The sequence below is a fragment of the Fimbriimonadaceae bacterium genome, from assembly GCA_019638775.1.
Taxonomy (GTDB): domain Bacteria; phylum Armatimonadota; class Fimbriimonadia; order Fimbriimonadales; family Fimbriimonadaceae; genus JAHBTD01.
This window is the reverse complement of the sequence record JAHBTD010000002.1, coordinates 634,387-690,763: the sequence shown is the minus strand read 5'-3', so window position 1 is coordinate 690,763 and position 56,377 is coordinate 634,387. Positions and strand designations below refer to the sequence as shown.

Annotated in this window: 60 protein-coding genes (1 of these 60 cut by a window edge); 33 read left to right on the top strand and 27 right to left on the bottom strand. The window is 52.5% G+C overall.

Features of this window, described 5'->3' with window-relative positions:
• Together msrB and KF784_09430 are read left to right on the top strand one after the other, a co-directional pair.
• Positions 1–114, top strand: the 3' end of a protein-coding gene (gene msrB / locus KF784_09435) for a peptide-methionine (R)-S-oxide reductase MsrB (GenBank protein ID MBX3119276.1). 309 nt of this gene lie to the left of the window's left edge; 114 of the gene's 423 nt are visible here — the last part of the coding sequence; the start codon falls outside the window, past its left edge; its stop codon occupies positions 112–114.
• 85 nt (positions 115–199) lie between these two features.
• Positions 200–661: a hypothetical protein gene (locus tag KF784_09430; protein MBX3119275.1), complete on the top strand. Its 462-nt coding sequence runs from the start codon at positions 200–202 to the stop codon at positions 659–661.
• A 90-nt stretch (positions 662–751) separates the two neighbouring features.
• Here the strand turns inward: KF784_09430 and KF784_09425 are convergent, their stop codons facing one another.
• A complete protein-coding gene (locus KF784_09425) occupies positions 752–1,384 on the bottom strand; it encodes a uracil-DNA glycosylase (GenBank protein ID MBX3119274.1) in 633 nt (210 codons plus the stop codon).
• A gap of 114 nt (positions 1,385–1,498) precedes the next feature.
• On the opposite strand from KF784_09425, the gene KF784_09420 reads away from it, so the two are divergent.
• Positions 1,499–1,816, top strand: a complete 318-nt coding sequence (locus KF784_09420; protein ID MBX3119273.1) for a zinc ribbon domain-containing protein — start codon at positions 1,499–1,501, stop codon at positions 1,814–1,816.
• Between the two features lie 16 nt (positions 1,817–1,832).
• Here KF784_09420 and KF784_09415 read toward each other — a convergent pair whose 3' ends face one another.
• The 3 genes from KF784_09415 to KF784_09405 are packed head-to-tail and all read right to left on the bottom strand — an operon-like array spanning position 1,833 to position 4,094.
• Positions 1,833–2,549 (bottom strand): hypothetical protein, encoded by a 717-nt coding sequence (locus KF784_09415; protein MBX3119272.1) that lies wholly within the window; start codon positions 2,547–2,549, stop codon positions 1,833–1,835.
• 3 nt (positions 2,550–2,552) lie between these two features.
• Complete coding sequence (locus tag KF784_09410; GenBank protein MBX3119271.1) at positions 2,553–3,281, bottom strand: hypothetical protein; 729 nt, start codon at positions 3,279–3,281, stop codon at positions 2,553–2,555.
• Positions 3,282–3,317: 36 nt separating this feature from the next.
• A complete protein-coding gene (locus tag KF784_09405) occupies positions 3,318–4,094 on the bottom strand; it encodes an FKBP-type peptidyl-prolyl cis-trans isomerase (protein ID MBX3119270.1) in 777 nt (258 codons plus the stop codon).
• A gap of 67 nt (positions 4,095–4,161) precedes the next feature.
• Between KF784_09405 and smpB the strand changes: the two genes are divergently transcribed.
• Complete coding sequence (gene smpB / locus KF784_09400; GenBank protein MBX3119269.1) at positions 4,162–4,647, top strand: SsrA-binding protein SmpB; 486 nt, start codon at positions 4,162–4,164, stop codon at positions 4,645–4,647.
• Positions 4,648–4,713: 66 nt separating this feature from the next.
• Positions 4,714–5,307, top strand: coding sequence for a PilZ domain-containing protein (locus KF784_09395; GenBank protein MBX3119268.1), 594 nt, complete (start codon positions 4,714–4,716; stop codon positions 5,305–5,307).
• Here KF784_09395 and KF784_09390 read toward each other — a convergent pair whose 3' ends face one another.
• From KF784_09390 to KF784_09380, 3 genes are all read right to left on the bottom strand, one after another.
• Positions 5,308–6,927, bottom strand: coding sequence for a GAF domain-containing protein (locus KF784_09390; GenBank protein MBX3119267.1), 1,620 nt, complete (start codon positions 6,925–6,927; stop codon positions 5,308–5,310).
• Between the two features lies 1 nt (position 6,928).
• On the bottom strand, positions 6,929–8,155 hold the full coding sequence (locus KF784_09385; protein MBX3119266.1) for an insulinase family protein: 1,227 nt from the start codon (positions 8,153–8,155) through the stop codon (positions 6,929–6,931).
• A gap of 167 nt (positions 8,156–8,322) precedes the next feature.
• Positions 8,323–9,126, bottom strand: coding sequence for a fumarylacetoacetate hydrolase family protein (locus KF784_09380; GenBank protein ID MBX3119265.1), 804 nt, complete (start codon positions 9,124–9,126; stop codon positions 8,323–8,325).
• Between the two features lie 117 nt (positions 9,127–9,243).
• Here KF784_09380 and KF784_09375 point away from each other — a divergent pair, with 117 nt between their 5' ends.
• The 5 genes from KF784_09375 to KF784_09355 all read left to right on the top strand — a co-directional run bounded on the left by KF784_09375 (position 9,244) and on the right by KF784_09355 (position 15,799).
• On the top strand, positions 9,244–9,648 hold the full coding sequence (locus tag KF784_09375; protein ID MBX3119264.1) for a response regulator: 405 nt from the start codon (positions 9,244–9,246) through the stop codon (positions 9,646–9,648).
• A gap of 191 nt (positions 9,649–9,839) precedes the next feature.
• Positions 9,840–10,205, top strand: coding sequence for a hypothetical protein (locus KF784_09370; protein MBX3119263.1), 366 nt, complete (start codon positions 9,840–9,842; stop codon positions 10,203–10,205).
• 68 nt (positions 10,206–10,273) lie between these two features.
• Positions 10,274–11,212 carry a phenylalanine 4-monooxygenase gene (locus tag KF784_09365; protein ID MBX3119262.1) on the top strand — a complete coding sequence of 313 codons (939 nt, stop codon included), beginning with the start codon at positions 10,274–10,276 and terminating at the stop codon, positions 11,210–11,212.
• A gap of 167 nt (positions 11,213–11,379) precedes the next feature.
• Positions 11,380–12,648 carry a 2-oxo acid dehydrogenase subunit E2 gene (locus tag KF784_09360; protein MBX3119261.1) on the top strand — a complete coding sequence of 423 codons (1,269 nt, stop codon included), beginning with the start codon at positions 11,380–11,382 and terminating at the stop codon, positions 12,646–12,648.
• 196 nt (positions 12,649–12,844) lie between these two features.
• Positions 12,845–15,799 carry a hypothetical protein gene (locus tag KF784_09355; protein MBX3119260.1) on the top strand — a complete coding sequence of 985 codons (2,955 nt, stop codon included), beginning with the start codon at positions 12,845–12,847 and terminating at the stop codon, positions 15,797–15,799.
• A gap of 29 nt (positions 15,800–15,828) precedes the next feature.
• Here KF784_09355 and KF784_09350 read toward each other — a convergent pair whose 3' ends face one another.
• Positions 15,829–16,314, bottom strand: a complete 486-nt coding sequence (locus KF784_09350; GenBank protein MBX3119259.1) for a GNAT family N-acetyltransferase — start codon at positions 16,312–16,314, stop codon at positions 15,829–15,831.
• Positions 16,301–17,110 (bottom strand): PhzF family phenazine biosynthesis protein, encoded by an 810-nt coding sequence (locus KF784_09345; GenBank protein MBX3119258.1) that lies wholly within the window; start codon positions 17,108–17,110, stop codon positions 16,301–16,303. Before KF784_09345 ends, KF784_09350 begins: the two co-directional genes overlap by 14 nt.
• A 41-nt stretch (positions 17,111–17,151) precedes the next feature.
• On the opposite strand from KF784_09345, the gene KF784_09340 reads away from it, so the two are divergent.
• A complete protein-coding gene (locus tag KF784_09340) occupies positions 17,152–18,159 on the top strand; it encodes a hypothetical protein (GenBank protein ID MBX3119257.1) in 1,008 nt (335 codons plus the stop codon).
• 12 nt (positions 18,160–18,171) lie between these two features.
• Here KF784_09340 and KF784_09335 read toward each other — a convergent pair whose 3' ends face one another.
• Together KF784_09335 and KF784_09330 are read right to left on the bottom strand one after the other, a co-directional pair.
• On the bottom strand, positions 18,172–19,476 hold the full coding sequence (locus KF784_09335) for a carbon-nitrogen hydrolase family protein (protein MBX3119256.1): 1,305 nt from the start codon (positions 19,474–19,476) through the stop codon (positions 18,172–18,174).
• Positions 19,477–19,766: 290 nt separating this feature from the next.
• The gene (locus tag KF784_09330; GenBank protein MBX3119255.1) at positions 19,767–20,261 is read right to left on the bottom strand and encodes a hypothetical protein; all 495 of its coding nucleotides are present in this window, start codon (positions 20,259–20,261) and stop codon (positions 19,767–19,769) included.
• A gap of 366 nt (positions 20,262–20,627) precedes the next feature.
• Between KF784_09330 and KF784_09325 the strand changes: the two genes are divergently transcribed.
• From KF784_09325 to KF784_09310, 4 genes are all read left to right on the top strand, one after another.
• Positions 20,628–21,158 carry a hypothetical protein gene (locus tag KF784_09325; protein ID MBX3119254.1) on the top strand — a complete coding sequence of 177 codons (531 nt, stop codon included), beginning with the start codon at positions 20,628–20,630 and terminating at the stop codon, positions 21,156–21,158.
• 144 nt (positions 21,159–21,302) lie between these two features.
• The gene (locus KF784_09320) at positions 21,303–22,184 is read left to right on the top strand and encodes a PD40 domain-containing protein (GenBank protein MBX3119253.1); all 882 of its coding nucleotides are present in this window, start codon (positions 21,303–21,305) and stop codon (positions 22,182–22,184) included.
• 27 nt (positions 22,185–22,211) lie between these two features.
• The gene (locus tag KF784_09315; protein MBX3119252.1) at positions 22,212–23,543 is read left to right on the top strand and encodes a hypothetical protein; all 1,332 of its coding nucleotides are present in this window, start codon (positions 22,212–22,214) and stop codon (positions 23,541–23,543) included.
• A 172-nt stretch (positions 23,544–23,715) separates the two neighbouring features.
• Positions 23,716–24,456 carry a hypothetical protein gene (locus tag KF784_09310; protein ID MBX3119251.1) on the top strand — a complete coding sequence of 247 codons (741 nt, stop codon included), beginning with the start codon at positions 23,716–23,718 and terminating at the stop codon, positions 24,454–24,456.
• 11 nt (positions 24,457–24,467) lie between these two features.
• Here the strand turns inward: KF784_09310 and KF784_09305 are convergent, their stop codons facing one another.
• The 3 genes from KF784_09305 to KF784_09295 form a co-directional block, all read right to left on the bottom strand.
• The gene (locus tag KF784_09305; GenBank protein ID MBX3119250.1) at positions 24,468–25,025 is read right to left on the bottom strand and encodes an SOS response-associated peptidase family protein; all 558 of its coding nucleotides are present in this window, start codon (positions 25,023–25,025) and stop codon (positions 24,468–24,470) included.
• Between the two features lie 708 nt (positions 25,026–25,733).
• Positions 25,734–26,876, bottom strand: coding sequence for a 2-isopropylmalate synthase (locus KF784_09300; GenBank protein ID MBX3119249.1), 1,143 nt, complete (start codon positions 26,874–26,876; stop codon positions 25,734–25,736).
• A 200-nt stretch (positions 26,877–27,076) separates the two neighbouring features.
• Positions 27,077–27,934: a PD40 domain-containing protein gene (locus tag KF784_09295; GenBank protein ID MBX3119248.1), complete on the bottom strand. Its 858-nt coding sequence runs from the start codon at positions 27,932–27,934 to the stop codon at positions 27,077–27,079.
• Positions 27,935–28,070: 136 nt separating this feature from the next.
• On the opposite strand from KF784_09295, the gene KF784_09290 reads away from it, so the two are divergent.
• The 4 genes from KF784_09290 to KF784_09275 are packed head-to-tail and all read left to right on the top strand — an operon-like array spanning position 28,071 to position 32,295.
• Complete coding sequence (locus KF784_09290) at positions 28,071–28,313, top strand: NIL domain-containing protein (protein ID MBX3119247.1); 243 nt, start codon at positions 28,071–28,073, stop codon at positions 28,311–28,313.
• Positions 28,310–29,212 (top strand): acetylxylan esterase, encoded by a 903-nt coding sequence (locus KF784_09285; GenBank protein ID MBX3119246.1) that lies wholly within the window; start codon positions 28,310–28,312, stop codon positions 29,210–29,212. The genes KF784_09290 and KF784_09285 overlap by 4 nt, the downstream gene beginning before the upstream one ends.
• 7 nt (positions 29,213–29,219) lie before the next feature.
• Positions 29,220–30,272, top strand: coding sequence for a glycosyltransferase family 4 protein (locus KF784_09280; protein ID MBX3119245.1), 1,053 nt, complete (start codon positions 29,220–29,222; stop codon positions 30,270–30,272).
• A gap of 43 nt (positions 30,273–30,315) precedes the next feature.
• Positions 30,316–32,295, top strand: coding sequence for a thioredoxin family protein (locus KF784_09275; GenBank protein ID MBX3119244.1), 1,980 nt, complete (start codon positions 30,316–30,318; stop codon positions 32,293–32,295).
• 13 nt (positions 32,296–32,308) lie between these two features.
• Here the strand turns inward: KF784_09275 and KF784_09270 are convergent, their stop codons facing one another.
• The 7 genes from KF784_09270 to KF784_09240 form a co-directional block, all read right to left on the bottom strand.
• Complete coding sequence (locus KF784_09270; protein ID MBX3119243.1) at positions 32,309–33,145, bottom strand: hypothetical protein; 837 nt, start codon at positions 33,143–33,145, stop codon at positions 32,309–32,311.
• On the bottom strand, positions 33,142–34,134 hold the full coding sequence (locus KF784_09265) for an LCP family protein (GenBank protein MBX3119242.1): 993 nt from the start codon (positions 34,132–34,134) through the stop codon (positions 33,142–33,144). Before KF784_09265 ends, KF784_09270 begins: the two co-directional genes overlap by 4 nt.
• A 128-nt stretch (positions 34,135–34,262) precedes the next feature.
• Positions 34,263–35,558: a GAF domain-containing protein gene (locus KF784_09260; protein MBX3119241.1), complete on the bottom strand. Its 1,296-nt coding sequence runs from the start codon at positions 35,556–35,558 to the stop codon at positions 34,263–34,265.
• A 41-nt stretch (positions 35,559–35,599) separates the two neighbouring features.
• On the bottom strand, positions 35,600–36,022 hold the full coding sequence (locus KF784_09255) for a hypothetical protein (protein MBX3119240.1): 423 nt from the start codon (positions 36,020–36,022) through the stop codon (positions 35,600–35,602).
• A 2-nt stretch (positions 36,023–36,024) separates the two neighbouring features.
• Positions 36,025–36,630: a 2,3-diphosphoglycerate-dependent phosphoglycerate mutase gene (locus KF784_09250; GenBank protein MBX3119239.1), complete on the bottom strand. Its 606-nt coding sequence runs from the start codon at positions 36,628–36,630 to the stop codon at positions 36,025–36,027.
• Between the two features lie 116 nt (positions 36,631–36,746).
• Positions 36,747–37,217: a hypothetical protein gene (locus tag KF784_09245; GenBank protein ID MBX3119238.1), complete on the bottom strand. Its 471-nt coding sequence runs from the start codon at positions 37,215–37,217 to the stop codon at positions 36,747–36,749.
• Between the two features lie 94 nt (positions 37,218–37,311).
• Positions 37,312–38,646 carry a dihydroorotase gene (locus KF784_09240; protein ID MBX3119237.1) on the bottom strand — a complete coding sequence of 445 codons (1,335 nt, stop codon included), beginning with the start codon at positions 38,644–38,646 and terminating at the stop codon, positions 37,312–37,314.
• A gap of 43 nt (positions 38,647–38,689) precedes the next feature.
• Here KF784_09240 and KF784_09235 point away from each other — a divergent pair, with 43 nt between their 5' ends.
• From KF784_09235 to KF784_09215, 5 genes are all read left to right on the top strand, one after another.
• Complete coding sequence (locus KF784_09235; protein MBX3119236.1) at positions 38,690–39,493, top strand: hypothetical protein; 804 nt, start codon at positions 38,690–38,692, stop codon at positions 39,491–39,493.
• A 401-nt stretch (positions 39,494–39,894) separates the two neighbouring features.
• A complete protein-coding gene (locus tag KF784_09230) occupies positions 39,895–41,481 on the top strand; it encodes a PAS domain-containing protein (GenBank protein MBX3119235.1) in 1,587 nt (528 codons plus the stop codon).
• Positions 41,482–41,539: 58 nt separating this feature from the next.
• A complete protein-coding gene (locus tag KF784_09225) occupies positions 41,540–41,956 on the top strand; it encodes a VOC family protein (protein MBX3119234.1) in 417 nt (138 codons plus the stop codon).
• Between the two features lie 154 nt (positions 41,957–42,110).
• Entirely contained in the window at positions 42,111–42,689 is a 579-nt protein-coding gene (locus tag KF784_09220) for a hypothetical protein (protein MBX3119233.1), read from the top strand.
• A gap of 2 nt (positions 42,690–42,691) precedes the next feature.
• Entirely contained in the window at positions 42,692–43,720 is a 1,029-nt protein-coding gene (locus KF784_09215; GenBank protein MBX3119232.1) for an aminoglycoside phosphotransferase family protein, read from the top strand.
• Between the two features lie 78 nt (positions 43,721–43,798).
• On the opposite strand, the gene KF784_09210 is transcribed toward KF784_09215, so the two are convergent.
• Both KF784_09210 and KF784_09205 read right to left on the bottom strand, forming a co-directional pair.
• Positions 43,799–44,431 (bottom strand): PEP-CTERM sorting domain-containing protein, encoded by a 633-nt coding sequence (locus tag KF784_09210; GenBank protein ID MBX3119231.1) that lies wholly within the window; start codon positions 44,429–44,431, stop codon positions 43,799–43,801.
• 51 nt (positions 44,432–44,482) lie between these two features.
• Entirely contained in the window at positions 44,483–45,511 is a 1,029-nt protein-coding gene (locus KF784_09205; GenBank protein ID MBX3119230.1) for a hypothetical protein, read from the bottom strand.
• Between the two features lie 327 nt (positions 45,512–45,838).
• Here KF784_09205 and KF784_09200 point away from each other — a divergent pair, with 327 nt between their 5' ends.
• The 4 genes from KF784_09200 (at position 45,839) to KF784_09185 (ending at position 49,064) form a co-directional block, all read left to right on the top strand.
• Positions 45,839–46,294: a DUF1801 domain-containing protein gene (locus KF784_09200; protein MBX3119229.1), complete on the top strand. Its 456-nt coding sequence runs from the start codon at positions 45,839–45,841 to the stop codon at positions 46,292–46,294.
• A 106-nt stretch (positions 46,295–46,400) separates the two neighbouring features.
• Positions 46,401–46,760, top strand: coding sequence for a cupin domain-containing protein (locus KF784_09195; protein MBX3119228.1), 360 nt, complete (start codon positions 46,401–46,403; stop codon positions 46,758–46,760).
• A 123-nt stretch (positions 46,761–46,883) separates the two neighbouring features.
• A complete protein-coding gene (locus KF784_09190; protein ID MBX3119227.1) occupies positions 46,884–47,720 on the top strand; it encodes a hypothetical protein in 837 nt (278 codons plus the stop codon).
• A gap of 153 nt (positions 47,721–47,873) precedes the next feature.
• Entirely contained in the window at positions 47,874–49,064 is a 1,191-nt protein-coding gene (locus tag KF784_09185; protein ID MBX3119226.1) for a PEP-CTERM sorting domain-containing protein, read from the top strand.
• 139 nt (positions 49,065–49,203) lie between these two features.
• On the opposite strand, the gene KF784_09180 is transcribed toward KF784_09185, so the two are convergent.
• Positions 49,204–50,283, bottom strand: a complete 1,080-nt coding sequence (locus KF784_09180) for a hypothetical protein (GenBank protein ID MBX3119225.1) — start codon at positions 50,281–50,283, stop codon at positions 49,204–49,206.
• Positions 50,284–50,437: 154 nt separating this feature from the next.
• Between KF784_09180 and KF784_09175 the strand changes: the two genes are divergently transcribed.
• Complete coding sequence (locus KF784_09175; GenBank protein MBX3119224.1) at positions 50,438–51,184, top strand: hypothetical protein; 747 nt, start codon at positions 50,438–50,440, stop codon at positions 51,182–51,184.
• 54 nt (positions 51,185–51,238) lie between these two features.
• Here the strand turns inward: KF784_09175 and KF784_09170 are convergent, their stop codons facing one another.
• A complete protein-coding gene (locus tag KF784_09170) occupies positions 51,239–51,730 on the bottom strand; it encodes a hypothetical protein (GenBank protein ID MBX3119223.1) in 492 nt (163 codons plus the stop codon).
• A 54-nt stretch (positions 51,731–51,784) separates the two neighbouring features.
• Positions 51,785–52,501, bottom strand: a complete 717-nt coding sequence (locus KF784_09165; protein ID MBX3119222.1) for a hypothetical protein — start codon at positions 52,499–52,501, stop codon at positions 51,785–51,787.
• A gap of 147 nt (positions 52,502–52,648) precedes the next feature.
• Between KF784_09165 and KF784_09160 the strand changes: the two genes are divergently transcribed.
• The 3 genes from KF784_09160 (at position 52,649) to KF784_09150 (ending at position 54,581) form a co-directional block, all read left to right on the top strand.
• Positions 52,649–53,008 (top strand): hypothetical protein, encoded by a 360-nt coding sequence (locus tag KF784_09160; protein MBX3119221.1) that lies wholly within the window; start codon positions 52,649–52,651, stop codon positions 53,006–53,008.
• 119 nt (positions 53,009–53,127) lie between these two features.
• Positions 53,128–54,009, top strand: a complete 882-nt coding sequence (locus KF784_09155; GenBank protein ID MBX3119220.1) for an arylamine N-acetyltransferase — start codon at positions 53,128–53,130, stop codon at positions 54,007–54,009.
• A gap of 89 nt (positions 54,010–54,098) precedes the next feature.
• Positions 54,099–54,581: a nuclear transport factor 2 family protein gene (locus KF784_09150; GenBank protein ID MBX3119219.1), complete on the top strand. Its 483-nt coding sequence runs from the start codon at positions 54,099–54,101 to the stop codon at positions 54,579–54,581.
• Between the two features lie 85 nt (positions 54,582–54,666).
• Here the strand turns inward: KF784_09150 and KF784_09145 are convergent, their stop codons facing one another.
• Entirely contained in the window at positions 54,667–55,458 is a 792-nt protein-coding gene (locus KF784_09145) for a dienelactone hydrolase family protein (GenBank protein ID MBX3119218.1), read from the bottom strand.
• A gap of 315 nt (positions 55,459–55,773) precedes the next feature.
• Between KF784_09145 and KF784_09140 the strand changes: the two genes are divergently transcribed.
• Positions 55,774–56,256: a DinB family protein gene (locus KF784_09140; GenBank protein MBX3119217.1), complete on the top strand. Its 483-nt coding sequence runs from the start codon at positions 55,774–55,776 to the stop codon at positions 56,254–56,256.
• Positions 56,257–56,377 lie beyond the last annotated feature (121 nt).

The window sequence follows — 56,377 nt, the reverse complement described above, 5'->3', positions numbered from 1 at the left end:
AAGTGCGGCGGTCATCTTGGACATCTGTTTGAAGACGGACCCAAGCCAACAGGGCAGCGCTACTGCATCAACTCCGTGAGCCTGAAGTTCAAGAAGCCGGACCCGAATCCATGATCGATTCTCGGCAATAGGTTCGTCCAAAGGACTGCCTAGGTATTTGGCGGCGACCTCATAAATCCCTTTTCGTCACAATCGCGGGATGGTTAGGAATTTTGCAATCTTGGTTGCCCTCATTGCGGCGATCATTAGCGTCGGTTGTGCAACTAAGGGCAGTGAAGGTACCACGACGGAGTCGAAGGATTCTGGAAAAGCTGGCGAGCAAGCGAAGGTTGAAGAACCGAAGGGAGTCGTCGGAAAGTGGATCCTGAAGATGGATACCTCCGCAGTTACCGATGCAAAGGTCAAGAAGCAGATGGACGCCAATATGCCTCCTTCGACACCGGCGCTGGAGTTCCAAGAAGGCGGCAAGGCCATCTCCTTCATGAACACGGCCGAGACAGGTACCTGGACACTTGAAGGCAACAAACTGACCGTCAAGGGTTCTTCCGGCCCGGACATGGTCGGCACCTTAAGCGCCGATGGCAAGAGGATTGATTTAATCTTGCCGCCAGAGGGTGAGGCTCAGCTTATGGGCGCAAAGCCGTATCTGGAAAGAGTCTGAGACTTCTCGACTGGAATCGAATTAGAGCTTGGCTTGATGCCAAGCTTTATCTGTTTGTGGACTTTGATTTTGCGGACGGGAAGCCAAGCGTCAACTCTTGCACGATGCCTTCCAAGCTGCAATTGCTGCATCCAGCATCTCTTCCGTTAGCCTTCCGGTGAACGTATTCTGCTGGCTTGGGTGGTAGCTTCCAACGATCTTTGGCCCACCATCAGCCTGAAAAACTGCTCCATGCGAGAATCGGGGAAGTGGCTTGGTTTCAAAGTGCTTATGCACTGCCTGCCAAGCGATCGAGCCCAAGCAGAGAATCCCCCGCCACTGTTTCATATCCAGCGATTCACGCAGGAAGGGTGCGCAAGCCTGGAATTCATCGGGCGTCGGTTTGTTGTCCGGTGGGGCGCAGTGAACGGCCGCAGTTATTAGGACTCCCTTAAGTTCGAGCCCATCGTTAATGCTGTCGGCTTCGGCCTGACTTGCCAGCCCGGCCTTGTGCAAAGCACGGTAGAGCCAATCTCCACTGCGGTCTCCAGTAAACATGCGTCCAGTCCGGTTTGCGCCGTGGGCAGCTGGAGCAAGGCCGACGATAAGGAGGTCGGCTGCTGGGTCGCCAAAGTTCGGTACTGGCTTGCCCCAATATTTCCAGTTTTGAAACGATGCCCGTTTCTCGCGGGCGACTTTCTCACGCCAGTCCACAAGCCTCGGGCAAGCTCTACAGGCGGTAATCCTTGCATCAAGTGTGACAAGGTCAGAGGTTTTGGACACATCTGATTATGGCGGGACGTCCTTGTTAGTGATAGTGCTATCCGAGATTGGAAATCGGATCTATCAAGAAATGCGATGCCCATCTACGAGTACGAACCCGTTGACCGAGAATGCCTGATGTGCGATGGGCGGATTGAGGTCATCCAAGCGATAGACGAGGAACCCATCGAGTACTGTCCGTTTTGCGGACTAGACGTTCGTAAGGTGATCAGCAAGGCCTCTATCGTAACCGCATCCAAGACCGACCCGGACAAGGCGGCAAAGAAGGGATTTAGCACGTTCAGAAAGCTGGAGAAAGGGAAGTGGGAGAAGATTGCTGGGCCGGAGGGTGAGGCCACTCCCGATGCGCCAAAGGATGGGATTCTGCGATCGGAAGACATTGAAGACGTTTGACAGTGCAGATGATGTGTTAGGAGATACCCAGTGTCTCTTCAAAGCCTGCCATCACGTTCATCGCATGCACAATCTGTGCAGCGCCGCATTTTCCGTTTCGGTCAGCCATGACTTGAATCGTCAGTAAGCTTGTCGGCTCTCCAGGAGTGATTCGAAGGCGATAGAGTGCGTTTGGCGTTCCTTCGACGAGCTTTGCGTCCCAGTCCTCATCTTCGGACCGACTGATATAGAAGCTTCGCCCGTACGCCTCTTCGTACAAGTCGTCGATGAGTTGCCAGTTCTCGACGTTTTGGATGTTGGCGATAGCATTGAGCGCACACACGTTACCAAGCTCGATGGCCTCGAACTGAATCGTCGACTCCTCTGTCCAGCCAAAGTTAGATAGAAAAGCATTGACTTCAGATTCATCACCCGTTTCAGAGAATTGCAATGCCGGGGGCTCAACCAGAATCCCAGCACGGATAAGAGGGCCGAGCGCGATGAGCGCTAGCGTTGCGCACGACGACGGCACCGAGGCTTCATCAGCACAAACCAGAGGGTTATTATCAATCAACTCGACGAGGCCATTCAAATCGACGCTTGGCTTTCCACTCCATACTCTCCGATGCCATCCATCCTTTGAGAATTCGAGAAGAGCTTCACGAGCGAGTTCGATATTGCCGACTCCGGGGTGATTCTTGAGAATCTCGCCGATAGGTGAATCTGCATTGCAATAGACCGTCAGCTCGCCCATAGCTTATGATCCCTTTTTTCGGGACAGGTGCATGACCGTCTCAATCGACGATTTTGAACCAACCGGGGCTCCAGGCGGACGCGCTGTGATGCGCATGTAGTTGCTTTCGTAGGTGCCATCCGCTGTGCGCAGCAGCAGGGTTCCTTGACCGCTTAGCACTGCTGATTGCTGGGTGCCCGTAAGAGTGGTCGCGATCTCCGCGACTGAAACGCCATTGACTGTTTTGATTCCAACAAAGGTGTATTTGGTCTTTGCCGTGAGCGTTCCCAGCTTCATCATATTTCCGACGCTTGCTGTTTCCCACGTAAAGCCTGGTTTGATAGGTTTGTCGGGAAAGGTTAAATCCATAATGTCGGGCGCTGCCCCTTCCGGCGCATCGCTCTTGACGATTCGGTTAACGCTGTCGACCGTCGCGTTGACGACTGCCTTTTCCCCCGTTGTTTGTTTCTTGCCATCCTGGACGACTGTTGCCGGGAAGATGGTGAACACAACACCATACTGCCCTTTGTTCGCGGTTTTGGCGGCAACCTGCATCCCGAATACGACTTTCACTGACTCGCCAGCAGGACCGCCGTATCTGGCTTCAGTTGTCATGTTGTAGCCGATCGTTTGCCCTGGCTTGTACTTTAGCCGAAACAGGTAGCCGGAACCGGATTTAGCGATCTGTCCCGAACTTGTAGCGGCTAAAGCGCCGACGACGGCAAGACTGAGCAAGATGTTTCTTGATTTCATATTGAGCTTAGACGTATCGGGTGGCCGCAAACAGTTTTAGAAGATTTTCTTGAGGGTGACCTCATAGTAAAGAACTTGCGGTGGTGCAAGATACACCTTCTGATTCATACCCGACCACAGTCCATACGGCATGCGCATCTTACGTGTTCCGCCCACCTTCATCCCGACCATGCCAACGCTGATCGATGTGCTGATTCGATCTTCGCCAATGGTGAAGATCATTTCGTCGTCGTAGTCGTTTGAGTTTTCATACTCAAATCCGTTTGCCAAGCGACTCAAGTAGCTAATTTCGACCTTATCGCCTTCCTTCACTTCCCGACCTGTCCCGACCTTGATATCTTCTATCGACATCTCTTTTGATTTGCCAGGCTTGACAACGTCGACGACTGTAACAGTGAAATAGAGGGTCGCATTCGGTTTGACGTCGGGGGGGAAACCCGCCAATCCGTAGCCAAGGTTCGGAGGAATGACAAGCTCACGCACGCCGCCCTTTTTCATGCCAAGGACGCCCTTATCCCACCCTTCGATCAACTCCTTTGAGCCAACAAAGAAGCCGAGTGGAAGCTTGATGAACCCACCCTTGTCGTCTTTGTCTTCGTTGCTATCAAACTGCTTGCCATCCTTGAGTTTGCCCGTATACATGACAAGGATGCCGTCCCCATTCTCGATGGGGTCGCCTTCGCCGACTTTGATGTCGGTAATTTTGAGTTCACCCTCTTCCAACACAAGGGGACCGTTTGCCTTTTCGTCTTTACAGCCGACGAAGAATAGGGAAAGGGCAACGGTCAGCCCGACGTAAATCGTTCGAGACATATCTTTGAATGTACCTCCGAGTGAAGTCCCCTTTCCAAGTCAGGTCGTTTGGTACACTCCTGACCCCATGGGGAAGTCCTCTAAGAACAAAACATCGGAAAGTGGGCCGCGAGTTCTCGAAAATCGCAAAGCCCGATACGATTACGAGTTCTTGGAGACTCTGGAGGCGGGAATTGCACTCGCAGGCTCCGAAGTGAAAAGCGTTTGGAAAGGCAAAGTCAATATGACGGATGCCTATTGCCGGATCAAATCGGGCGAATTGTGGCTGATGAACCTCGATATTGAGCCCTATGAGCACTCTTCTCATTTTCAGCCAGAACGCCGTCGCGACCGTAAGCTGCTCGCTCATCGCAAAGAGATCGACACTCTTGAGCGAAAAACTAACGAAAAGGGCCTATCGCTCATCCCCTCCAAAATCTACTTCAAGAATGGGCGCGTGAAGATTGAGATCGCCCTCGCACGGGGTAAGAAGCAGTACGACAAGCGCCAATCCATCGCCAAGAAGGAGCAAACACGCGAAGAGCAACGGCTGCGTTCGATGAAGCTCGGCTAAATGCTTGTTTGCGCGGCCTAAGAATCTTGCTGCAATTTCCCGAAGATTCCAAAGAGGAATCTTCGCATGAGCAGTCCTAAAGGTGATTTGGAGCGCGTGTCGCTCGTATGGTACGAAGGTGGCGAACCCCAAGTTGCAATCGCACAGGTTCAGTCAAAAACGCCGTTTGCGGTGACGTGCCCCGACGACCGGCTTGCCGAGTTGCAGCCGGGATGCCATCTGTTGGTCATTACGCAGTCGGAGAATATGCTGCGTTTCGATGGTCAACTTTCCTACGTCCGACGATATGGGACGAAGTGGTATTTGGAGTTTGAGTCGGCAGATTGGCATGTGAGCGATCAGCGACGATACCCCCGATTCGAGCGCGAGCTACAGTTTGACCTTCGCGCAGCCGTCGACAACACTGAAGGCGTTGAGTTCATCGAAGCCAAAGGCTTTACCGTCAACATCAGCGTTGGTGGAGCTTTGCTCAAAACGGACGCGACTTATGATGCCGGTCAATTGCTGCGTTGTCACTTCGATCTTGGACAGTTCGGTGCATGCCACGTCCTTGCAATCGTCGCACATCGTGACCCGGCAAAAGGCTATGGACTTGAGTTTGTCGACTTTGTCGGCAGCGGTCGATATAATCTTGCCCAATACTTGAGCAAGGCGGCATAGCTACTCTCCACCGCGAACCTGGAATTTGACTTCGGCGACCGTCCAGCCAAGGACGTTCGCCAATCGCCATTTGCCACCCAGACCACGCACGAGGCTCTCGACGATTTGCAAGCCCAAATTCTTGGCTTTGTTCATATCAAAGTCTTCGGGGATAGGGACGCCGCTGTTTGAGACCCAAAGGCACATCTCCTCGTCACGCTGCTCCACCGTGACATGGATTTCCCCTTCATCAGCATCCTTGAATCCGTGCTCGACGGCGTTTTGAATAAGCTCGTTTAGGATCAGGGCGACCTGAGTTGCCTGTATGGTATTCAGGTGAACTTCATCTCCCCGAACCAAGAAGGTAATACGCTTTTCCGGAATGGAGAAGGACTCACGCTGGTGCTGCATGAGCGTGTTTGCAAGTGTGTACATCCCCACGTGATCGAGGTCCTCTCGACTCAGAAGATCGTGCACTGCTGAGATCGCTAAGATTCGGGTCAGGCTATCGCTGAGCGCCTCTTCAAGCGACTTATACTGTCCGTGCCGCATCTGAAGTCGGAGAAGGGAGGCGACCTGCTGGAGGTTGTTCTTGACCCGGTGATGCATCTCCTGCATCAGCGTGGAGCGCACTTGCAGCTTCGCGTTTTCGATGCTCATGGCTGCATGTTTGGCAATGGTTTCCAGAGCGGCAATCTCGTCGGGAAGAAAGTTTCGCATTTCCGACGTATAGCAACTGATAACGCCCACGGCATTGTCGTGAATGACCAAGGGAAGACAGATCATCGACACCAGACCTTGCTCGACCGCAAGATCGTGCCCAATATAGTCGGGGTCGTTCTGAACGTCAAGCACGATGATTGGGTGGTTCTTCTCGATTGCCTTGCCGGCGATGGATTCGCCGAGGCGGATGGCTCGTTTGCTCTGATAGGCCTTGGCCTGCGACTGCGTTGCCCGAAGTACCAACTCGCCACGATCTTCATCCAACAGCCGGACAGTGCAAACTCGGTAATTGAACTGCTTTGCCGTCATGCTCACGAGCAATTGAAGAATCTCTTCGATATAGGGGCTGTCGGCGATGGTCTTCGTCACTTCGGTGACTGCGCCGATACGGCTCCTGGCAGTTCGCAAATGGTAAAGGTGACGGAAGGTCTTGTGGGCAAGGGTAGCGGCTTCGACAGCTTTGCAAACCTCCCTTTGATTGGCTGATGTAAGGTTCCATTCGCTCCCTGTGCTGAGTACGCAGATCCCGCGAAGATCGGGGCCGGAAAGCATCGGCACAACCCCGCACGCCTCAAAGGGAAGGTTATCGAAACCAGGGACCCTGACATTCTTGGGATGGCTTGCCGCGTCTGCCGGAATGAAGATTGGTTCTCGAGTCGTTGCAGCTTGGCCAACGAGCCCAACATCTGGCCCGAGCCGCGTACGGTAGTTGAACTCTGGGGCGGAAGTGCTGGCTCTCAGCACCAAAGCGCCCTTGTCGGAGATGAAGATATGCACGTCTTCAACCCCACATTCTCGGACGAGTATGTGAGCAATCTCCGCAAGCAAAGCGTCTTCGCTTTGAGCGCTGGAAGTCAGCTCAAGGAGCTTTCTTGCGCATTCATAAGCATCGATATGGATTGCCTTGTCGGTAGCCATCTTATGCAGGACCGATAGCAGTCGTGCTTATCTTTTCGACGCTCAAAATCTTTCTGGCAATCTCTACAAGGTCATCATTTGTGACGGAATCGATCTTTGCCATAGTCTCTTCCAGCGGAATGTCGCGTTGATGAAGCAACTCATTTCGGCTGTTGCGCATCATTCGAGAGGACATGCCTTCTAAGGCGAGAATAATATTGCCTTTGATGTGCCGCTTGCACCTTTCAACCTCGTCAGCGTCGAACCCATTCGTCTTGACGCTCTCGAATTCGGCATGTATAAGTTCCTGAACTTGGGGCCAAGTTTCCTTGCTTGTTCCCCCATAAACGGTGTATGCGCCTCCGGCGGTGTAGTTCAGTGTGTAGCTTCCGATGGAGTAGGCAAGACCTCGTTTTTCACGAATCTCTTGGAAAAGTCGACTGCTCATGCCACCGCCCAGTATTCCGTCGAGTACAGCCATGGTGTAAAGCTGAGGATCGTAAACCGAAGTGGCGTCTGTTCCAATGCAAAAATGAACCTGCTCGACATCCTTTTCGATGTAGTTCATGTTTGCCGATCCGCTTGGACGCGGCATGATTTCGTCCTCAACTCCCGAAGCGACACCGCTGAGCTTCTCCCCGGCAAGGGACTTGAAGGTTTCGGGGTTCACATTGCCAGCAATGCTGAGGATGATGTTCTCGCCCCGGTATCGTCGATCGATATACGCTCGCAGATCATCGGATTTGAATCCACCAACAGATTCGTGAGTACCGATGATGGGCTTTCCAAGGGGATGCTCGCCCCATCTTCCCCCTAAATGCAGTTCATGCACCTGGTCACCGGGCTCATCCTCTGACCGCCGTATCTCTTCCTGCACGACGCCTATCTCCTTAGCAAGCTCGTCAGGATCAAGTTTTGAGTTCAGCATCATGTCCGAAAGCACATCCACCGCGTTCTCGATATCGTCGCTAAGAACGCGTGTGTAGTAACAGGTCATCTCCTTATCGGTAAAGGCGTTGAGCACACCTCCGCGGCCCTCGATGGACTCAGCGATCTCTTTCGAGTTGCGCGTATTGGTTCCCTTGAAGAGCATATGTTCGATCAGGTGAGTAATTCCTGCTTCGTTTTCTCGCTCATGACGGCTGCCGGTTCTACACCACAAACCAATGGCGGCAGACTGGACATGGGAGAAGGGCTCGACAAGAACGCGAACGCCGTTTTCAAGAGTGAATTTTTGGAGAGTGGACATGGGAATCACTATTGTGAATGAAGAAGGAGGAGTGATGACGAGCGAATGCTGGGAGTGATGAGTTTAAAGAAGCTATGATGGCTATCTTAAGCGTCACATGGCAGGCTCATCATTCGCAGGCAAAGTTCAATTTCAGTTCATCGTGATTTCAAATGAATCGTTTGAATTCATTCAATCACACACCCGAGGGCTCCGAGGCGGTCAGAAACAAGAATCACTTCGTCTTCCGAGGCCAGTCCCTGCTTCAGTTCGGCTGTGCCTAACGCGATTAAGAGGATATCTCCTTGCAGCACAGGCCGAGTCCGGCTTGCGTAGGCAATGAGATCGGCGGGTGTCCAAGTGTCCTTATCCGTGGTGAATGCCGCGACATCCTCCTTGTTCACCTTGAGTGCAAATTCAAGCTCGTAATGCTGGCCGTGGGGAGTCTCTTGCATACAGTCCTCCAATTCCTCAGGTGTGGTTAGTGCAGGGCCGATGACGCAGGCAATGTCGTGTGAACGGGCTGGACCGAGCCCACGCATTCGATCACTTTCAGCAAGTGAGGAGTAGTAGAACACCATCGCGGGCATGAGCCCAAGCAGAAGCCCGTCCGAGATGTCGGGATCTACGCTTTCAGCGGGGTTTGCCACGACGATAGCGAGGCAGGGAACGACCCCGATGTCGTCGGGGTAGGGATGCTTGATGATGAGGTTTGGCCCCACGACAGAGGCGGCGTTGAGGTAGGCAAATCCAAGGTCGGCAGTATCCGCGCTTGCCGACATTGCACCCGCCCATTCGCTAAAGCCGGCTCCGATGTAATGAAACAAGCGTACGCTCGGGGGTGTCCCGATAGGAGAAAGAAAACGAACGATCGATGATTCGTGAACGGCGATGGCTTCTTGCCCGTCCGTCTCATAGACCTTGCCGCCGTAGTAAAATCCGGAACGTGCAGTGCCTGGGTTTTCGAGGAGTTCGAACCGACATAGCTTCACGAAAGGAAGGGTACCCGGCAACGATTTTCCGCCGATATGCGGCTCAGGCCTTGAGTAGGCCCGATTGACTTGGTAAGATGGATCAGGTAGGATGCACGAGCACCCGGAGGAGCATGAATGCCGCCGCTGAAGATCTTAGTTTGCGATGACGAGAGACACATAGTTAGACTCATTCAGGTCAACCTGGAGAGACAGGGCTACCAAGTAGTCACTGCCTTTGATGGGAAAGAAGGACTTGAAAAAATCAAATCGGAAAAGCCCAATTGCGTCGTACTGGACGTAATGATGCCGTACATGGACGGTTTCGAGGTCCTAAAAAGCCTGCGGCGCGACCCAGAAACCGAGAATCTTCCGGTCATCATGCTGACCGCGAAGGCTCAGGATAAGGACGTTTTCGAGGGATACCATTACGGGGCGGATATGTATCTCACAAAACCGTTCAACCCGATGGAGCTCGTGACGTTTGTGAAGCGCATCACAGCCCCAAGCGACGACGGCGGACCGAAGCGATTTGATATCTAAAGATTAATGAGTGAGCGTCGACGACGACCACTTGAAGAAATGGACCCGTTAATATTGAACGGGTCCATTTTCGTTTTCATGTTGAACCTGGCACAGAAACTGCATCCATTCTCCGGTGTAGAGCTGGAGGGTCGTGGTTAACGCTCCTCGTTTCTCATAATGTCCTGCCACAATACGAACGGTGTACGCTGATGGAGATGTATTTTGCTTTGACCGAACCAAATAACTGGTTTGAGCCGATGTTGCTGCCGCTGATTGCTTCGATTTTCGGCGGTCTCATGTACTTTGTGGGGGCGATGAAAGAGCGTGACGGGGCAAAATCGAAGGCGAAATGGGTCGGAGTTGGGATTTGTGGTTTAGGTGTCTTTCTTGGATTCTCCCCCTTCTGGACTTGGGTTTCTTCATCGCCCGAAAGTGAGATATATCGTTCGATGTATCACGGTCGCAAAATGATGATCGGGCACCTTGGGAGCCTGCTTATGCCTCTGATCGTGATTCTGGTCGCGGTCGGACATCATTTCATCGCGAAATGGCGTAATCGCGTCTTCGAAGAATAGAGTCCTCGGGCAGGAATCTGCGAGTCGGGCCCATAATAGTCGTAGAAACTCTTGAGGAGTCGAAGAAGATGGCCCAAGCAATCCCCCAATACGATCCCAACGGCCCCGGTTTGACAACGACCATGGCCCCCTTCATTGAGGAGGCCAAGGCGAAGGGCGAGCTCTACATCCGCCAGCCGTATGAGCTGTACAACGAGGAGAACCACGAGGCGTGGCGCAAGCTCTACGCCCGAATGCAGGATCGCTGGGACAAATATGCCAACGAGCATTTTCGCGAAGGCATCTCGCGGCTCTGTCTCAATCCTGACTACGTCGCCAATCTCGACGATGTGAACCAGTTCTTGAAGCCCCTGACCGGCTTCAGCGCTAAAGCTGTCAGCGGATATGTGCCAGCCTATCTTTTCTTCGACTGTCTGCGTAATCGGGAGTTTCCGACCACGATCACGATTCGGCGGTCCGACAAGCTTGAGTATTTGCCCGAGCCGGATATCTTCCACGACATCGCCGGGCACGTGCCCATGCACACCGACAAGATGTTTGCCGACACTCTGGTCCGGTTCGGCGAATGCGCCCACACCGCAGCCCAGATTGCACACGAGATCAAGGATCGAGAAGAGCAGGCACGAAAGCTGAGCTGCATCATCAAGGCGATGGCCCGGTTCTTCTGGTTCTCCATCGAGTTTGGTCTGATGAAGAGGCCCGACGGCAAGGGACTATCAGTCTACGGCAGCGGCCTGCTCAGCTCCTATGGCGAGATCGCGCACTGTATCGACTCACCAGAGGTTCAGCGCTATCCATTCCAGATGGAGTGGGTTGTGAACCAATGTTTTGAGATCGATCATTATCAGCCATTGTTGTTCTATGTTGATTCGTTCGATCACCTGTTCGCACTTGTGGATGAGCTTGAGCAATGGATGAAAGAAGGAAAGTTGGACAACGTGTCCCCCGGTGAGCCCGAGGTCAACGAGGAAGACCTGAAGAGCTTCTTGCAGGCTGAGTTTGATTGAGGAGCGTAGGCTGGTAGTTGACAGGTAGTTTGCAAGTGGCTCACTGCCTGACGGCAACCTGAAAACCACCCGCCCTCCACTTGTCAAAAACGGGATAGCCAATAGCCGACGCTCCCAAAAATTCTCAGACCCAAGCAACCCGGACTTCGGCAAGGCTAAAATAGGGCATGGCCGTCGAGATTCTCATGCCTGAGTTGGGCGAATCCGTTCATGAAGGCACCGTGAGTCGCTGGTTGAAGAAAGAAGGCGACGCTGTCAAGGAAGACGAACCGATCGTAGAGATCATGACCGACAAGGTCAACACTGAGCTTCCCGCGCCTGCAACCGGTGTTCTCTCAAAGATCATCATCCCCGAAGGGGCAACCGTCAAGGTTTTCGAAGCGATGGGAACGATCGACGATGGCACAGGTGCGTCAGCTTCAACTGAGACCAAGGCGCCTGAAACCAAGAAGGCAGAGGCCAAGCCTGAGCCAAAACCCCAGGTTAATGAAACCCCAAGTACTCCGGAACCCGCTGCTCCTGCTGTTGGACCGAACGGTCGTGTCTGGTACACGCCTGTCGTGCGAGCGATAGCTAAAGAGCGAGGAATCTCAGATGCCGAATTGTCGACAATTCAAGGTTCGGGAAGCGGCAATCGGGTAACCAAGAAAGACCTTGAAGCCTATATCTCTGGTGGTCGTCAAGGCGGCACGGCTATGCCCAACCTTTCGGCAAAGCCCGCGCCAATCGCAGCAGGTCCGGATCAAGAAGTCGTGCCTTTGGTTGGTATGCGCAAGATGATTGCTGAAGCTATGGTGCGCAGCAGCCAAGTACCAACAGTCAGCACGGTCATCCAGATCGATGTCACCAATCTTGTCAAGTTCCGAGAATCGAACAAGGACGCTTTCCAGTCGGCAAACGGAGTCAAGTTGACCTATACGCCGTTCTTTATCAAGGCGCTTACGGAAGCCTTGCTGGAGTTCCGAATGGTGAATGCAAGCCTGCAAGAGGGCAACGTGGTTTACACAAACGGTGTTCACATGGGATGCGCCGTCTCATTGGGTGAGAAGGGCGATGAGGGCTTGATTGTCCCGGTCATTCGCGATTGTCACAAGAAGTCCCTAGTGGAGATAGCGCGTGACCTGGAAGCTATTGCCAAGAAGGCTCGCAACAATACACTGCAGGTTACGGATGTGCAAGGCGGCACGTTTACTTTAACTAATCCCGGCAGCTACGGTGCCTTGTTCGGTACGCCGATGATCAATGCTCCCCAAGCCGCGATTGGTGGCGCTTATGCAATCCAAAAATTGCCCGTGATTGTGGACGACATGATCGCTATGCGCTCGATGATGTATTTCGTCCTCACATACGATCACCGGATCATCGATGGTCTCCTTGCCGGACGATTCTTGCAGTCGTTTAAGAAGCGCCTCGAAGGATTCGACTTTTATAAGTAGCTCTCAGCTGTGAAGGCGCTATCGTTAGTTTGAAACGATAGCTGCTTTTTGAGGACAGGTTGCAGACTTTACGTCTACAACCTGTTCTTTTTGTGCTTTGAGAATGTTCCGAATGAATGGTCAGCTTCAGCAGGCCAGATTCGACATCCTCAGCGAAATTGCTTAGAATGGTTAGAGATCGGAGGATTTCTTGATCATGCTAACAACACTATTGCTGGGCGCGACGTTGCTGCGACAGGACACTTTTCAGGGTGTCGTTGTTGAGGATCGCGGCGGGTGCAAAGTCATTTCAACTACCATCGATGGTGTTGACCTCCGAGCCTTCTTGCCGGGCGATACGCAAGCTGGCGACAGGATCAGTGGCGTCGTATTGGAAGCTGATGGCAGCACGCTTAAGCCGTCAACAAAGTACATCATCACGAACTCAGCGGGGTTGGGAGAGCCGACAAGAATGGGGTCCGGATTCACCATCGGCTGGGCCATTCGAACAACCGACAACAAGCCAGTAGTAACGGGAAGTATTCTCGCCCGGCTTGATGGCGCCATCGTATGCCCTGCGCCCTCAAACTACAGTTCAAGCGCGATGGTTCCCCGAGGCACGGCAATCGCCGTCAGCGGACCCTTTGATGGTGACGTAAAATCAACCAAGGCATCGACCGTACTGGGGCCGATGACGGTCGTGGCGGAATCTCCAAGAAGTTGCTATGTACTGCCCCCCGGCTTGATGACAGGGAAGTTCAAATTCAACATTCAGGAGGGATCACAAGCTGCCGTTCAATGCGAAACACGAGTCGTGACACCCCTGTTTTCGATCGAGGACCCGCTCATCAAGGTTGGAGAATCGACTCAGGCAAACATCGGCTTGCTTGGTCTAAGCGACATCCAATCAGAAACGATCCCGATGGTGCTGACCAACAATAGTCCCAGCATCGTGAGCCTCAAGGGTGGCAACACGCAAGTTATCGAAGTGAACAAGTCGAAACTTGACGCCAACGGGGCATTCCGAATCGAAGTTCCGGTCACGGCTATAGGGGCGGGAAGATATGAACTTTCATTACAGACTGCGATGAAGAGTTCTGTGTCCGACCCCGATGACGAGCCCGACCCAATCGTCGTGAAGGTGACCGGCCCAAGCAAGATCAAAGCAAATGAGTCTGCAACCTTCTCGGCTACTTGCTTCCCACAAGGGAAGGTGCCTGTACTAGTGCGCTTTGTCTATGTAAGTTTGCGCGGCTTCATGCGCGATCTAGGAACCGATTTCGACATGAGTGACGGCTTCAGCGCTCAACTCAATGCGTCTCAATTGCCCGAGGGCCCGGGGTTCGTACTCGCCGCTGCCATCACAGGCGAACAAAACTCCGCAACGGATGGCATTGCCGTTACCATTGGCAGCGACGATCCACCTGTTTCCTTCGGGAATGGCGATGTCCAACGCGAGTACACGAGGGCTGCCCGCAACACGATGACGACAACAAGCTCGATGATCATGGCCACGTTTAATCAGGTTGTCCAGTACGAATCGGCAATCGACGAGTGGAATAGAAAGGCGACAGAACAGTGGCTAAGGGAAGCCGAGGAGCGTAGCAAGGCCCGTGAAGCCCTGAAGCAGGCGAGCAATCTGGAAGCGCTTGATGCCGAGCTTGACAGACTGATGGGCACTGGCTTCTTCGAGATGGACAAACTCATTAAAGAGCTTGAAAAGATTAAGGCAAGCCCGGGTGGCGCTGCGAATAAGGACGACCTTAAAAAGCAGGCAAATGAGGTTGAGGCTGCGGCAAAGAAGTGTAAGGAGGATTGCGACGCCCTTCAAAAGGCTCTCGACAAAGCCAAGCAAGACCAAAAGGACATCGAGAAGCAGATGACGGACCTTGCTGCCGATGTTCAGGCCACCTTCCTGGCGGACGGTTGGACGGGCCGGGCGACTTTTGATGCTGGGGTGGGCATCATCCGGTGGGGATTTGTCCACGATGGGCCAAATCAGATCAACAACTTCGGCTCGCCGCAGAGCCAAAAGATCAATGATGCCCGCAGGAAAAAGCGCGATCTTGCCAAAAAGCTAGCGGACAAGAAAAAGGAGATCGAAGACCTTGAGGCTAAGGTCAAGGCATGCAAGGAGCATTGCGCAGAGATGGAGGAAGCGGCTAAGAAGGCTCAGGTCGCTGCGGCAAATGCCCAAGCTGCTGAAGTCAAAGAGTCGGAGATTGATGTGCTCTGTCACAAGTTCCGTGAGATTCTGGAGCGAATCCGGTCGTACATCGAGGGCCGTGCCAACTTGAGAAGCAGACTTGAGCGGTTCTTCCAAGCTCTGACTCAGCATTGCCCGAAGACCTCAAAGGACCTGCAGCTATACGCCAACCAGATTAGAGATCTCGCCAACGCGAAGATGCAGCTTGAAGAGGAGTTGAAGAAAGCAGCCGAGCAACACCGACAGAACGCAAAGGCTGCAAAGGATGCGGCTGAAGCAGCCCAGGGCACTGCCGATCAACTCGCTGAACAACAGCGACAGGCTGAAGAGACAGCTCGAAAGCTTGCTGCAGACCGTGCGCGACAGCAAGCCGAGACCGAGCGAAAGGCTCGTCAAGCTGCTGCTGAGGCGCAAAAGGCACAGGCCGAACGCCAAGCTAAGGAGGCTGAGGAGCGAGCGAAGGCGTTTGACGATTGGCTAAAGGACATGATGGGCAAGGGCCTTATATCAGGTGATGGTGAGAAGCTGATCGAAGATTTGAAGGACAGCCTTGGGGCAGGAATCGATATTTCCGGGTCTATCGCCGAAGGTTTTGCTGAGGCCCTCCATCAGTGGATGATGAACAGTTCCAGTGGACAGACCACCGCGGCTGGAGCGGCACAAGCGCTGGTTGGACTCGCGGCGACCATCTACTATTGGTGGATTGAAGCAGAGATGAGAGGCGCAATCGATAGGATAAAGGAGAAGCTAGAACCTGGTCGACTGCAGGAGCTCTTGGTGACGATAGGTCAGAACTTTAATCGGCAGCCTTTTGGAAGGGTTGATATTCCGATGAAAGGCAATGAGAGCTTCTTTTTCATGCGCAAGGGCAACATGATCATCATATTCAAGGCCGAGCGAGGAAAGGGGCTGACGATCTGCTATGTTGGGCGGGCAGGCGGGCAGTTGACAATGCGTATAGCCTAAAGACGAATCTATCAGCTTGATTTGCGCCACTAGGAAAGGAGTTTTTCCATATAGATCGCATTAGCGATTGGCTGTTCGTAATAGGATGAGATTCTTACGAACCCAAGGCTATCGTAGAGTTTCACGGCACTCGACATCTGAGGGAGTGTTTCGAGCCTAACTGCACTATAGCCGAGTTCTCTAGCTTTGCGAATCAGGAAGCTAGAGATATCCCTCCCTAACCTGTTTCGGCGATTTTTTGGGTTAACGTAAACCCGCTTCAGTTCAGCAATCCCGTCGCCCAGGTCACGCAATGCACCGCATCCCATCTCTTCGCATCCGAAGAAGGCTACAACGAGGAGCCCCTTGGGAGGGCTGTACAGGCCGGGAAGAGAGGCCAGTTCTTCAGCAAACCCCTGAAAGCACACATCAAAGCCGACCTCCTTCTGGTACTCGAGAAAGAGAGCATGAGCCGCCGCGATCCCAAAGGCATCATTTGGAGGAACGCTTCGAAAAGTGATGTCACCTGCTGCCATGAAACTCACCAGAGAGAATTGTGACCGCGTCGCCTATCAAAGACGTGCGGTCTCCTCGCCACTCCACGCTCACATAGCCTCCACGAGAGGATGCCTGAAAACCGGTCATATCAGTCTTGTTCAAGATCGCGCCCCAATAGGGCGCAAGGGCACAATGCGCAGAGCCCGTTACGGGATCTTCTTCAATACCTGATTGCGGAGCAAAGAGCCTGGAGATGAAGTCATAGGTCGAATCGTCCGACTGGGCCGTGGCAATCACAGCCCGCATGCCGAGGTCTCGAACTTTAGCAAAGTCTGGCTGAAGCGCCCGGACTTGGCTGGCGGTTTCAAACACCACAAACCAGTCCATTCGATTCTTACGTATCTCCTTGATTCCGGAGGTTTGCAAAGCAAGTTGCATCTGTTCGTGCAGCTCGGATGCTGACTGAATGGGCTCCTCGGTAGGGAAGTCCAACATAATCTGATCACCGTGCATGCGTTCTGCGGTTAAGAGTCCAGATTTTGTTGAGAAGCCCAGAACTTCGTCATGCGTTGCCCTACCTGTCTCATAGAGGATGTGCGCCGAAGCAAGGGTTGCGTGTCCGCAAAGATCAACCTCAACTTCTGGGGTGAACCAGCGTAGATTCCAAACTTCGCCATCGCGATAGAGAAAAGCGGTTTCTGCATGCTTCATCTCTGCTGCAACGAGCTGCATCCAGTTATCCTTCGCGGGATTTTCAAGGATGCAAATACCGGCAGGGTTGCCGCTGAACGGCTCTTTGGTGAAAGCATCGACAACGTAGATCGGCGTAGGCATGTCCCGAATGTACCGCTATTTGCAGGGTTAGAATATGCCCGATGGAGATGGCGTCAATTGCGAGTCTTGACATGCTCACCGGCACGATTTCCGGTGAGGGAATAGTTCTTGGCGAAAGGACTGTTGGGCAGATGCAGGGGGCATTTGCCGACGAGGCAGCTCGACTTGCGATGAACCCGCAAACCGTTGTCTATCGAACTTACGGAACAACGACTGACGATAACTCGGACCAGATGCTATACGCCACAACCGTATTAATGCCAGGCAAGGTTGGAAGTGAATACTTCATGACTCGCGGGCACTTTCATCAAAAACCGCAACGAGGAGAGTTTTGCCTGACTTTACAGGGAGAGGGCTGTCTCTTCCTGATGGATCGGGGTGCGAACACCCGTATAGAGCCTATGGTGCCAGGAGCGATCCAAAACATAGACGGCGCTCTCGCTCATCGAGTCGCTAATATCGGCGATGTTCCCTTGATTTTCCTCGTCACGTGGCTCGCTGATTGTGGACATGACTATGAGTCGATTGAGCGTGATGGATTCTCGCTTCGGAGAGTTGAAGAGCTGGGTAAGGTCGTTGAGATTCCGGGTTCACTTCGTCCGATCGCTCTCTTCAAAAGCGAGGACGAGATACACGAGTTGATCCGTAGGTTTGAAGAATGTGAGCTGAGTCATGAACAGTGGACACACTCTGCCCATGTCTCCTCTGCTGCCTATTTTTGCTTCAATCTACCACCCGCACAAGCTCTAGAGGCTTTCAGAGAAAGGATCATGAACCTGAACGATTCGCATGGCGTGGTCCAAACGATTGACCGAGGCTATCACGAAACACTGACACGGTTTTGGATGGCATACGTTCGTCGCTGGATTCATGCAGCAAGACCGAGCTCCTTGATCGACGCCGTCAACGGTGCGACGGAAGCATGTCGGGAGAGATACCTCGTCCGACTTTTTTACTCAAAGGACAGGATAATGACTTGGGAAGCGCGCAAGGGTTGGATTTCGCCTGACCTTGCGACTTTTGCGGAACTGGACGAACTTGCTGAATGATGAAGCCGAACGCTAACTGTATGTTTGTGCAGTGCGTTGTTTTTGCATTCGTTTGAAGACTGGGTGGCCGATTACGATTAGCACACAGAGGTAGAGGAACCAATCTCCAAGATACCGAGCAGGCGTAGGGTGGGCAGGTCCTACCGCGCTCGCAACAACTGCTTCGTCTGGTGGGCATTCAGTGATGATTTGGCCCCAAGCATTGACGATCATGGAGTGCGCGCGCACGTCCGCCCGAACGATAGGCATCCCCAATTCAGCAGCTCGGATGGACGTGAAAGCAGAGTGCACAGCGGCGAGAAAGTGGTGTGGAGACTCTGGATCGAGGTTCGGGAGGGCTATAACGTTGACCCCTTCTATCTGCGCTGTGTCGCGCATCACCCAAGGGAAGCAGGAGTCGAAGCAGATGTTGAGGCCGATTCGATTTGTGCTCAAGCTCGCGGCTGATGGTTTTGAGCCGGGGATATGATTCGCAGCTTCTGACCCAAAGAGTTTCCGCTTGGCGTAGCGGCCCGTCTCTTCACCATTGGTGAAGAGGACCGCAACATTGTGGGGCAGAGGTCCTGTGTCGTCGGAAAACGTTGTAACAAATGCCGACGTTGTGTTCGATGAAATCTCCTTAAGACCCCTAACGCTGCCTATCGGAGACATAGCTGCCCCACTATATTCCGGCCAGATGACAAGTCCGGCACCCTTACTGCTGGCTTTTTCATGCAGTGGAATAATCAGTTCTCTGTCTAATGTCTCGGTTTGTATCAGGGCCACGCGAATGCCATTCGATGAAGGTTCGGTTCTCCAATCAATAGCACTGACAAGAATGAGCAGTGAAGCAACAAATGCTGGAACATTAGATTTTCCGCAAACAGAAACAGTAAGCCACAAATTCACCCACCACAAGAAGAACGAAATCATCCAAATGCCCCCGACGGCAGCTATAAGGACAAAGGGGCTTCCGTGTTGAGTGAGTGCAAGATGTCCTGGTAAAAGTACTAGCAAACATGCCTCAAGGGATACTGCAAGCGCGGCAAACCACCAAAGTGGTTTCTTGCCATTTCGATCCTCGCCCCAAGCGCCAGCTGTAATGGAGATGGCGAACCCAAAAAACATGCATGAAGTTGCAATCCATGAGGCTTCTCCGTCCCAATGTGGCCTCTCGTAGAAAACTCCTGATTGGGCAACAAGACAGGTGACGAAGAGAGTGAGCAGCCCTCCTAAGAATCCCCAAAGTAATCCACGCCCACGCACCGCCATGAGTAAGGGAACCAAGCAGACCCAGCCCAAGAGCGTCAGACCACATGGTGGCAATGCTGCTGCCAACAAGATTCCCGACAGTACCGAAGCAGTCAATAGCACGCCAATGTATCTCACAGAGCTATGACGCATTGAACGGAAAGAGAATGTCCTCAGCTGGTACTGATTCTTTAGTACTCGCGCCAGAGCCAAGCGCCATCGTCTCCACTATCTTGTCTAGACGGGTTCAGCGTGTAATTCTGCCGAACGCTGCAGGCAAAGATGGGAAACGTAGGGTAGGACAATCGTCAACTTAGGGATGATTAAATATTTGCTCTAATACAAACATATAATAAAATTATAGTAATATTAATATGTCATCCCTTCGAGCATACACAATATATAAGATAGATGGATTTTCCACTTGCAACTTTAAACTCTTTAGCCTCAATGTGGCATCTTCCTTTACAACTAATGCTCAAACACTTAAAACGTGGGGAACCAGCTGTTGTTATCGCTATGTTGCACTGCCGTCTACGTCGCCGTTTGCTGATGGCAATCTTAACATTTTTCTCAACGAGACTTTCACCATGTCTCATACATGTGTAAGAAAGCGCTCTTTCGTCAGGGTCATACTTAGGCTTGACGATAAATTCCGATTCTGGTTCAGCTTCACTACAGTACGGCAGAACGTAGGCTCCACCCTCGCTGTCTGGAATGAGCGCAATAGCGCTTCCATTGCGTGGAATACGATTTCCGCTACGGAAATCTTTGCGAGCCTCGCTCCATTGCTTCAAGCTCAAATGGATGACGGTAGGCTTCCTCGGTGTAAAAACAATCTCAGAAATGTTTTTTATGACAAGCTTTGACACTTTTCTCTCCCCAATCGCATGATACAGAATTTACGAGTATTTTAGAGTTTTCATTTGACGCCTTTCTTTCCTCGCAAGCACGATAACAATTGTCTCAATTTCAAGAAATAAATAACTTAATGACTCAGACGATGAACGCACCCGATTTTTGTCGGCGAGTGTTTAGGCATTATTATACAGAACTGGCCTCTTAATGTCGAACGTGTTTGTCGAATCCCTTTGGTTGCACGTCGGAGGCACCTGCCTGTAAACAACGGCTTGGGCGTGGCATTTCTTGCAGAACACATAAATTTTGCGAACACCTGGCATTGTCGTGGAGTTATCAAGATTGGAGCGCTGACTGTGTTGGCGCCAATTGGGGAAAATATGAAACTACGCATACTATTGCTCGTCGCAATGGCGGCTTTCGCTGTTTCGGTTCGAGCTCAAGTCGCGATCGGCCCGTTTGCTGGTGCGATCAATGAGAACTTCAACGCGATGGTTCCAGGGTCTTACGTAGGCTTTGCGGGCTATGCTGGCGCCGGAGGGTTCAATCGCCTTAATGTGGGCGGCCTGTTGGTTGTAAACAACAACCCAGGGTTGCTCCCGATGGTCGACGCGCCGAACAACATGTTCGGTCGCGGGACAGACGTTCAGATTCGATTCCAACAAGTGTGGAAGAGGTTTGGCGGTGTTTTCCGAGTGCCCAACGCGGGCATCGTTGTAACAACTGCAACCTTCCAGTTCTATAGATTCGGGTTACCGGTCGGAGTGCCTGTGGCCGCTCCGGTAAATATGGCAGGCTGGGTTTGGATCGGTTACGACTGTGGACCGATTGGAGGGTATGACGAAGTCCGTATCTATGGCAATGGAACATTGCCCGGATATGTAGGGATGGATCTCCTTCGTTCAGCCTAACCTTTGAAAATCTCTTGAAACTGGCCTCGACTCATTGATTGAGTCGAGGCTTTTTACTTGGCAGCTCTGCTTCGCAAAAGGCACGCGATGTAGGAGTCACGCAAATTCACGCACGGTTTGTAACCTCCATATCTGGAGGACAGTATGAAAAACAAATCGTTAATTGGTGTTTGCCTGATGGCCTTGTTGCTCGCCGGATGTGGAGGAAGTGGACGCGGCGGAAACGTGGGAACACTCACGCTGATCGGGTTCGACAGTAATGCAGATGGTGACTTTGAAATAATGATCGCCAACTCTGATGGGAGCGGGGTAACCGCCCTCACCGACAACACAGACACGGATTCATTCGGCAACTTCAGCCCCGATGGCACCAAGATCGTGTTCAAGCGCTATACGGGTGGGAATGATGAGATCTACATGATGAACGTTGATGGATCGAACGTTCTCAATGTTTCTAAGAATCTCGCAGACGACTACCACCCTGTTTTCAGTCCGGATGGAACCAAGATCGCCTTTGCCACGCGCAGAGATGGGAACAGCGAAATCTATGTGATGAACGCAGATGGCTCTAACCCAGTCAACTTGACCAACAATGCCGCCGACGATTACTCCCCCGCTTGGAATGCGGACGGCACAAAGATCGTTTTTGACAGTGAACGCGATAACGATTCGGAGATCTTTGTCATGAATGCGGACGGATCAAACGTTACCCAGCTCACCTTCAACGACGCAGAGGAGTACGAGCCTGCCTTTTCGCCCACGGGAAAGATCGTGTTTGACAGCAATAGGGACGGAAACTTCGAGATTTATTCGATGAATGGTGATGGTTCTGGACAAACCAGGCTCACGACGACGAGTGGCGATGAGTTTGACCCTGCCTACAATTCCGACGGGACAAAGATTATCTTTAGCTCCAACCGCGACGGTAACTTCGAAATCTACGTGATGAACGCCAACGGAACAGGTCAAAAACGCCTAATGAATCGCCCTGGCGCATACGACGGAAGTCCAGAATTTGCCCCATAAAGTGTTGCGTCGGCACATACTGTTCGTGTGCCATCGGAAGTATGGAAAATCCGACTCCTGGGGGGATTTCGAGTGGCTTCGCCGTCGGGCGAAGAGATCGTCATCCCCTCTCGCAAAGCGCGAGCCTTGATGGCTCTGCTCGCGCTAAACGATGGCTTGGCGATAACGCGCGAATCCCTCGGACAGCAACTTTGGCCTGACAAGCCAAAAGTGAATCAGCAACAGAGCCTTCGTCAAGCGATAAAGGACTTAAAGGAGGCTTTCGAGCCAGTTCATGTCGTTGATGCCACCCGCGACGTCTGCCGACTCGCACTTGAACATTTTTCTTGTGATGCTTTAGAGTGCCTCAACTCCCGAAAGGACGCAGGCAACGTCGCCCTTTTGCCAGAGATGCCAGAACCCGCCTTTGAATCCTATCGATCCGAACTTGCCAGCTTCGCTCCACTGGGAGATTTGGGAGAGGCGGCCCGTGGTGCAGCTTCTCTACTGGAGTGGACAATAGTCAAGGATCCGACACGTGTACTGGATATGCTGCACACCTGCCGTGAATTGATCCCCAATATGCCTCTACCGCTGGTAGAAGACGCTTTGCGACTTAGCTTGCACGAAGCGCCAGCCGATCATCCCCTGCTGCCCTGGGGGCGATCCCAGTTTGCAATTGTTCTGATGTGGGCAGGCAGAAGTGAAGAAGGGATGTCAGCCGCCAAAGTAGCGCTTGGCAAACTGCAGCCAGAGAAGGACGCGTCAGACTGGACAGCCGCAGCGCACTCTGCCGCCATATTCTTGATCTTTAGAGGACGCTTCGAGAAAGCCTGCAAGTTGCTTTCTGGAGCAATAGAGATTGCGGAGACACACAAACTAAAAGAAGCTGTTGACCGGTTCCGACACGCCGAGGCGCTTTGCTATGGCTATAGCGGTGACTTCGATAGAGCCCTCAGATTGCTTTCTCAGTTGCCCCCCAGTCCTATCGTGAACGTACACGAGGCGATCTATCTCGGGCTTGCAGAACTGCCCGAGCAAGCACGTGAAAAGCTGGCATCAGCGAAAGCACTAGCCGGTGGAAACTCTGATGCGCGTTTAGCTTCACAGATGAGCATAGCCGAAGTCTACATTTTGATCGCTGAAGGCAAGGAAGAGGAACCAAGAGCGTTGCTGAATGACCTTGTGCAGTTCTGTGAAACATACGGCATTCGCACTGTTCAGGTTCATGCACTCGAGGGCTTAGCTTTGCTTGGGGCGAGATCGGGTGAGGCGTCCAAATGGCTTGAAAAAGCAATGGAGCTAAGAGAGCGATATCGACTTCCTCTTTTGCCGGGCGATCGGAAGCGCCTATCCTCAGTTCTCAGCGAAGGGGCTTAGTGCGATCATGCCGTTAGTAACGGGCAGTTAGTTCATTGTTATCACTACTGTGATTGAACGCAAGCTGGCTGTTGACAATGATGGACCCGTGGGCCATCTGAACCGCGATCCCATTCTTGGAGTCGAAGGATTTGAGGAGGTTGATCCTAAAGATTGACCAAGGAGAACGCACATGCGAAAACCATTTTTCGTTTCAGCAACATTGGCAGGAGTCCTTTTCGGGTTGACAGCACAAGCTCACTCCGACACGGTTCTTGAGAAGATACTGACCGGCGTTCTAGCAGACCGCTATGGATTCAGCACAACCGAGATAAGCAAGGTTCGCACGGACTCGAAGTATTCAGTCTTTGATCTTGCGAGCATTATCTCAGGCTCGCGACGCATGAATACGACACCAGACAGGGTTTGGCGGCTGCGACAGCAAGGTCTCGGCTGGGGGCAGATCGCCCACGAACTGCGCATCCATCCAGGCGACTTTAACAAGATGCGAAATGCAGGCTATTTTGACTCAGACAGAGTGTGGCGCGATGTGTTTCGCCAGCGATTCGGCACCAAGCATGACGACTATGATCGCATGCGAAAATCGGGTGCCCAGATAGAAGACATTTGTGGCGCTATCGTCATCGGTAAGGCGAAAAACAAAAGCCCGCGCAGCATATACGAAGAGTACAAGCATTCCCACAACTGGGATACCGTTAGCAAGAAGCACGGCGTGAAGTTCACGGACTGGAAGAAACACTCGAACAAACCGGTAAGAGCGAGCAGCGCGAAGAGTTCGACCCAAACAAAGCCGAACTTCGGTCAAGGCAAGAGTCAGGGGAAAGCTACTGGCGGCAGTAACTCGAAGGGCGGTAAAGGTCAAGGCAAAGGCGGCGGAAATGGAAAGGGTGGCGGCCACGGTAGCGGTCATTAACCCACGCTGACCTAAATCTCGAATAGAGATTCTTGCAAAGGCTCTTCGTGTACAGCCCGCATTCCCTCAGCAGGGAAGGTGTGCAGTGCATCAAGGGCCTTTTCCGTGTCCTCTCCAAGCCATAGCGCCGAATCTTGGTCGGTCAACACGCACGGCATCCGGTCACCTACGCGCTCGTAAAGTTCATTGGAAGTCGTCGTAAGGATGACAAACTCGGGTTTTCCATCCTGCATTCGCCACAGACATGCGAGTTGAAATTCTTCGGCGTTTGTGGGTGTGAACTCCCAAAGCAGCTTCTCCTTGTGAGAATAGCGCTCCCAATCGCCAAACTTGGAGACTCGCACAACCGCCCGACCAAAACCGATGTACGGACGAAACATCTCCTTCTCAGTGATCGTCTCCGACCGTGCATTGATCACGAGTTTCGGCTTGTCGTCAAAGCTCTCCTTGAAGCCCCAAGAAGCGTCGATGACTTGCTGCTTGGGCAAAATCAGCTCTGCAGATTCCGATGGCCGCTTGCGCCGTTGCTCTGCATTCGACTTTTGGAGTGTCCAAATCACGGAGCACATAGGAGCATTATGATGGGCTTTGCCGAAGCGATCTGTAGGACACGACCATATTGCTTGTGTAGTTCAGAGGAGCTTCAAAATCGATACTCTTATTGGGGCATACACAGGCTTGACATGCGTTTTCGGAGGGTTAGGCACTGGATCGTGGTATCCCAAGTATTCGGGGATATCCAGCCCAAAGACCAGGATGTGTGTGCCCATTGAAGTCGCGGGATTTAGCTGTACCTGACGCCGTAGAACCTTTGATTCCCCAGGCTGAAGAATAACGATGTTGCCGGTCTGCGGCATAGGGTAGTCCACCGCAGAACTGAAGAACTCGTTGGATGAGCTGTAGATAGGCTCGGCAAATCCTGCATACAGGACGTGATGGACCTGACCCAGTCAACAACACCTAACATCGTCCCCTTCCCCCTTGACGGGGGAAGGTCGGGATGGGGGTGGCAGTTGCTCTTGCTGCAGGTGTTGGCTTGTGCTGGGCAAGAGTTGCCGAGAAGTTCTATGCCGGACTTTGGCGTTCGATACACGCCACCCCCACCTCTTTCCTCCCCCGTCAAGGAGGAGGATGACGTCTCTATTGGATTGAGGTTGTAGCCTCATACCTGGAGGTTGCGCCAAACCAAGGATAGAAGCTTTTGGCCCCTGAGGCACTGAAGAGATCCTGATTGAAGTACAAGCTCGACTATGCGGGATAGTGTATGAGCCCAAAGTTCAACTCACAAGCATGCGCAAATCTTCGTCCCCGATCTCATCCTTCTCATCCGCAGCGGCGATGAACTTGCCATAGATGTCCTCAAACCGTTCATCGGTGAAGTTAAACCCAAGCTCGGCAAGCCTGTGCTTTAGCCCATGCCTACCTGAACGCGCCGTCAAAATGATCTCCGACTTTTCGGCTCCCACCAAGTGAGGATCGATAATCTCATAGGTGCTGCGCTCTTTGAGAACGCCATCCTGGTGGATGCCCGAGCTGTGTGCGTAGGCATTGGCTCCGACAACTGCTTTGTTGCGTTGAACCACCATTCCGGTGAGGCGAGAGACCATCCGCGAAATCGGGAGTAGCTTGCTCGTCTCGACAGCAGTCTCACACTTAAAATAGTCCTTGCGGATATAGAGCGCCATCACAACCTCTTCGAGTGAAGTGTTGCCCGCTCGCTCACCGATGCCGTTCACGGTCACCTCGACTTGGCGTGCTCCGCCCATCACTCCAGCAAGCGTATTCGCTGTTGCCATGCCAAGGTCGTTGTGGCAGTGACAGCTAAAGATGGCCTTGTCTGCATTGGGGACGTTCTCGCGGATCCCCTTGATGAGGTGGTAATACTCGTTGGGGTAGGTGTATCCGGTTGTGTCCGGAACATTAATCGTGGTTGCACCCGCCGCGATGACCGCCTCCACGACTTGGTAAACGTAAGCCGGGTCGGCGCGACCGGAATCCTCCATGAAGTACTCAATGTTGTCGGTGTATCTTCGTGCGTGCTTGACGGCATTGACCCCAACCTCCAGCGCCTGTTCACGCGTCATTCTCAACTTGTGCTCAAGATGGTTGTCGCTGACACCAAGTCCTGTGTGAATCCGGGGATTCTCGGCGGGTTTAATGGCTTCTCCTGCAACGTCAATATCGTTCGCACGAGCACGAGTGAGGCCACAAATCTGGACCCCGCGAAGTTCGCGAGCAAGGGTTTGGCAGGCTTCGAAGTCGCCAGGTGAACTGACAGGGAATCCTGCTTCGATAATGTCCACACCAAGGTCAACGAGAGCGTGCCCAATCTCCAGCTTCTCGGACATATTCAGGTGAACTCCTGGGCTCTGCTCGCCATCACGCAATGTAGTGTCAAAAACAAGTACTCGGTCAGCCATAGTTGTCCCTTCGGGAATGAGTTGAGTTACTCAGATTATACGGCGAAACGGGGAAGTTGTGTTCGACTCAGGCCCACGTGCACCACGCACTGTGATGCGGCCAGTGTGCAGATTGAAAAAAGAACGCCCCAAGACTCTCTTGGCAAGAGTCTCAGGGCGCAGGCGTTAGTTGATCGGAATCAGAAACTTGAGTTTTGGAATCAGAACACCCAGCAGGCGGTCTTTGTTCCACCACCCGACGAGAGCGTCACTCTTGTCGAACCGTCAGGATTGATGCGTCGAACCTCGCTCGTACTATCATAGTAGAAAATTCGCGATCCGTCTATGCTGTAGGAAGCATGCACCTCGTCCTCTGCGGTAGTTGTAATGCGAGTCGGTGACGTACCGTTCGCATTAGCGCGATAGATTTCAAAGTTGCCATCGCGATCGGTACAGAATAGAATTTCGGTACCGTCCTCTGACCATGCTGGGGTGATGTCATCCGCCGCATTGTTCGTCAGCCTCGTCAGACCGGTTCCGTTGACGTTGATCGAGTAAACCTCCTCGTTTCCGTCGCGATCTGAATTGAAAATGATCTTGGTTCCGTCAGCGCTGATGCTAGGAAAATAATCAGAACCTGCGTCGTTGGTCAGTCGCGTTTGGTTTGTGCCATCGATGTTCATCACATAGATTTCGTTGTTGCCATCGCGAGAAGATATGAACGCTATCTTCGTACCGTTAGGATCAACCGAAGGTCGGAGATTTCCCCCTGTTGAGTTCGTCAGTTGAACCTCTGCCGAACCGTCAGCATTGCAGATGATTATCTGGCTAACGCCACTGATCGTACGACTCGTGACAATTTTTCGATTAAACGTCATTGACCCAAGGAAAACATTCGTTGGGCCGGGGCGCACATTGCTGCCGTTCTGCAGCATTGTGAAGAGGTTGCCTGAGTTGTAGAACATCAAGCCTCCAAAGGAAAACGGGCTGAAGCCACTCGTTGCTCCTCCACAGCCAGAGGACATGATAACAGCGGTCGTTAGACCGGTCAACAATCCGATTTTCAACTTTCGATTCATTAAATCACCTTGCGGGGACTTTCCCCTGCAGGTAAGTTTGACAGGCAGCCCGTTCCATCTGTTCTAGTTCACGGTAAAATGAACTGAATAGTTGGCAGTCTTTCACACTTGCCGACATGCAGAAGGCGCTTATATCATGGAGAGAGTCGAAATCAGCATCACCGCAGGGAAGGAAGCGGTCGGCAAGCCTTGGATTTGGCAGCTTAGCCGAGACTTCAATGTTAAAGTCACGATCAAGAAGGCAAATGTCGATACCGATTTCGGTTGGCTTTTGATTGAATGTGAGGGCCCGGTTGAGGAGATTCAACGCGCGACGGCTTGGCTCATGACCACAGGGATGCACATCGAAGCCCAGCAACGCGCCGTCGGCGCGCAATGAGCGACTACGCGCCCTACAAGCCCTATCTCCCAGAGGACATCGAATCATTCTGGTTGGAGGCGGCTAGTGAAGCTAAAGCAGCACGCCTAGATTACAGGCGGTCCATGGCCAACGATTTCGACCTGCCTGGATTCCGCGTCGAACGAATCGACTTTTTGGGCATGCACGAGGCACAGCTTCACGGGTGGATCGCGATACCGGAGGGTGTTCGAAAGGCTCCTGGCTTTGTCTGGATACCGCCCTATGGCCGCGAATCTTTGCTCCCGAATGAGTTTGGCACCCGCGATGGGTTTGTCAGCATGAGCTTCAATTTCTTTGGCCACGACGCTTTTCATCAGGAGACTTACCGGATGGAGAGGGGCTACTTTTCCGAGGGGATTGAAGACCCGCAAACATTCATCTTCCGCACCATGTTTCAGAACGCCTACATTGCGACACGCGTTTTTCAGGCGCAGTTTGAAGTCGACGAGGACCGAATTGCTGCTATGGGCATGAGCCAAGGGGCGGGGTTTGCGGTTTGGCTAGGCGCTTGGTGCTCAATCGTCAAGGCCGTGTGCGCAGACATGCCGTTTTTCGGGGCGATGAACGACACACTCGGCAAGCAGGTTTATCGCTATCCGCTCAAAGAAATCACAGACTACGCTGATACGATTCCACTCGGTTTAGAGCGAGTGCTGCATACCGTTTCTTACTTCGATACGCTTAACCAAGCTGTGTTTTGTGGTGTCCCAACACATGTCTCGCTCGGAGAAAAAGATCCGTCTTGTCGACCTCCGGTCGTCGAGTCGATCTATGAATCCTTGGCAGGCGAGAAGGTTTTGCGTCGATATGAGGTTGGTCATGACTGGTTCCCAGACATGATCCACAACAACCGTGATTGGCTCTTAGCCAAGCTCTGAGGCAAACGTGAAGATCCTACAGGTCGGGAGTTCTTTATTCGACTGGGGCGGGATCGAGCGCTACGTGGTCTACCTTGCAGAAGGGCTTGTCGAGCGGGGGCATGAGGTTCACGTCACATGCCCAAAAGGAAGCCCACTCAATCAAAAAGCAGTGGGTACGCATCACAACGTCGCCCTCAAACGGCAGTTTCAGCTCTCGCTGTTACCTAAGTACCTCAGGTTGCTGAGAAAAGAGAACTTCGATGTTTTTCACGTTCATTTCTCACCTGACTTCGTTGTGCCTGCCATAGCCGCAAGAATTGCAAAGCAACAGCGAGTGCTTATGACCCGGCATGTGGTTCTGCCTTGGTCTGCAACAAAGGTGAAGCGATACTTGGGGCTGTTCGAGCATATCGTTCCAGTCTCAGATGCTGTTCAGCGTATCCTTACTGAATCTGGCATCCCTGCAGAACGGATGACTGTGGCAAAGGCTGGGGTGCCTGGGCTTGTACCAACTCAAAAGCGAGAGGCTGCGAGATCGTCGTTGGGGCTGAACGATAAGTTCGCGATCGGGTTCTTTGGCAGGCTCGTGCCCGAGAAGGGAGTCGACACGCTCATCAACAGCGCCGAGTTTCTGCCTGAAGAGGTCTCCATTCAGATTTTTGGGTCCGGCCCGCAAGAGCCCGAACTTAAGAGGTTGGCCGAAACTCATCCATCGAAGGTTCAGTTCCGGGGTTTTGTTGATAACGTGGCGAACGCGATGTCGGCGATGGACGCTGTCGCCATTCCCAGCGTTTGGGAAGAGGCGTTTCCTTACTCTGCCCTGGAAGCTCTCTCCGTGGGAGTGCCGATTCTGGGTTCGATTAGCGGAGGTTTGCCCGAGCTTGTGGATGAAGGGATAACGGGCTATTTGTCTGAAAAAGGCGATGCTCAAGAACTTGCTAAAGCGGCTTTCAGACTAAAGTCGAAGAGCAAAGACGAATGGAACGAGATGTCCGCCGCGGCACGTAAACGGCATCAGGACGAATTTACCATTGCCCATTTTGCCGAGCGTATGGAGCAGGTCTACACGTCCTTATAAGGGAACCTTGTACCGCTCGCAGGGTTTAATGTTTGCGTCCGTTATGAACCGATTTAAAATCCTCTCCATCCTGCTTCTGACCCTCATCGCCTCCTTTGGAGTAAGTCAGACGCCCCCTTCGCCTTTCGCGACTTGGTCGATCAAGCTCGACCGTGACTTCGTTCGTGCTGGCGAATCGGCGCAGATCATCCTTACAATCGATTTGCAGGAGGGTTGGCACGCCTATCAGATCGGACAAGAGGGTGGACCGCAAGGTACAGACTTCAAGATTGACCCGGAGAGTCCGGTCGAGATGAACGGACCGATCGTTGCCCCCAAGCCAGGAATAAAGTTCGATAAGAACTTTAACATCGATGTCGGCTTCTATGAGGAGCAAGCGATCTTCGCTATTCCCATCAAGGTGAAAGAGGGGACTCGTGGCGCCCACACGATCAAAGTCTATGTGACATCTCAAGTTTGTGACGCGAGCTCTTGCGACCGACCGCGTCGAGATTTAGAACTGACGACGGATTTGGATATCGAAGCGGGAGACACCCGTGCCGACCATACTGCCGCTATCACAACTCTGCCCGATCAAGAGCCACAAGAAGGAACTGAGAAGGGAAGTCTTGCCGATGTTTCGGTTGTCGGCGAGACGGGTTTGGATTCAACACCGGGCGGAGGAGGTGGCTCTGCTGGGACTGAGGAGCCGCCGAAAACGCTACTTGGCATTTTTGCGTTAGGGTTGGCAACGGGTTTTCTCGCCCTGCTTACGCCTTGCGTTTTTCCCATGATCCCTGTGACGATCAGCTATTTTTCAAAGAATGCAGAGGGGTCTTTCTCGGCTACTGTTAAGACAGCGCTCATTTACTGCTTAGGAATCATCGCCTCCTTTACGGTTCTTGGACTAGCAGTCACGATTGCTTTGGGACCGGCGGGTACACAAGAGTTGGCCAGGAATCCGTGGGTAAACGCCGGTTTGGCTCTCCTATTCATAGTCCTTGCTATAAGCCTTTTTGGCGTTTTCGAGTTGGTGCTTCCCAGCGGCCTCGTTACAAGGGTCAGCAATATGAACTCGAAAGGCGGTGCAATCCTTGGACCGTTCCTTATGGGCCTCACCTTTGCCATCACAAGTTTCACTTGTACAGTCCCGGTTGTGGGCGCTCTCCTGGCGGGGGCTGCTTCAGGTGATCGGCTGTATCCAGCGGTAGGGATGATCGGCTTTAGCCTTGCTCTTTCGATTCCTTTCTTTATGCTAGCCGTGTTTCCGCAATTTTTAAAGAAGTTGCCAAAGTCCGGTTCATGGATGGTCACCGTGAAGGCTTTCATGGGCTTTCTGGAACTCGCTGCAGCACTCAAGTTCATCTCAAACATCGACTTGGTTTACCAATGGCAAATCCTCACCCGTCCAGTCTTCCTTTCGATCTGGGCAGCTCTCTTCCTGATTGCAGGGCTCTATCTTTGGGGATGGTTGCTACTACCGAAGGACACTTCATCGAAGATTGGCTCTGTCCGACGTATCTTTGGAGTAGCCACGGTTGGCTTAGGTATTTGGTGTATCGCGGCATTAAATGGGGCAAGTCTAGGCGTTGTCACTGGACTCCTCCCCCCGTCGGACTACGGCCGCTACAGCGCCAAGCATGAGGGGCCGGAGTGGATTACAAATGACTTTGCCAAGGCAGTTGCCGATTCCAAGGCGAGCGGCAAGCCAATACTAATCGACTTCACTGGATGGACGTGTACAAACTGCCGAGATATGGAAGATCGCGTCTTCCCGCTCGCCGATGTGGAGAAAGAGTTCGAGAAGTACACACTCGTCCGCATCTATGTGGATCAGAAAGGAAGAGAAGAGGAGCTTGGCGGCCTTCAGGATAGGCTAGCTGGAGAGCCGACTCTGCCCAACTACCTCATCCTCAAGCCGGGAACCGAGGAGAAGGTCGCCCAGATGGGCTATCCGAGCGGCGCCGACAAGAAGACTCCGTTCTTGGAATTCCTGCAAGAGAACCACGCGAAAGCGGTCGGATCTGCCGTCGCCCAAAAGTGAGGGGCGACGGTTCTTAGTCGATTGACCACAGACCGCTGATCTGTCCGTTCGCGCCTGTCCGATTCAATTGGGCCATCGGCGGATTGATGTAGATCAGCGTTCCGCTTACGGTAAGTGCGTTGATCCCTTTCGAGTGCCGTTGTCCGGCATTGTCGAGGAAGTTGCCCGACTTCGTATTGGGGAAGGCGAGCCGTGTGACAAATCTCGCGTCAAGAGAAGGCTGCTCTACGAGGTCTGGTCCGATGGGGATCTTCTCGCTGCTATCCCAGCCGATCACATGACCATCAAAGATACTCGGCTTTCCATTGGACGCAATAAGCGGGACGGGGTTATAGACACCGTTTGCACCAAGATTCGAAGTCTCAGTGATCAAGACGGTGTTGCCAGGGTTATTGACACGATTCATATCCGCTCCCGAATAAGGCAGATACATGCCATATGCCGATACGAAGTGACCGCCTGTAGCGTTGTTTGTGACAAGTTCGGCGTCAGAGGCAGTCGGGCATAGAAAGCTTGCTCTGGGGGCAAGGTTGTCCTTAATCGCCGACATCCACGTGTAGATCGAGTTGTCAACCTCGATCTGTGGATGTCCCTCATAGTCCATCGCCGAGATGATGGGAAAACGGTCATTGTTGTCGATCGCGTAGATGTTGATCGCCTTCATGATTTGCCCAAGGTTGTTCTGGCAGATATGACGCTGGGCATCGCCAACCATCAGGTTATAGATTGGATACAGAAGGAGAAGGAATGCGACAAGGACGAGTCCAATGATCTTGACCTCCTTACGGCCCATGTAGCCAGACCGAGGACTATCCTCTGAAGCTGTGTCGGCGGTCTCGTTAATGCTCAAAGTGGGGTGTTCCCCTCAAGTTCGGGTGTGAGGTTGCCTGAAACCGTTGTCGTCTTTGGGATCATATAGTTCTCTTCAAGAACCAGACGAAGCTTAGAGAGATCGAGATTCAGGTTCGTGCCACTGCCATCGGTGACGGGGACAGCGCCCATCTTAATGTTTTCGTTTGGAAGCCCTTTTAGGAAGAGACCGAGCGCGTTCAGTTCGCGAGTCGTCAGGTCTCCGTCCAACACCTCCGCGCCCTTGTCGATGATCTTGGGCAACTGGCTCATGTGCGACTGGATAGCCGTTTTGAAAGCGATCATGAATTCTTTCTGGCGCTGCATGCGCATGAAGTCGCTGTCCGAGTGGCGGAACCTTACGTAGCCCATCGCTTTGTAGCCGTCGAGCTTTTGGCGTCCGGGCTCCAGATCGATAAAAAGACCACCGGCCTTATCGGAATACTTCATTCGCTTTGCCACGAAGAGTTCAACTCCACCGACCATGTCGACCATCTCTTTGAACGCTTCGTAGTCGATGGTTACAACCCGGTCGATAGGAACATCCAGAACGAAACCTGCAGCCTGCTTGGCTAGCTCCGGTCCTCCAATGGCATGGTAGGCGTTGATTTTTTGTGAACGATAGCCAGAAACAGCGACTTCCAAGTCGCGAGGGATGGAGACGCCACCAACGCGGTTGTTCTTGAAGTCGAACTTGACGACGAGCATCATGTCGCTTCGAGCCTTCTCACGCAGGACCTTCTTGCCGCCTTTGGAGAGATCAACGTCGCAGCCCAGAACGAGAACAGTAAGATGGTCGCGGGAGAAGACGTCCTCAGGTTGTCGGTTGGTGATCATGCCGACGACGAGATCCTGAAATGTCTGGCTTTGACCCACGAATCCAGCGCCCGTTCCGACGGCAAGAGCGATCGCACAAAAGAGTCCATAGGCGATTCCACCAAGGATTTTCTTGGCGCGGGTAGGAATCTTTTTCGCTTGCTTCTCCGGCATGGCTACAAAAACTAACGCGCAGACAATAGCCGCGCGTTCCTCATTATGGCACTCAAGGATAAGCACTGGGGATTACTGGCTAGGCACGGGCCTATCTTTCCCGGAGCCGTCTGTAGTGTGGGGAACCTCTATGGACCAGGATCGTGGGGAAGAGAGATAATGAAGGATGTGCCTCTGCCGGGTTCACTGTCGATCTCTACTTTGGCGTTGTGTGTTGCCGCGAGCTCAAGCACGATCTTCGTTCCCCAACCGGAGCCGCTGCCCTTAGCCCATTGGCTTCTGGCAGTGCCCCGAAGGATGGTTTCGGCTACGTCCTTTGCCATCCCGGGGCCAGTATCTCGAACTTCGATACGATGCATGTTATCGATGAATCGATACGAAACGATAACTTCGCCGAAAAGCGTGTCCTCATCTTCACCGACCTGGTTTGCCCAATCGTCAGGGACGGTTTCTTTCACCGCTTTGACCGCATTCCCGACAAGGTTTTGGACGATGCGGAAGATGTAAAGCTCATCGTGCTTGGTTGCGGGGGCATTTTCTTGAATGTCGTAGATAATGCCAACGTGGTTTTTCCGGCCTTCGCTCTCCAGGTAGGCCGCTGACGTCTGGATCGTCTGCGCAAGCGTTGCGAGATGCTTGTTCGGACGAAGCTGTCGACCCACCGACAAATCACTGATCAGTCGGGAGTAGCCCACAATTCGGTCAACGGAATCCTTGAGCTCTTGCAACATCGACTGAAGCGATTCGGCGTACATAATCGCCATTTCAGCTTCGGTTTGGTGGGCGAGGTGCTCACGGAGGCCCTCCATCGCAAGGTCGGAGAAAGAGATGTTGGCGTACAAGCTAGCCGCAAGGTTGCCAATGTCGTGGCTAACCTTGCCCATTCCTAAGAGAGTGGAAGCTCGCGTGGCTTCGTCGGTAAGGCGATGGTTCAAAACAGCCATCGATGAAACGGCTGAGATTGTTTCCAGAACCGAAGCATCAACATCGTCGAACGAGCCTTCGCGCTTGTTGATAAGCTGAACCACACCGAGGGGTTCTTCGTCAGCCATCGTCAAAGGAACGGTGATAAGCGACTCGATCTTGACTCCGGTAGCCTCCTCAAAGGAGGACAGCTGCGAGCTTGGGCGCTGATCGAGAATTGTGATTGCAGTTTTGCGTGATTGGAAGACCTTGCCAGCGGCACCATAGTTGTCAGGGATGTCGGCTGTTGGCAGCTTGTGCAAAATCTCGGCGGGAAGCACGTGTTGGAATTTGAGCCGTTTGTTGCTCGGGTCATGAATGTAGATGGTGCCTCCTACCGCGCCTACCGCCTCGACACATATGGCCAAGACGTCCTGCAGCAGGGCGTCAATATTGCCGCTGCTGGAGAGTTTCTTTGTGGCGAGGTGAACCGCGTTGAGCAGGCTCGGAGTTGCTTCCATTCGATTGCTGATTCTACTTGAGTCGAAGCGTTAGACTCAACTCAATTCGTTATATCCTTAGCTAACGTCGCCTTCTTTTTCCACCACTCCGGGACGATCAGAGGGATAATAATTGCCCCAACAATCATATGGACAGCGATTACGGGTAGGAACACGGTATTCGTCGGCTCCGTCGTCAACGCATGGCCAATCGGTGCCGCAGTGAACATGGAGATAACTCCAAACAGGAAAGAGCCAACCGAAGCGATCAGAGTCTTTTTTTGAAATGCAACCCAGATTCCAAGGACAATCCCAAAGAGCGCACCGGGCATCACCGAGTTGAGCATGAGTTGGAAAAGTTGAATGTCGTTGAATCGCTCTTGTGGAGACCAGTAAATGCTATAGAATCCGGCAGCAATCAGGATGCCAGCAACACAGCCAACTTGGGATCCGCCCAGAACCCGAACGCCGATTGTCATCTTCATCGTTACTCTAAGATCGCCTTGTTGTTGACCGTTCCGTCAGTCTCAAGATCGTAAACGAGCGGGACTCCCGTGCCCAATTCGACCTTCATGACTTCTTCGCCGGTCAGATTGTCCAGCTTCATCACAATCGAGCGGTTTGAATTGCCGTGCGCGACTACAAGTACATTCTTGCCCTGTCGGATGTCACCCATGATGCAGCGATCGAAGAAGGGAAGGGTGCGTTCTGCGGTGTTCTTCAACGCTTCGCCGTTGGGTGGGGGCGTGTCGTAGCTACGACGCCAGACGTGAACCTGTTCGTCGCCATAGCGGGCGCGGGTGTCGTCCTTGTTTAGCCCTTGCAAGTCTCCATAGTGCCGCTCGTTGAGGGCTTGGTCGCGTATGACGGGTGTACTCCAGCCATGGGCTTCAAGAATCAGCCTAAGCGTATCTTGGGCTCTTCGCAATGCACTGGTGTAAGCGACGTCAAAGCGCAGATCGCCCAATCGCTCGGCGGCTTTACGGGCTTCCTCCTCTCCACCAGCCGTGAGTGGTACGTCAACCCAGCCGGTAAAGCGGTTTTCGAGGTTCCAGAGAGACTGTCCATGGCGGATGAGAACGAGCTTGGGCATACCGGATATAGGATACCGGGCAGAGGTGGATGGTCATGGGCGTGAAGCGCTTGGGCATCCACTTTCGCTTTTCGACGAATACTCGTTACAAACCTAATTTGTCGCCGGATGTCTCACTAGTCAAACTCACGGAACCAACGAATCAAATCTGTTTCAGGGAAGTCTTCTATGCCCTCAGCCATCGCTAGTCCACGAAGGTGGCCGCGGTGGTAGGTGCCGTGATTGATGACATGCCGCATGATTTGGGCGATAGAGTTCGTAAACGTGACCCCTTCCATGTTTTGATAAGTGATGTGGGTGCTCAGCTCGTGCTCTTTGAGGACCGTTGTCCAGACATCGTTGACTAGCTCAAATAGCTTTTCGAGTGTAAGGTCTTCACCCGTCTGCTCGGTGTGGTAGCCAATCCTGCTCAACCAAACTCGCTGGGCGCCCAGGATGTGCTCGATCACCGCTTGCGGTCGGTCGAGGTTCTTGAAATTCCCGAGCGCTTGAAGCCAAAGTCGATTCGCCCAGAGGTCATATTGAAATCCTTGAACGATAGACTCCTTGAGGTCGATATCCTTTTCGGGCAGGTAAGGGGTTTCCATGGCAGTAGGCGTATGTTACTTGTTGCTGAATCGTGAAGTCTGGCAGGTATTGCTTGAGGCTGGATGGTTATCAGATGCGGTGATGTCAATTCTCCTACTTCCAGTCAAACTCAACCATCTTCCCAAGGGGTGATCCTTGAATCTCCATCTCAACGACCGACAAGTTGCCATTCACAACCACATGGATCGGCCAACCCGTGAGCAGCTCCCCTTCATAAGGGCTCCAGCCGCATTTACTTTGCAGCCAATTCTTGCTTGGCGACCAGGTTTTGTTCAGATCGGCGATGACAATGTCCGCATCGTATCCAGGCTTCAAGAAGCCCTTGCTCTTGATCCCGTAGAGCTTTGTGGGGTTCTCGCAAGATAGCTTGATGAATTGGTGGATGTCGAGAATTTGCGTTTGTTTGGCGAGCGTCATCATCACAGGGAGAATCGTTTGAACGCCAGGCATCCCGCTCGGACTCTTGGGATAGGACTGCTGCTTTTCCTGGATTGTGTGAGGGGCGTGATCGCTGCCGATTACGTCAAAGAATCCGTCCTTCATAGCCTGCCTGAGGGCATCTCTGTGATGTGATTCGCGAAGCGGGGGATTCATCTGGGCAAACGTACCGAGCCGGTCGTAGATCTCAGGAGCAGCAAAATACAGATGCTGCGGAGTAGCTTCTACCGTGTTGTTCAGCCCTCTTTTCTTGGCTTCCTGGATAAGTGGAATTTCGTCAGCCGTGGAAAGGTGCAGGACGTGGACGGGGCGGCCCGTCTCCTCCGATAGCCGCAAAATCCGTTCGGTTGCAAGGCGCGCACACTCCGGGTCGCGCAGGAACGGATGCTCGCGGGGATGGGGATTATCGCTCATCAAAGACTTACGCTCTTCGAGCCGATAACTGTCCTCAGCGTGGATAGGGCAACGACCCTTGCCGCTTTTCAAGACACGCCGCAAAGTGTCGTCATCGCCGACGAGCAGGGTGCCGGTCGAACTTCCCATAAAGATTTTGACCCCGGGAGTGCCGGGGAGCCTTTCTAGTTCTGTGAGCTCATCAGCATTTTCCGACGACGCCCCAACAAAAAAGCCAAAATTGCAGAACATCCGTCCTGATGCTCGGCTGAGTTTGTCCTCTAATGCTGACCTGGTCGTAGTAGTCGGACTGGTGTTGGGCATCTCAAAGACAGTCGTAACTCCACCTGCAATGGCGGCGCGTGAACCTGTGTGCAGATCCTCTTTATGCTCCATACCGGGCTCGCGAAAGTGAACCTGTGTGTCGATTATTCCAGGCAGAACGGCAAGACCCGTCGCATCAAGAACTGTCTCGGCATCCGACTGTTTCAGGTCGCCAAGTTCTACAATTTTTCCGTCAATGACTCCGATGTCTGCCTTTTGAGACAACTCAGAAGAATAAACGGTCCCGCCGCGAATGAGAAGATCGTAACGCACCGTATGATTCTATCCCTCAACGTGCCGACAATTCTAGGGAGCCATGTTTGTCCCAATCCTTGCTGTAACACTCCTGACGGCTTTTCCAGAAGCTCCGATTCCGCACGAACTCGTACGCGGCGTATCGGTGTTCAAGGCGGGTAAAGGGCTTGATCGCGTATTGATGGATGATCGCAAGGCCTTTGGGCAGTGGTTCGATGGGAAGATTCGGCGCGATGTTGACGAAGTTCTTCGGTTATCACCCGCGCTCATGAGCCGTTGGCTGGGCTACCTGGCTGCAGAAGAGAAGTGGACTCCATCGAAGGTCGCGGCAAGATGGGATAAGATTAAGGCTGAGTTAGAGGGGAACCATTGGTTCGTTGTCAGGCTCAGCGCGTTTCCGAAGCTCGACCTCCTCGATGGTAGCCCCTCCGATTCAGCCAACGCCTCGACCCTGGACAACGTTCGTTTCCAGATCACCCTCAACGGCCGCAAGCTCCCCATGTCACAGACGCTTGATCCGATATTCGGTTACGTCCCAACACATGGTCGAATGCCTGAAAATTATGAGAAGGTTCGTTACGTCACTACTCATATTAAGAATGGACCACGAGTTCAAACGCGGCACTGGAAAGACATCGGTGGTTTTTCATGGGTGGAGCCGACTGCTTTGGCGGACATTCTGCTTCCTGAGTTCTACGAGCCAAAACTCGTTGGCGGTCTGCCCCTTGGTGAATACTTTGCAACCTGGTATCTAGTGTCAACTCCTGTATTACAAGAGAAAGAGTCGTCTGTCGAAAGCATTGAACTCTGGGTTTTTCAACCTAAAAAGCAAAGTATGGTGAGCTGGGATTACGAGGCGAAATAGCGGGTTTTCACGTTATTCTGACCCCCGTTGAACTCTTTTTCATATGTGACCCATTTTGCGCATTTTGTGTGCGTTTGGAAGGAAATGGGACACCTCCATCGAAGTAACGTATACAAACGAATGGAGGGCGATTGTTAAAGCGGTGCGGTTCACTATGGGAGAGCAGATGGGGATCTTTCAAAGGGCTTCGAATCTCTGATGCCGCGAAGATCGCCATTGCTATAGGATTGTTCCTGCTATCTCCACTTTATGCTTCAGCCCAGGAGATGGTTAGAGGTCAGTTGCGGATAGACAAACACTTTCAGTTTGCAGGTGTTACACCCGCTAGTGCTGACCTTAGAGCGCTCGCGTACGATCCTCAAAAGCTTGACATAGCGAGGCGCGAGCGACAACTTCAGCTTTTGCTGATAGTTCTTGTGGGTGCAGTTCTTATCGCCTGTATCGTTGCTCAGCGAATCCAATCCCTACGACGACGCGAGCGTGAGCGTTCCTTAAAAGAACTTCAGGAGAAGGAGCGCAGGCTGCGCCAAATACTTGACGGGATGTTCACCTATGTGGGTGTCGTGTCGAAGGATGGTGTGTTGCTGGATTGTAATAGACGCCCCTTAGAAGCCCTGGGATTGTCACGCGAGGATGTGATAGGAAAAGTTTTTGCCGATAGTCCATGGTTTTCCGACTCCGTGAGGCTCGTAGTCAAGGACATGATTGAGCGGGCAGTGCGTGGTGAAGTTGTACGTGGAGATATTCAGGGCATTCTTCCGGGTGGAGATTTGCTTGAGCTTGACAGCATTTACAGCCCTTTGCTCGACGAGGACGGCAACGTAGAGCAAGTTCTCATCTCTGCAGTCGATATTACGGCACGTAAGCGTGCAGAAGAAGAGGTTCGGGCGCGTGAAGAGCGGCTCCGTGCAATTGTTCAGACTGAGCCAGAGTGTGTGAAAGTCGTCGGTCCAGATGGCGTTCTCATAGAAATGAACCCGGCAGGCTTAGCAATGCTTGAGGTTGAATCGCTGGTCGAGGCTAGGTCATGTCCTTTAACCGAGTACATCCTGCCCGAATATCATGCTTCGTTCGGCGATCTTCACAAACGAGTTCTGGCTGGTGAAAGCGGAACGCTTGAATTTCAAGTGGTGGGGCGACAAGGCACACAGCGGTGGCTTGAAACTCATGCGACGCCGCTTCGAGATGCTGACGGAAATGTCACAGCCCTGCTGGGCGTCACACGCGACATCACAGCTCGAAAACTCGCTGAGGCGGAGATAATGAGGCTTACACAGGAGCTTGAAGATCGGGTTGTAGATCGCACGCGCAAGCTAAATGAAGCGAATCATGAACTGGAGTCGTTCAACTACTCTGTTTCTCATGACTTACGAACTCCCCTCAGAGCGATTGATGGTTTCGCCAGCGCCTTGGAATACGACTATGCCTCCAAGCTCGATGACCAAGGGTTGGAACATCTGCGCCGGATTAGGGCGGCCGCCCAAAGAATGGGCAAACTCATTGAAGCGCTGCTTGACTTATCTCGACTTTCAAGATCGCAAATTGAACCAAAGCGCGTCAACCTGACTGAGTTGGTGCAAGAGATTGCTTCCGATCTCAAAGACTCAGAGCCTCATCGAAAGGCTGTCTTCAACATCCAGAAGGACGTCTGCATTGAAGCGGACCCTCAGATGACTCGCATCGTTGTTGAGAATCTTTTAGGCAACGCTTGGAAGTACACGCGTGATGAACCCGAAGCCAGGATTGATTTCGGCACAGAGATGCTTGATGGGAATCTCACCTACTACATTCAGGACAACGGCGTCGGATTCGACATGCAATACGTAGACAAACTCTTCGGGGCTTTCCAGCGGCTCCACAGCGCTGACGAATTTGAGGGGACCGGTGTTGGACTAGCCACCGTGCGACGAATCTTAGTAAGGCACGGAGGCCGGGTTGGGGCTGAGGGGTCGGTTGGTAAGGGCGCAAAGTTCTATTTTTCGCTTTAGCTCCGCCCAGGTTACAAAAAATGCCGACGCCAATCTCCGATCCATCGTAGAATGAGACATGGCAACCGAAACCCAAGATCAATACGCGTTGGCTCAAGGCAGAACGTTCGTTTGGCATGAAGTGTACAGTCCGAACGGCAGCGCGACTATCGACTTCTATACCAAGGCTCTGGGCTTTGGGACGAAATCAATGGATATGGGCCCGATGGGCACTTATCATATGCTAACCAAAAATGATGTGCCGGTTTGTGGCGTGATGGACACGCTGCAAACCCCGGGGATGGAGAACGTTCCGCCGCACTGGGCAACGTACACAGCTGTCGATGATCTCGACGCAAGCTTGGCGACGTGTGAACAGCATGGAGCAAAAGTCGTTGTCCCCCCGATTGACGTGCCAACCGTTGGGCGCATGGCGATGATCATGGACCCGCAAGGCGCTCATATCTGGCTGTTCAAGGACGCGAGCGAAGGCTGATCTGATTCTTCAGATAAGGACGGCTTCTGAGCAGAGATGCTGAGAAGCCGTTTTTGTATTTGAACTGGTACAAATCTGCTTCGCTGCTCCTTCACGATGCTGCCTGTCGTCCCTATATTGGATAGGGACGACTATCCCTATCAGGAGGAGAACGATGCAGTTTCTTTCCGAACTTTGGATGCCGATTCTGGTGTCGTCTGTAATTGTTTTCATCACGAGCGCGATCACTCATATGGTGATTCCCCTGCATAAGAAAGACTTTGAACGTCTACCCGATGAGGACAAGATCATGGGTGCAGTTGAAGGCATTCCTGCAACCACATACATGTTTCCTTACTGCGACCACGCAACGATGAAGGACCCGGAAGTTGTTGAGAAGATGAATAAGGGCCCGATTGGAATCCTAACTGTCTTCCCGGGGCCGGTCAATATGGGCAGGAATCTTGGCCTTACTTTTCTCTTTTATGTTGTTGTCGGGATATTGATCGCATTCTTGGGTTGGAACGGGTTGCCTGCGGGAACAGCACATACCTTTATGGATGTCTTTCGATTCTGCGGCGTCGCTGCGTTTCTTGCTCACGGACTCGGTTGGATGCCGATGATCATCTGGTACGGCGGCAATAAGATGTTTATGCCTTACCTTGTGGATGGGATTATTTACGCAGCTGTTACCGGTGGGGTCTTTGGTTGGCTTTGGCCTAAAGCCGCTGAGACCGTTTCGATGCTGAACTGAATTTGACTGACAGCGATACAACAGTTCCAGTTAGCCATTCGGACATCACGTCCGAGTGGCTTTCCTGCGCCCTAGGTCTAGAGAATGTTGAGCTTAATAGCACACAACAAATAGGTGAAGAATACGGCCTTGCGAGCATAGTTTTTCGCTGCAATCTTGTCGGAACGGGTTCGCCTGAGTCAGTGATTGTCAAACTGTGGTCGACCGATGGGCAAGGCGGAGATCGAGAAGTTGAATTCTATCGGAAGTTTGGCGCTGACCCTGGCTTACGAGTGCCAGCCTGTTACTTCGCCAAATTAGACAGAGAGTTAGGGCGAGGAGTTGTGGTCTTGGAGGACTTTGTGGAGGCGGAGCAAGGCAACTGCCTGCACTGCCTCAAATTGCAGGACTCCCTCAATTTAGTCGATGCCATCTCAGCCTTTCATGCCAAGTGGTGGCAAGCATCGACCCTAGACAGCGCTGACTGGCTTCCTTCCATACCGATTCTCAATCGACAGCCGGACTGGTATGAAGCTCGAAATGAGCGATTCCAAGAGAAGTACGGATTAATGATTGGCGACCAGGTGAAAGCGCTGATATGCGATCCAATGCGGTTACAGGACAAAGTCCGGGAGAGGTTAGCCAGCGGAGGGCAAACCTTGCTACATGGAGATTTGCACCTGGACAACGTTCTCTTTGAAAGTGTTAGCCGACAGCCAGTGATTTTAGACTGGGCGCGTGTATCAAAGGGACCTGCCGTCTTAGATTTTACAGAGATAGTGTTTAGCATCTGCGAGCCTGAAGATCGTGACCAAGTCTTCCAAAGTTATCTAACCAACCTGCAATCACATGGTGTAGAAATTGAAAGAGAGGAACTCATCAGCCAGCTTGGCGGGGCGCTCATTCATCGCTTGATTAGGTTCACGTTTGGGATTGCCAACTGGGAGCCGCAGCGAGATCGTGAAAGGGAAATTATCAAGACAGAGCTTTCGCGCCTGGATCAAAGTCTTCTGTCTTGGAAAGAACGAGACTCACTGCTGTTCAACTGCTAAGAAGACTCTAGTTGATTCAAAGCAAAGGACGCTCTGCAAGCGGAGCGTCCTCAAGCACCGAACACCAAGGTTCAGAATCTACTTCTTGCTTCTTCGCCGACGTAGCATAGCCAGTGCACCAACGCCAAGCACCGCAAGACTTGCCGGCTCCGGTACAGGACCAATGATGTCCTGCTTTTGTCCATCGGTTGCGCGATAGATGATCGCTTCATTCGAGAATGTAGGGTTTGCAGAGAGATCATTGAGGATCGCCTGCGCATAGCCCTTGACTGTCGAGTTAAGCGAAATCTGCTTGAAGGCTCCAGCATCAAGATTGTATGTCGCATCGTATCGCACTTCCCAAAGAGCAACCTGTACTGCGATCTGATGATCGAGATCGATTGCTGGTGTGTGATACGTGTTGTAGATATAGCCAAGCTTGCCGCCCATCGCGCCGTATGTACCGATTGCAGAAAGAGCGTTAGCTGGATACGTCTGATTTGTCGCTGCCTGATGGTCGAGATCGACACAGTAACCAACGATAGGGCTGCCATCGATCTTGACGTTATACGGCGTCGCCGTAACTGTTTTCGGAACACTGTTGTAAGCAATCAGAAAAAGACTGTTTGCGTTCGTGCCGGTGTGGTCGAACATTTGAACAGTAACAGCATTTGCAGCAGCAGTAATTGCCAATGCGGCAATCGTTGAAGTCGAAAGAATCAAATTTCTCATAGTAATGTCCTCACAGCAGATAGCCTGCAAAGGCCCGAAGGCCGGTGGTTGTTACCACCAGCCTCCGCCGTATCCGCCGCCGCAGCCGTTACCGCCGCCGCTACCGTGGCCCCAGCCACCGCTACCGCCGCAGCCTTTCCAGCCTCTGCCGCCGCAGTTGTTGCTTCGACCACCGCATCCGCCGTAGCAAGAAGAGAAGTCGTTGATCGACTCAAGGGTCCTGTTCAGATCCTTGATGCTGACCCCTGCTGGGAGGACGCCAGAATTGCCTCCGAGCACTTGATTTGCGATCGCGAGAACTTCGCGAACGGTATAGCCTTGGAACTTGCCCATCGGCATAACGCGGTCGCCATATCCTTCAATCGTCAATCCTGCGTCAGAAGCAGCAACGTTAAGAGCAAGAGCAAGAACGTTCCCCGCTAAGTCGTTCTCATACCGGTCGTTGGGGTCAACCTTAGAGCTCGGAAGAGCCTTCGGCGTGCCTGTGGAGGGTAGGAACTTCAGCACAGCTCGATAGCTGGTGAAAGTTAGAGTCTTGTCACCACCAATCGTAAGACCGTTCGGGAAGAGTTCGTCGAATGAGCCTCGAACGAGGTCAATCGGAGAGAATCCGCAGCGATCATAGCCCCATTCGCACTGGTTAAACCCTACCGTGCAGCACTTCAAAAGGAAGTCGTTGGGGTAGTAGGTTTCGCCCGAATTAACAACGATCACCGAGATCGTTCTTTTATCCACGCCGACCGAGGCGGGCGAAGGATAGGCCTTCACGGCTTCGGAGCCGTAGGGGACAACGACTCGTACAAAGTACTTCTGTCCCGGAGTAAGGTTCGGAAAAATGTACGTGCCACCGTAAATCTCGGGAGTCGTTGTTGCCAGCAACTGTCCGCTGCTGTTGTAAAGTTGAACTTTGACCTTCATAAGAAGGTCGTCTTCGTCGACGTCGATCTTCTTGTTGCAGTTCGCGTCGCAGAACACGCGTCCAGCGATGGCAGTGTTAAAATCCGAAGCCACCGCATCTGATGAAAAGATTGCTCCTATTGTTAAACAGGTCAGGAGCAAAGCCTGACGTATAAGTTTCATATTAAGCATAAGCCGCACCATATCGAGTTGCTACCACGCAACCTGGGGAGAGTTTAATACACGCTTAGTGCCAAAACGATGATGTTAAGGACACGTAATGTTAAACCTGGCAAATATGCGGGAATTCTTAAACTCCAGACGCTTGCAGGTAACAGGCCATACCAGACAACAAGGGCATTATGAGTCTTCCAGGAATAGACGCTAAACTAGGATAGATCAAGTCGTTGGAGGTCGTGTTACTACGAGCTGAGGCTCGTAAAAAACCTCCGCCCTTCTCCATGCTGACGTGAGCCATCATGGTAGGTCGAAAGCGGGTAAAACAAGCTCATGACAAGCAAGGCCGCGACCGTTGAGCAGTATCTCGCCGAACTTCCAGCAGATCGCCTGGAAGCGATTTCAACTGTCCGAGAGATGATAAGGAAGCACCTGCCTGAGGGCTACGAAGAGGGAATGCAGTACGGCATGATCGGCTATTTTGTCCCTCATAGCATCTACCCAAAAGGCTATCACTGCGACCCGGAACAACCACTGCCCTTTGCCTCTATAGCCTCCCAAAAGAACCACATGGCGGTCTATCTGTTTTGCATCTACTGCGACGAAGAGTCAACCAGCAGGTTTGTCAAGGAGTACAAAGCCACCGGAAAGAAGCTTGACATGGGTAAGAGCTGTGTGAGATTCAAGAAGTTGGACGACCTTGCTCTTGATGTTGTAGGTAGAGCTATCTCCCGGATGCCAGTTGCAGACTTTATAGCCCAATATGAAAAGCAATATGTGAAGAAGTAGACACGGTCTTCATTTGAATAGAACCAGATTTGCATTTGTGTGCAATATGGTGCCGATTCGGGGAAGCCCACTTGGCGTTTAGATTCGAAAGTGTCAAACTTCAAGGATGGAAGCTACCATCTACAATCTGGACGATGTGCGCCACGAGCAACCTGTTCCCAAAATCCATCTTCGACGTGTTCGAGGAGAAAGGATTCTCTTTGCCCATGTGACACTGGAGGCGGGTTGCCATATTGCCACCCACCACCATGAGAGCGAGCAGATCGCTTATGTCGTCTCTGGGCGAGTCCTGTGGCGCTTGGGCGATCCCGACCAACCCGGCTATCGCGAAGTGGAAGTTACAGGCGGAAACGTGGTCGTTCTTCCTTCGAATTTTCCGCACGGTGTTGATGCCATCGAGGAAACGCATATCATTGACTTGCTCAGCCCTCCGGGACAGATGGGTGTGGACAGGCAGGCTCATTGACCACAAGCGCTATAAGAAGGAAAACAGGGCCAAGCACGGCTTTGAGCGCAGCGAAGCGCTTGAGCACATGTGATTTCTTTACTAGGTACCGAATAGGCATCTACTACGGTGTACAGTGAAAGAATGATGCTGCGTCTCTTGGCTTTAGGATTACTTGCGTTTGGCTATGTCAACACGCTGGCTTGTACGATCTTCCTTGTCGCTCGCAATGGTCAGGTGCTGATGGGTGCCAACGAAGATATGTCGAACGAGGTGCCTTATGACAAGCACTGGGTCCGGTTTCAACCAAAGAATGAGAAGGTCAAGTACGGTTTCGTCACGTTTGGCTACAACAGCTTCCCGCTAACAGCCCAGGCAGGAATGAACGAGGCTGGCATTTTCTACGACTATAACGCCCTGCCTCAGAAGGACGAGGGACCTGCTGGGAAGACCAAAGCAGGCATCGGATTAGCTGAGCAGTTTATTGGTTCCTGCGCAACGGTGGCAGAGGTGATCAGCATGATCCAGCTTTACGACTGGGTTGGACTTTCGGCTGGCCAGATGGTGATCGGCGACGCAACTGGCGCGTCGGCAATCGTCGAACGCAATGCCATCACCTATCGGGGCACGGCCGATTTTCAGGTAGGCACTAACTTCCGGACAAGCGAGACGCCCAAAGATAAGATTTCTTGCTGGCGATACAACAAGTGCCAATCCGTCCTTGGTCTGCAGAGTAGTGTGACCACGGATTCGGTGCGTTCCCTTCTTGAGGACACGATGCCCTTTAACTCCACGAAAGGGAAGTCGATCAGCTGGTACAGCCAAGTATGCGACCTCAAGGCTAAGAAGATGCTGCTCTTTCGGAAAGGCGACTTCTCGAAAGTCGTGATTCTGGATATCCCAAAAGAGACGGCAAAGGAAGCTCGTCGGATCGACATGGATGAGCTCATGGCTCGGCAGGGTGTGGTCTACAAACCCTAGACCTTGCTTCCGCCGATTAATGGAGTGTACATCGTTGACCACCTGGTAATTTCACGGTTGGCAAGCTCAGGAAAATCCTATACACTGAGCTGGAACATGTTGCGAAAGGCAACTTTCAGGCTCGGGGAGCGCCTGGATTCATGGTGGTCTACTATGAAATTAACGAAATATTTGGCTTGTGGTGCCCTTGCTGGGTTGGCGACGCTCTCACCTGCAATCGATGTTTACCTCGATTGGACTGATGCGGCGCCGAACATTGTGGCAGCGTGGGAAGCAGCGGGATACACAGCTCCTGAAGATGCTCTCACCGCCTCCGACTTTCTCTACTTTAAGCACACAGTCAAGGCGGCGATGGAGGCTCACTATATGGGCTATACCGTCGTTTTTAAGGAAACTACACCCTCAAGTCCGTTCGAGTGGATCAAGTTCGGAGCGTCAACTGCGTCCACGTCCACCTACGGGATGGCAACACGATTGGACTGGAGAAACGCACATAAAGACGATATATCGTATATGTATCTCAAGAACTTCGACGACATGATCTTCAAGAGCATGTTTACGCGGGCAGAGAACATAGAAAGACTCGCTGTCGCGATCGCTGGTACGGCAACGCATGAACTCGGTCACAACCTGGGCTTGCAGCACTTCGATTGTTATGGGGACCCTACCATTGCCGCCCCGGGTTACCTTGGAGTCACGGGTCAGCAGAATGACCATATGATGGCGACCGGTGCGACCGGATTAACCAGTCTTCGCCGAGGCTCCCCTCGCTCCTTCGGTTTGCTTGAGAAAATGAAGCTGGAGTTTGCAGACGGTGTGGCTCCAACATTGGGCACGACGGTAGCTGAGGCGCTGGGCCCGAAAGACACGCTTGCGACGGCACAATCAGTTTTCGGCTCCACATTGCCGCTAACTGGCATCTCTGCTGTGAACATCACGGGCAAGACGAGCACCCCGGGTCAACTTGATCTCTATAAGTTCGAGACGACCATCGGGACGTCCATCATTGCGAATACCTTCTCCCACCTAACGCACGGATCGCCAACGAACACAACCATCACGCTGATTGATGCAGGTGGTTCGGTGTTGTTCAGCAATACCGACATTAAGTTCAGCGGCGACATGTTCATGACGAGTGGAAGCACTTACAGCACGGACTCTCTCATCTGGAACTACAGCGCTCCATACACTGGAACTTTCTATCTCGGCGTGAGTGGTATGGCCCCTGGTGACTATGACCTGTTGCTGGGTGGTGCGTCGCCCGTTCCTGAGCCAGCAACGATGGCTGTGCTTGGTTTGGGCTTGGTAGCTTTGGCCCGCCGCCGCCGTAAGAAGTCTGCTTAGGGCAACTCATTGAATAATCCGAACGGGGTCACTTGAAAAAGTGGCCCCGTTGTCGAAGCATTCACATTGAAGGTGTTCTGGCAACAGTATTTCTCTGTTTGGAAAGCACCAAAAACCACAGCACAACGCTACGTGATCTCTATTTCTTTGGAGTGTAGCTGCCGTGCAGGAGATCCTTCTGCTCAACAGCTGCACCTAATGCGGGTCTTGATGCCGTCTCGACAGTTGTCTCTGCTCCTGTGACGTTCGTTCCACTCACGTTCCAGCCAGCGCTTCGTCCGGCAAGAGTTGTCTGGTTGCGGTTGCCAAGTAAGGATTCTTTGATAAAAGCTTCAACCGATTTTAGGTCGGCGTTCTTTGCTTTATCCGATGGCCTTGCAGCAGCATCGGCAAGGAACCCTTTTAGTAAGGACTCCTGACTGGCCTTGAGAAGGGAAGAGCTGCCAAACAGGTCGAAGCTCTGAATCTCTCCGTTGGCAATGTACACGATCCCGACAGCATCCTTCTGACCGTCCAGAGCTTTAAGAAAGGCGCTGATGTCAGCGTCAACGCGCTCCTGAACCTGTTTGGCAAATTGGCCACCACGAACGCTGCTTGTATCTGCCGATCCGCCAACCGCCTGGTTGTATCCGTGCACGCTGCGCCACACTTCACTTTGCTCGCCTTTCATGACGTCGTCACGAACCGAATTGGGAACCATTGAGCTCGAATACTCAAAATTCTTTCCCCCTTGCCAGCGACCTTCCTCGACGCAAAAGACGGGGACTTTCATCTGCTCGCCCGGAGGGACAACGGTGTCTTTTGCGACGACACGATCTTGCTGACCTCCTAGCATGAGCTCTCCAGCGAGGAGAAGCAGCGGTTTCTTGCCCATGTTGTGAACCATGAGGTGGCTCACTTGACCGCCTCCACCAAGCTCACTTATCTCAACGAGCCCAAGCTTCTTGGCTTCAGCAAGTGACATGTAATCTTCCTGATGCTCCTGCTCGTTGTTTGACACAAGCAAAACAGGGACGACCGTGACGTTGCCTTCGGTGATCGGAGCTCCCAGCGCATAGCGCTGAAGGCCGTCAATCGGCTTGTTCATGCTGGTGCCTTCAGTGCCGACCTTAACGTCTGGACCACCAGCCTTGCCGCCACCACTGTCAGGGGCAGGTTCTGTCGAATTGCCGCAACCGATAAGGGCGGCGAAGATCAGGGCGAACAAAAGATATCTCATTTTTCTCTCCAAGGGTTGGATGCACTATCAGAATGTGAGTGTGCAAACTTAGAAGATTTGTTCAGAAGGTTGCCGCACATCTCAAATGTTTTTACAACCAGCGTGATTCCGGTATCGTTGGCCTGATAAGGTAGTGGTTTGGATACGGTGAAAGATGGGTGAAAGGCGTTACAGCGAAAGTGAGGTTGCGGCAATTTTGTCCCGTCTTGCTGAATCTGAGGGTAGGGACGGAAAGCCGACCGAAAGCGAAGGTGTAACGCTGCACGAGCTTCAAAAGATAGCCGCCGAACTTGGGATTGACGAGTCGGCCGTTACTCGGGCCGCTCTAAATTACGACAAGCAGACGCCGCTTCTCGTCGCTCCGAACAAGGGTGCTTTTGTGCTTTTGGATGAGACCATCGATGGTGACATGGATGAGGAACTTTGGACTGACGTCATCACCGCCCTAACTTCGTTTAATCAGTTTGAGGGCTTCACCCGGATCGAAGGCAAAACGCGGGAATGGAATAACTGGATTATTCGAGAGTTGACCCTTCGAACCCGTGAGCAGAATGGACGTACACGATTTAGGTTAGAGGCGCAGCACTCGCCAAACATCGGTTGTCTGACGACCGCCTTAATTGGCTCATTACTGGTAGGTGCCGGTGTCGTATGCTCTTTACTTCTTAGTCTTGGAACGGCGATTTCAATCGTAGCGCTAACGACATCTCTTCTTGTTGGTGGAAGCGTTGCGATAGGTTATGGTTTCCATCAAATGTTTTCCCGCAAGAGACGCAAAAAGCTTGAGGGGATCGTTGGAGAACTGGCGATTATGCTCAGGCAGCATTCGTCAGTGGCGTCACGCTCTCCCGCGCCTCTTGAACATTTGGATCAAGAGGCGCAGAATGAATCGAACGCCTGAGCGTTGGTCGCTGGCATCCTTCTGGAATCGTTGATCAATCAAAGATGGAGCCGCTTACTTGACCCGGGTGTACTCAAACTTCGCCGTACCAGCAGCTTTTCCCTTGTCGTAGCTGGTCCAGTTGCATTCCATCTTGTCGTCTGAGATCATCTTAATGGTCAGGCTGTGCATATGCATGTCTGACGCTTTCATGTTTGATCCACGCAGGAATTCAAAGTCGATAGTCTTTGTATCTTTGCCTGGCTTGTACTTCATCGTGGGTTGGTTGCCTGCTGCGCAGTAATGCGTCATGAGCAGGTCGTTGTTGTCCAGGTGATAAACGCTGACCATTTCGTACTCAGTGCCGGGTGCAAGAGTTTCGACGAGAGCCGAACCACCACCCGTCAGCTTGTAGATGACCTTAGCTTCCATTCCACCATCCATCTTTCCTGCCCAAGACCCCTCAAGCTTCTTCAAAGCTTCAAAGGCCGTCTTTGCATCGGGGGCTGGACCGGCATAAGCGCAAGTGGCGATAGCCACACAAAAGAGTGCAATCAATTTTTTCATCTTGTCCTCCAAGAATGATGTCAGTCTAACTCAAGCGCAGAGATTCGTAAAGAACTATCTGCCTCCACCACCGCCACCGCGTTTGCCGCCGCCGATGTTGTCGAATCCGCCCGGATAGAACGTGATGTATGTAAGCTCACCGCTGGGCTTGAAATTCTCTTTGCGAACGAAAGCTCCCTTGGTGCCGATCTGCCATCCCCAATCCTTCGGAAACGCCTCTGGCAAGTGGAAGACCGTCGGTCCGCCATACCGGTAAGAGATGCTCAACAATCCGATCATATTCGAAGTGTCAAAGGCATAGCCCGTCATCTTCTGCTTCTGTTCATATCCACAACGCCCAAACGGAAGCGTATAGCTGATCTTCAGCGAGCTTGTCTGCCCGGCTTTGAAGGTCACGTTTTTGGTGAGATCGTTCTTATAGAAATATTCTTCTGGACCAATCTTCTCTCCGCTCAGCGCCATTGCAGGCATAGCAAGCGTCATCGGGAGATTGTCCCACTTTGCATCAACGGTGAAGGTCGGATTCCCCGACTTGTCGTCGCCGACCCTGCGGCGCGGGATGGTCAGGGTGACAGTCACAGGAGCTGTGCTCTCATTCTTGAAGACGGTGGTGCTCGTTACGGTCGATGTCTTGTCCTTCGACATATCGATCTGAACCCCGTGGGACTTGAGAGCCACTCCCGGAAGGCTGGGCACTCCAGAGTAGTCAAAGCTGGGATTACTGGGAAGATCCATCCCGACTGTAAATAGGCATATCGCGGCGGTAAGCATACAGTAATGATGACGTATCACTTGTGGAGGCGATTGCACCGATGGTGAAAATTGATATGTCGTCCTGTTTTCTAACCAGTGGAACGGGCACATTCGGGGTTATGAGGCTGACTCAAGAATGCCGACAATTCATTTCAGGTGTAAGAAATGGGCTCGAAACTTGTTATTATCCTCGTCGGCGCTGTACTTTTCACAGTTGCTGTTCCGTTCTTCGCAGCGAAGCGACTTCAACTCGGTACGTTTGCCAAAAGCCCTCAGGTAGCCACGATGACTCTTGGCTCAACAGTCGTTATCGCTGGCGGACGAGCAAAACTTTGGTATGCAGGAGGGGACACTGGGGGTGATTTCGAGATTCAATGCTCCAAGGGTGCAAAGTACTGCCAGCCCAGCCAAAGGTTTGAAGAATTTGAAAGCAATGGAGTGACTGTCCAGCTAATCGAAATCGACGACCGTGTCTCACCCTTTAAGGCCAAATTCAAGATAACATGGGACGACAAGGCAAAGTAAGTTTTTTTCCTGTGCAGGGCAGTGGTATCAATCGAATCATGTAATGCCGAAAGCAGTCGACCTGTGGGTCGTGCGTCCCAGAGCTACTGCGTGCTTATGCCTGGTGTCGTCAAAGAGTTATGCCAAGTTCTTCAGCAACGCCTTTGGCCTTTATCCTGAATAAGCTGGGTTTTCATACCCGGCCCGAGAAGGATTTTGAGGGGCTTCAAGAGTTGTATCGAGCTTGGTGTCTTCATGTTCCGGCTGACAATATTCTCAAGCTGATTGCACTGCGAACAGGCAATCCAGGGCCCTTACCGGGCAATACAGCCAATGAATTCTTCGAGAACTGGCTTGAACACAACACTGGTGGCACCTGCTGGTCGGCAACAAACGCTTGCTACGAGCTATTCAAAGGCGCAGGTTTTGATGCTCGACGCGCCACAGCATCCGTTTGGGATATGGGCACGGATAACCACGGCACAGTCATCGTGAAGCTCGACGGAGTTCAGTGGCTGCTTGATTCTTCGATGCATACGCTCGTACCACTGCCGCTCAATCGGGGAGAAGAGCACATTCAAAGCGACCCTGTCTATCACAGCGAAGTGGACCCAGACGGCAATAGCTTCTATATCTGGTCTGTTGCGCCGCCGCTGCCCCAGATGATCGTGTTCAAGATGCTTGAATGGGCAGTCCCAGAAGAGGTGTATCACGCAAACTACGAACGCTCCCGCGAGCAGAGTATCTTCAACGATCGCCTATACATTCGCCGCAACGAACCGGATCGGATGATTGTCTTTAGCGGAAACCATAAGTTTGAGCTCACCGCCGGTGGTTTGGAAGAGAGGAAGCTCACCGAATCCGAGTTACTCGCCGAGCTGAAAGGACCGTTGGGTTACAGCACTTCGGTGATTGACAGTTTTGTTTCATGTGGAGCCCTCGAAGCCTCGATGAAGCCCAGAGAAGGCTTGCCAAACATTCCGGAGATTGCCAGAGTGCCGCCCTCTCAGCGCAAGAATTGAAAGATCTCATAAGTGCAGCTGACTTACTTTGTCAGCGCTTTTCAAAATGCTAAGTACAAGTTATGCTTATGCAGTTAAGGAGACCCTCAATGAAAAAAGTAAGAATAGCAATGAGCCTTCTCTTGGCTGTCCTCGCTGTCAGCAGCTTTGGACAGGCAGAAGACGCAGTCCTTCGCAAGGACATGCAGAAGCTTTATGCAAGCTGGGACGGCATGGTCGCGAAAAAGGATGTCAAAGGCCTCATGTCCTATCTGGACAAGGGATTTGTCGGCGTGGACACGGAAGGCAATCGGATGACGTACACCGAGTCCAAAGATCAGCTTGAGATGTTTTTCAGAGTGCTTCGAGACGTCAAAACGAAGACAGCCGTCAAGCACGTGCGCAGGCAGGGCCCAGAGGCTGTGGCATGGGTTGAGATGGAGCTGACCTATAAGACACAGGATAATGGCAAGTGGGTACCTATGAAGGTGACAATGCGGTTTGCCGAGACGATGAAGTGGACCGCAAATGGCTGGAGAATCACGTATTCTCAGGAACTCCCCACTAACGAGCCCTGGGATTTTGGCGGATAGGGATTGACCGCTTCAAAAGCTTAGTAGGCCCCTAAGTTGAGTTCAACTTAGGGGCCTACTGTTTCTGTCCATCAGCAAAGTGGCACTACATCTTGCCAAGCAGTTCTAGCCAGCGCTTCCAACCTGCTTCACGGCCTTTCTTGTTGGCCTCTTGGGCATCCGGTTGCTGCCCTGCTCGCATAAAACCATGTCCTGCGCCTTCGTAGATCACGGGTTGAAATGTCTTGCCGCACTCCTTCATCACCTTTTCGCTGTCGGGAATCGTCGCGTTTACACGATTGTCGTTCCCACCATAGAACCCGTAGACCGGGCATGTGATTTTGTCGATAGAAGCCTTATCGGTCGGGCCCGTACCATAAAAAACGAAAGCTCCCGAGAGGTCACTACGATTGGTCGCAAATCTGAAAGTCTGGCTCCCGCCCCAGCAGAATCCGGCGACGGCGACCTTTCCGTTTGCGCTCGGAATCTTCTTTGCATAATCGCAAGCTGCATTGAGATCGCCCGTCACTTGATCAGGGAAGAGCCCACTTACAGCTTCCCGTGCTTTACCCGCATCGAAGGAATCGCTTCGTCCACCACCAGGGCCCATCCCCGAAAGGAAGTCGGGAGCAACCGCAATGTATCCTGCAGCGGCAAGTTCATCAGCGACCGACATCACCCAGTCGGTCATGCCAAAAATCTCGTGAATGAGAACGACTACCGTGGCCTTGTCCTTCCGCTCTGGGTAGACCACAAACGACTTAACCGTTCGGCTTCCGTACTTCATCTCCACCCATTCTTGGTGTCTCGGTGAAGCGTCTACCTTGCTCTTTGCCCAGTCCTGCGAACCTGCAATGCAGGCGATAGAAACGATGACAAGTAAGAAAATCAGTTTCATTTGGAAATACCTCTGACCGGATTCTACTTCAGAAGCGATCCGCACAAGGATTTCAGTAGCGCCGGTTAGGTTTCAGAGTGGCTGTGTAGTAGGCAAGACCAAGACAGACGATTGTAAGTACCAACCAGCCTTGTGGGTGCCAGCGCCCGTCACGATATTGCAGGGAGGAGATCGCAGCCGTAGCCCCAAGAAAGAGAAAAAATATAATCGCGAAGATCTGCATCACTCTCTGCATGACTTCATTGTACGGCGGATTTCTTAGGACGAGATTGCGGATCGCGGTGCGCCGATTCGACCAGGAGGTACCTTTTCCATATGAGCGACTTTGGCGAAACTTGGCGGCTGGTTCGGGGGCGATTCGACGATACAGTCATTGGCCTCACGCAGGAGCAGCTTAACTGGCGACTTCATGACGATGCGCTCACGATTGGAGAAATGGCCATCCACGTCGCCGGAGTTGAGGTTTCTTTCATGTCCCAGCTGCTTGGACAAACTCCAGAAGGTGAGCTTGCCCGTGTGAAATCCGCCTCTACCGATGGCGTCGTTAACGACAATCCGTTCCCTTTTTCTCCCGACGAGATCACGCCCGACCGCATTTCGTGGGCGCTGGATGAGGGACGAAAGCTGGTCGAGGCGCACATCGAGAACCTTGCTCCAGACATCCGTGCCGTGCAGATCACGAGCGCCCTCGGACCGATTATCGACGGCACCGGCGCCTTTGCCCGTATGGCCTACCATCCCGGCTATCACCAGGGTCAAGCGCATTTGACAAAGACCGCGCCTGGATTCCCAAATTAACTTCCTCCCCCTCGATGGGGGAGGATTGAGGTGGGGGTGGCACTGATCCAGTTAGCACACTTGGCAAACGACTGTATTTCTCCCGCATTTGAGCTGGAGGCAAGTGTGCGCGAAGCGAAGA

Excerpts from the sequence above, each read along its gene's own strand:
- KF784_09410 (MBX3119271.1), bottom strand. The coding sequence starts at position 3,281 with ATGAAATCAAGAAACATCTTGCTCAGTCTTGCCGTCGTCGGCGCTTTA.
- KF784_09260 (MBX3119241.1), bottom strand. The coding sequence starts at position 35,558 with ATGGAAGCAACTCCGAGCCTGCTCAACGCGGTTCACCTCGCCACAAAG.
- KF784_09325 (MBX3119254.1), top strand. The coding sequence starts at position 20,628 with ATGAAACTACGCATACTATTGCTCGTCGCAATGGCGGCTTTCGCTGTT.
- KF784_09190 (MBX3119227.1), top strand. The coding sequence starts at position 46,884 with ATGATGCTGCGTCTCTTGGCTTTAGGATTACTTGCGTTTGGCTATGTC.
- KF784_09295 (MBX3119248.1), bottom strand. The coding sequence starts at position 27,934 with ATGAATCGAAAGTTGAAAATCGGATTGTTGACCGGTCTAACGACCGCT.
- KF784_09165 (MBX3119222.1), bottom strand. The coding sequence starts at position 52,501 with ATGCTTACCGCCGCGATATGCCTATTTACAGTCGGGATGGATCTTCCC.
- KF784_09250 (MBX3119239.1), bottom strand. The coding sequence starts at position 36,630 with ATGCCCAAGCTCGTTCTCATCCGCCATGGACAGTCTCTCTGGAACCTC.
- KF784_09265 (MBX3119242.1), bottom strand. The coding sequence starts at position 34,134 with ATGCCGGAGAAGCAAGCGAAAAAGATTCCTACCCGCGCCAAGAAAATC.
- KF784_09255 (MBX3119240.1), bottom strand. The coding sequence starts at position 36,022 with ATGAAGATGACAATCGGCGTTCGGGTTCTGGGCGGATCCCAAGTTGGC.
- KF784_09200 (MBX3119229.1), top strand. The coding sequence starts at position 45,839 with ATGACAAGCAAGGCCGCGACCGTTGAGCAGTATCTCGCCGAACTTCCA.
- KF784_09225 (MBX3119234.1), top strand. The coding sequence starts at position 41,540 with ATGGCAACCGAAACCCAAGATCAATACGCGTTGGCTCAAGGCAGAACG.
- KF784_09285 (MBX3119246.1), top strand. The coding sequence starts at position 28,310 with ATGAGCGACTACGCGCCCTACAAGCCCTATCTCCCAGAGGACATCGAA.
- KF784_09170 (MBX3119223.1), bottom strand. The coding sequence starts at position 51,730 with ATGAAAAAATTGATTGCACTCTTTTGTGTGGCTATCGCCACTTGCGCT.
- KF784_09290 (MBX3119247.1), top strand. The coding sequence starts at position 28,071 with ATGGAGAGAGTCGAAATCAGCATCACCGCAGGGAAGGAAGCGGTCGGC.
- KF784_09275 (MBX3119244.1), top strand. The coding sequence starts at position 30,316 with ATGAACCGATTTAAAATCCTCTCCATCCTGCTTCTGACCCTCATCGCC.
- KF784_09365 (MBX3119262.1), top strand. The coding sequence starts at position 10,274 with ATGGCCCAAGCAATCCCCCAATACGATCCCAACGGCCCCGGTTTGACA.
- KF784_09385 (MBX3119266.1), bottom strand. The coding sequence starts at position 8,155 with ATGTCCACTCTCCAAAAATTCACTCTTGAAAACGGCGTTCGCGTTCTT.
- KF784_09185 (MBX3119226.1), top strand. The coding sequence starts at position 47,874 with ATGAAATTAACGAAATATTTGGCTTGTGGTGCCCTTGCTGGGTTGGCG.
- KF784_09180 (MBX3119225.1), bottom strand. The coding sequence starts at position 50,283 with ATGAGATATCTTTTGTTCGCCCTGATCTTCGCCGCCCTTATCGGTTGC.
- KF784_09160 (MBX3119221.1), top strand. The coding sequence starts at position 52,649 with ATGGGCTCGAAACTTGTTATTATCCTCGTCGGCGCTGTACTTTTCACA.
- smpB (MBX3119269.1), top strand. The coding sequence starts at position 4,162 with ATGGGGAAGTCCTCTAAGAACAAAACATCGGAAAGTGGGCCGCGAGTT.
- KF784_09310 (MBX3119251.1), top strand. The coding sequence starts at position 23,716 with ATGCGAAAACCATTTTTCGTTTCAGCAACATTGGCAGGAGTCCTTTTC.
- KF784_09205 (MBX3119230.1), bottom strand. The coding sequence starts at position 45,511 with ATGAAACTTATACGTCAGGCTTTGCTCCTGACCTGTTTAACAATAGGA.
- KF784_09370 (MBX3119263.1), top strand. The coding sequence starts at position 9,840 with ATGGAGATGTATTTTGCTTTGACCGAACCAAATAACTGGTTTGAGCCG.
- KF784_09345 (MBX3119258.1), bottom strand. The coding sequence starts at position 17,110 with ATGCCTACGCCGATCTACGTTGTCGATGCTTTCACCAAAGAGCCGTTC.
- KF784_09300 (MBX3119249.1), bottom strand. The coding sequence starts at position 26,876 with ATGGCTGACCGAGTACTTGTTTTTGACACTACATTGCGTGATGGCGAG.
- KF784_09150 (MBX3119219.1), top strand. The coding sequence starts at position 54,099 with ATGAAAAAAGTAAGAATAGCAATGAGCCTTCTCTTGGCTGTCCTCGCT.
- KF784_09350 (MBX3119259.1), bottom strand. The coding sequence starts at position 16,314 with ATGGCAGCAGGTGACATCACTTTTCGAAGCGTTCCTCCAAATGATGCC.
- KF784_09175 (MBX3119224.1), top strand. The coding sequence starts at position 50,438 with ATGGGTGAAAGGCGTTACAGCGAAAGTGAGGTTGCGGCAATTTTGTCC.
- KF784_09140 (MBX3119217.1), top strand. The coding sequence starts at position 55,774 with ATGAGCGACTTTGGCGAAACTTGGCGGCTGGTTCGGGGGCGATTCGAC.
- KF784_09415 (MBX3119272.1), bottom strand. The coding sequence starts at position 2,549 with ATGGGCGAGCTGACGGTCTATTGCAATGCAGATTCACCTATCGGCGAG.
- KF784_09155 (MBX3119220.1), top strand. The coding sequence starts at position 53,128 with ATGCCAAGTTCTTCAGCAACGCCTTTGGCCTTTATCCTGAATAAGCTG.
- KF784_09390 (MBX3119267.1), bottom strand. The coding sequence starts at position 6,927 with ATGGCTACCGACAAGGCAATCCATATCGATGCTTATGAATGCGCAAGA.
- KF784_09375 (MBX3119264.1), top strand. The coding sequence starts at position 9,244 with ATGCCGCCGCTGAAGATCTTAGTTTGCGATGACGAGAGACACATAGTT.
- KF784_09395 (MBX3119268.1), top strand. The coding sequence starts at position 4,714 with ATGAGCAGTCCTAAAGGTGATTTGGAGCGCGTGTCGCTCGTATGGTAC.
- KF784_09220 (MBX3119233.1), top strand. The coding sequence starts at position 42,111 with ATGCAGTTTCTTTCCGAACTTTGGATGCCGATTCTGGTGTCGTCTGTA.
- KF784_09430 (MBX3119275.1), top strand. The coding sequence starts at position 200 with ATGGTTAGGAATTTTGCAATCTTGGTTGCCCTCATTGCGGCGATCATT.
- KF784_09360 (MBX3119261.1), top strand. The coding sequence starts at position 11,380 with ATGGCCGTCGAGATTCTCATGCCTGAGTTGGGCGAATCCGTTCATGAA.
- KF784_09235 (MBX3119236.1), top strand. The coding sequence starts at position 38,690 with ATGTTTGTCCCAATCCTTGCTGTAACACTCCTGACGGCTTTTCCAGAA.
- KF784_09355 (MBX3119260.1), top strand. The coding sequence starts at position 12,845 with ATGCTAACAACACTATTGCTGGGCGCGACGTTGCTGCGACAGGACACT.
- KF784_09340 (MBX3119257.1), top strand. The coding sequence starts at position 17,152 with ATGGAGATGGCGTCAATTGCGAGTCTTGACATGCTCACCGGCACGATT.
- KF784_09145 (MBX3119218.1), bottom strand. The coding sequence starts at position 55,458 with ATGAAACTGATTTTCTTACTTGTCATCGTTTCTATCGCCTGCATTGCA.
- KF784_09320 (MBX3119253.1), top strand. The coding sequence starts at position 21,303 with ATGAAAAACAAATCGTTAATTGGTGTTTGCCTGATGGCCTTGTTGCTC.
- KF784_09305 (MBX3119250.1), bottom strand. The coding sequence starts at position 25,025 with ATGTGCTCCGTGATTTGGACACTCCAAAAGTCGAATGCAGAGCAACGG.
- KF784_09245 (MBX3119238.1), bottom strand. The coding sequence starts at position 37,217 with ATGGAAACCCCTTACCTGCCCGAAAAGGATATCGACCTCAAGGAGTCT.
- KF784_09420 (MBX3119273.1), top strand. The coding sequence starts at position 1,499 with ATGCCCATCTACGAGTACGAACCCGTTGACCGAGAATGCCTGATGTGC.
- KF784_09405 (MBX3119270.1), bottom strand. The coding sequence starts at position 4,094 with ATGTCTCGAACGATTTACGTCGGGCTGACCGTTGCCCTTTCCCTATTC.
- KF784_09210 (MBX3119231.1), bottom strand. The coding sequence starts at position 44,431 with ATGAGAAATTTGATTCTTTCGACTTCAACGATTGCCGCATTGGCAATT.
- KF784_09195 (MBX3119228.1), top strand. The coding sequence starts at position 46,401 with ATGGAAGCTACCATCTACAATCTGGACGATGTGCGCCACGAGCAACCT.